The 57,671-nt window shown below is 67.5% G+C and carries 50 protein-coding genes, 1 tRNA gene and 1 pseudogene (1 of these 52 running past the window's edge); 23 read left to right on the top strand and 29 right to left on the bottom strand.

Annotated elements, in window-relative coordinates:
* Window positions 1-167: the 3' portion of a DUF6344 domain-containing protein gene (locus G5C60_RS14835; RefSeq protein ID WP_165259132.1), read on the top strand. The gene continues 172 nt to the left of window position 1, outside the view; only the last 167 of its 339 coding nucleotides appear in the window; its start codon lies off the left edge, out of view; the stop codon is at window positions 165-167.
* Window positions 168-280: 113 nt separating this feature from the next.
* Here G5C60_RS14835 and G5C60_RS14830 read toward each other — a convergent pair.
* The 9 genes from G5C60_RS14830 to dnaA form a co-directional block, all read right to left on the bottom strand.
* Window positions 281-354, bottom strand: a tRNA-Ile gene (locus tag G5C60_RS14830).
* A gap of 165 nt (window positions 355-519) precedes the next feature.
* Window positions 520-1,224, bottom strand: a complete 705-nt coding sequence (locus tag G5C60_RS14825; protein ID WP_165259129.1) for a DUF3566 domain-containing protein — start codon at window positions 1,222-1,224, stop codon at window positions 520-522.
* Window positions 1,225-1,244: 20 nt separating this feature from the next.
* The gene (gyrA, locus tag G5C60_RS14820) at window positions 1,245-3,833 is read right to left on the bottom strand and encodes a DNA gyrase subunit A (protein ID WP_165259127.1); all 2,589 of its coding nucleotides are present in this window, start codon (window positions 3,831-3,833) and stop codon (window positions 1,245-1,247) included.
* Window positions 3,834-3,875: 42 nt separating this feature from the next.
* Window positions 3,876-5,918, bottom strand: coding sequence for a DNA topoisomerase (ATP-hydrolyzing) subunit B (gene gyrB / locus G5C60_RS14815; protein ID WP_338145822.1), 2,043 nt, complete (start codon window positions 5,916-5,918; stop codon window positions 3,876-3,878).
* A gap of 310 nt (window positions 5,919-6,228) precedes the next feature.
* A complete protein-coding gene (locus G5C60_RS14810) occupies window positions 6,229-6,771 on the bottom strand; it encodes a DciA family protein (RefSeq protein ID WP_165259122.1) in 543 nt (180 codons plus the stop codon).
* A complete protein-coding gene (gene recF, locus G5C60_RS14805; protein WP_165259120.1) occupies window positions 6,768-7,892 on the bottom strand; it encodes a DNA replication/repair protein RecF in 1,125 nt (374 codons plus the stop codon). Before recF ends, G5C60_RS14810 begins: the two co-directional genes overlap by 4 nt.
* 109 nt (window positions 7,893-8,001) lie before the next feature.
* Window positions 8,002-8,877, bottom strand: a complete 876-nt coding sequence (gene gnd / locus G5C60_RS14800; protein WP_165259118.1) for a phosphogluconate dehydrogenase (NAD(+)-dependent, decarboxylating) — start codon at window positions 8,875-8,877, stop codon at window positions 8,002-8,004.
* Window positions 8,878-9,003: 126 nt separating this feature from the next.
* Window positions 9,004-10,134, bottom strand: coding sequence for a DNA polymerase III subunit beta (gene dnaN, locus G5C60_RS14795; protein WP_165259156.1), 1,131 nt, complete (start codon window positions 10,132-10,134; stop codon window positions 9,004-9,006).
* A 945-nt stretch (window positions 10,135-11,079) separates the two neighbouring features.
* Window positions 11,080-12,969, bottom strand: coding sequence for a chromosomal replication initiator protein DnaA (gene dnaA / locus G5C60_RS14790; protein ID WP_165259115.1), 1,890 nt, complete (start codon window positions 12,967-12,969; stop codon window positions 11,080-11,082).
* Between the two features lie 440 nt (window positions 12,970-13,409).
* On the opposite strand from dnaA, the gene rpmH reads away from it, so the two are divergent.
* The 9 genes from rpmH (at window position 13,410) to G5C60_RS14745 (ending at window position 20,435) form a co-directional block, all read left to right on the top strand.
* The gene (gene rpmH / locus G5C60_RS14785; RefSeq protein WP_030354375.1) at window positions 13,410-13,547 is read left to right on the top strand and encodes a 50S ribosomal protein L34; all 138 of its coding nucleotides are present in this window, start codon (window positions 13,410-13,412) and stop codon (window positions 13,545-13,547) included.
* Between the two features lie 21 nt (window positions 13,548-13,568).
* Window positions 13,569-13,940, top strand: coding sequence for a ribonuclease P protein component (gene rnpA / locus G5C60_RS14780; protein ID WP_165259113.1), 372 nt, complete (start codon window positions 13,569-13,571; stop codon window positions 13,938-13,940).
* Complete coding sequence (yidD, locus tag G5C60_RS14775) at window positions 13,937-14,302, top strand: membrane protein insertion efficiency factor YidD (RefSeq protein ID WP_165259111.1); 366 nt, start codon at window positions 13,937-13,939, stop codon at window positions 14,300-14,302. Before rnpA ends, yidD begins: the two co-directional genes overlap by 4 nt.
* 3 nt (window positions 14,303-14,305) lie before the next feature.
* Window positions 14,306-15,622, top strand: a complete 1,317-nt coding sequence (gene yidC, locus G5C60_RS14770; protein WP_165259108.1) for a membrane protein insertase YidC — start codon at window positions 14,306-14,308, stop codon at window positions 15,620-15,622.
* 15 nt (window positions 15,623-15,637) lie between these two features.
* Window positions 15,638-16,150 carry a R3H domain-containing nucleic acid-binding protein gene (locus G5C60_RS14765; RefSeq protein WP_165259106.1) on the top strand — a complete coding sequence of 171 codons (513 nt, stop codon included), beginning with the start codon at window positions 15,638-15,640 and terminating at the stop codon, window positions 16,148-16,150.
* 138 nt (window positions 16,151-16,288) lie between these two features.
* Window positions 16,289-17,005, top strand: coding sequence for a 16S rRNA (guanine(527)-N(7))-methyltransferase RsmG (gene rsmG / locus G5C60_RS14760; protein ID WP_165259103.1), 717 nt, complete (start codon window positions 16,289-16,291; stop codon window positions 17,003-17,005).
* Window positions 17,006-17,306: 301 nt separating this feature from the next.
* Window positions 17,307-18,380: an AAA family ATPase gene (locus G5C60_RS14755; protein ID WP_165259142.1), complete on the top strand. Its 1,074-nt coding sequence runs from the start codon at window positions 17,307-17,309 to the stop codon at window positions 18,378-18,380.
* Window positions 18,377-19,489, top strand: a complete 1,113-nt coding sequence (locus G5C60_RS14750; protein ID WP_165259101.1) for a ParB/RepB/Spo0J family partition protein — start codon at window positions 18,377-18,379, stop codon at window positions 19,487-19,489. Before G5C60_RS14755 ends, G5C60_RS14750 begins: the two co-directional genes overlap by 4 nt.
* A gap of 328 nt (window positions 19,490-19,817) precedes the next feature.
* A complete protein-coding gene (locus tag G5C60_RS14745) occupies window positions 19,818-20,435 on the top strand; it encodes a GNAT family N-acetyltransferase (RefSeq protein ID WP_165259099.1) in 618 nt (205 codons plus the stop codon).
* Window positions 20,436-20,563: 128 nt separating this feature from the next.
* Here the strand turns inward: G5C60_RS14745 and trxA are convergent, their stop codons facing one another.
* The 7 genes from trxA to G5C60_RS14710 all read right to left on the bottom strand — a co-directional run bounded on the left by trxA (window position 20,564) and on the right by G5C60_RS14710 (window position 30,270).
* Complete coding sequence (trxA, locus tag G5C60_RS14740) at window positions 20,564-20,896, bottom strand: thioredoxin (RefSeq protein WP_143641354.1); 333 nt, start codon at window positions 20,894-20,896, stop codon at window positions 20,564-20,566.
* Between the two features lie 46 nt (window positions 20,897-20,942).
* Window positions 20,943-21,917, bottom strand: a complete 975-nt coding sequence (gene trxB, locus G5C60_RS14735) for a thioredoxin-disulfide reductase (protein WP_165259096.1) — start codon at window positions 21,915-21,917, stop codon at window positions 20,943-20,945.
* 174 nt (window positions 21,918-22,091) lie between these two features.
* Window positions 22,092-23,021 (bottom strand): anti-sigma factor, encoded by a 930-nt coding sequence (locus G5C60_RS14730; RefSeq protein ID WP_165259094.1) that lies wholly within the window; start codon window positions 23,019-23,021, stop codon window positions 22,092-22,094.
* Window positions 23,018-23,734 (bottom strand): RNA polymerase sigma factor SigM, encoded by a 717-nt coding sequence (sigM, locus tag G5C60_RS14725; protein ID WP_165259092.1) that lies wholly within the window; start codon window positions 23,732-23,734, stop codon window positions 23,018-23,020. Before sigM ends, G5C60_RS14730 begins: the two co-directional genes overlap by 4 nt.
* A gap of 27 nt (window positions 23,735-23,761) precedes the next feature.
* Window positions 23,762-25,489 (bottom strand): protein kinase family protein, encoded by a 1,728-nt coding sequence (locus tag G5C60_RS14720; RefSeq protein WP_165259089.1) that lies wholly within the window; start codon window positions 25,487-25,489, stop codon window positions 23,762-23,764.
* Window positions 25,490-25,607: 118 nt separating this feature from the next.
* Window positions 25,608-27,845, bottom strand: a complete 2,238-nt coding sequence (gene murJ / locus G5C60_RS14715; protein ID WP_165259087.1) for a murein biosynthesis integral membrane protein MurJ — start codon at window positions 27,843-27,845, stop codon at window positions 25,608-25,610.
* Window positions 27,846-27,891: 46 nt separating this feature from the next.
* Window positions 27,892-30,270, bottom strand: a complete 2,379-nt coding sequence (locus G5C60_RS14710; protein WP_165259085.1) for a DUF6049 family protein — start codon at window positions 30,268-30,270, stop codon at window positions 27,892-27,894.
* Window positions 30,271-30,512: 242 nt separating this feature from the next.
* Here G5C60_RS14710 and G5C60_RS14705 point away from each other — a divergent pair, with 242 nt between their 5' ends.
* Window positions 30,513-31,979, top strand: a complete 1,467-nt coding sequence (locus tag G5C60_RS14705; RefSeq protein WP_165259071.1) for a CCA tRNA nucleotidyltransferase — start codon at window positions 30,513-30,515, stop codon at window positions 31,977-31,979.
* 116 nt (window positions 31,980-32,095) lie between these two features.
* Here G5C60_RS14705 and G5C60_RS14700 read toward each other — a convergent pair whose 3' ends face one another.
* The 4 genes from G5C60_RS14700 to G5C60_RS14685 all read right to left on the bottom strand — a co-directional run bounded on the left by G5C60_RS14700 (window position 32,096) and on the right by G5C60_RS14685 (window position 35,860).
* Window positions 32,096-32,590 carry an LppU/SCO3897 family protein gene (locus G5C60_RS14700; RefSeq protein WP_165259068.1) on the bottom strand — a complete coding sequence of 165 codons (495 nt, stop codon included), beginning with the start codon at window positions 32,588-32,590 and terminating at the stop codon, window positions 32,096-32,098.
* A gap of 101 nt (window positions 32,591-32,691) precedes the next feature.
* A complete protein-coding gene (locus G5C60_RS14695) occupies window positions 32,692-33,972 on the bottom strand; it encodes an MFS transporter (protein WP_165259064.1) in 1,281 nt (426 codons plus the stop codon).
* 78 nt (window positions 33,973-34,050) lie between these two features.
* Window positions 34,051-35,133, bottom strand: a complete 1,083-nt coding sequence (locus G5C60_RS14690) for an inositol-3-phosphate synthase (RefSeq protein ID WP_165259061.1) — start codon at window positions 35,131-35,133, stop codon at window positions 34,051-34,053.
* Between the two features lie 43 nt (window positions 35,134-35,176).
* Window positions 35,177-35,860: a PadR family transcriptional regulator gene (locus tag G5C60_RS14685; RefSeq protein WP_165259058.1), complete on the bottom strand. Its 684-nt coding sequence runs from the start codon at window positions 35,858-35,860 to the stop codon at window positions 35,177-35,179.
* A 374-nt stretch (window positions 35,861-36,234) separates the two neighbouring features.
* Here G5C60_RS14685 and G5C60_RS14680 point away from each other — a divergent pair, with 374 nt between their 5' ends.
* Window positions 36,235-38,937, top strand: coding sequence for a transglycosylase domain-containing protein (locus G5C60_RS14680; protein ID WP_165259056.1), 2,703 nt, complete (start codon window positions 36,235-36,237; stop codon window positions 38,935-38,937).
* 168 nt (window positions 38,938-39,105) lie between these two features.
* On the top strand, window positions 39,106-40,620 hold the full coding sequence (locus tag G5C60_RS14675) for a glycosyltransferase family 87 protein (protein WP_165259053.1): 1,515 nt from the start codon (window positions 39,106-39,108) through the stop codon (window positions 40,618-40,620).
* 79 nt (window positions 40,621-40,699) lie between these two features.
* On the opposite strand, the gene G5C60_RS14670 is transcribed toward G5C60_RS14675, so the two are convergent.
* From G5C60_RS14670 to G5C60_RS14660, 3 genes are all read right to left on the bottom strand, one after another.
* A complete protein-coding gene (locus G5C60_RS14670) occupies window positions 40,700-41,731 on the bottom strand; it encodes an alanine racemase (protein WP_165259051.1) in 1,032 nt (343 codons plus the stop codon).
* Between the two features lie 65 nt (window positions 41,732-41,796).
* A complete protein-coding gene (gene femX, locus G5C60_RS14665) occupies window positions 41,797-42,918 on the bottom strand; it encodes a peptidoglycan bridge formation glycyltransferase FemX (protein WP_165259049.1) in 1,122 nt (373 codons plus the stop codon).
* A gap of 221 nt (window positions 42,919-43,139) precedes the next feature.
* Window positions 43,140-43,454 carry a hypothetical protein gene (locus G5C60_RS14660; protein WP_165259046.1) on the bottom strand — a complete coding sequence of 105 codons (315 nt, stop codon included), beginning with the start codon at window positions 43,452-43,454 and terminating at the stop codon, window positions 43,140-43,142.
* 274 nt (window positions 43,455-43,728) lie between these two features.
* On the opposite strand from G5C60_RS14660, the gene rpsF reads away from it, so the two are divergent.
* The 4 genes from rpsF to rplI all read left to right on the top strand — a co-directional run bounded on the left by rpsF (window position 43,729) and on the right by rplI (window position 45,446).
* Window positions 43,729-44,019, top strand: coding sequence for a 30S ribosomal protein S6 (gene rpsF / locus G5C60_RS14655; RefSeq protein ID WP_086797674.1), 291 nt, complete (start codon window positions 43,729-43,731; stop codon window positions 44,017-44,019).
* A gap of 78 nt (window positions 44,020-44,097) precedes the next feature.
* Entirely contained in the window at window positions 44,098-44,700 is a 603-nt protein-coding gene (locus G5C60_RS14650) for a single-stranded DNA-binding protein (RefSeq protein ID WP_165259044.1), read from the top strand.
* Between the two features lie 44 nt (window positions 44,701-44,744).
* Window positions 44,745-44,981, top strand: a complete 237-nt coding sequence (rpsR, locus tag G5C60_RS14645) for a 30S ribosomal protein S18 (protein ID WP_003949403.1) — start codon at window positions 44,745-44,747, stop codon at window positions 44,979-44,981.
* Window positions 44,982-44,999: 18 nt separating this feature from the next.
* Window positions 45,000-45,446, top strand: a complete 447-nt coding sequence (gene rplI, locus G5C60_RS14640; RefSeq protein ID WP_033321283.1) for a 50S ribosomal protein L9 — start codon at window positions 45,000-45,002, stop codon at window positions 45,444-45,446.
* Between the two features lie 296 nt (window positions 45,447-45,742).
* On the opposite strand, the gene G5C60_RS14635 is transcribed toward rplI, so the two are convergent.
* Entirely contained in the window at window positions 45,743-47,080 is a 1,338-nt protein-coding gene (locus G5C60_RS14635) for an MATE family efflux transporter (protein ID WP_165259042.1), read from the bottom strand.
* Window positions 47,081-47,540: 460 nt separating this feature from the next.
* Between G5C60_RS14635 and dnaB the strand changes: the two genes are divergently transcribed.
* Window positions 47,541-49,013, top strand: coding sequence for a replicative DNA helicase (gene dnaB / locus G5C60_RS14630; protein WP_165259039.1), 1,473 nt, complete (start codon window positions 47,541-47,543; stop codon window positions 49,011-49,013).
* A 194-nt stretch (window positions 49,014-49,207) separates the two neighbouring features.
* On the opposite strand, the gene G5C60_RS14625 is transcribed toward dnaB, so the two are convergent.
* Window positions 49,208-49,771: a dihydrofolate reductase family protein gene (locus G5C60_RS14625; protein WP_165259037.1), complete on the bottom strand. Its 564-nt coding sequence runs from the start codon at window positions 49,769-49,771 to the stop codon at window positions 49,208-49,210.
* Between the two features lie 349 nt (window positions 49,772-50,120).
* Here G5C60_RS14625 and G5C60_RS14620 point away from each other — a divergent pair, with 349 nt between their 5' ends.
* Together G5C60_RS14620 and G5C60_RS14615 are read left to right on the top strand one after the other, a co-directional pair.
* Window positions 50,121-50,732: a class I SAM-dependent methyltransferase gene (locus G5C60_RS14620; RefSeq protein WP_165259035.1), complete on the top strand. Its 612-nt coding sequence runs from the start codon at window positions 50,121-50,123 to the stop codon at window positions 50,730-50,732.
* Window positions 50,733-50,808: 76 nt separating this feature from the next.
* Window positions 50,809-52,194: a serine hydrolase domain-containing protein gene (locus tag G5C60_RS14615; protein ID WP_165259033.1), complete on the top strand. Its 1,386-nt coding sequence runs from the start codon at window positions 50,809-50,811 to the stop codon at window positions 52,192-52,194.
* 118 nt (window positions 52,195-52,312) lie between these two features.
* Here G5C60_RS14615 and G5C60_RS14610 read toward each other — a convergent pair whose 3' ends face one another.
* Window positions 52,313-52,765 (bottom strand): GNAT family N-acetyltransferase, encoded by a 453-nt coding sequence (locus G5C60_RS14610; protein ID WP_165259031.1) that lies wholly within the window; start codon window positions 52,763-52,765, stop codon window positions 52,313-52,315.
* 39 nt (window positions 52,766-52,804) lie between these two features.
* Complete coding sequence (locus G5C60_RS14605) at window positions 52,805-53,275, bottom strand: MarR family winged helix-turn-helix transcriptional regulator (RefSeq protein WP_165259029.1); 471 nt, start codon at window positions 53,273-53,275, stop codon at window positions 52,805-52,807.
* 140 nt (window positions 53,276-53,415) lie between these two features.
* Between G5C60_RS14605 and G5C60_RS14600 the strand changes: the two genes are divergently transcribed.
* Window positions 53,416-54,636: an MFS transporter gene (locus G5C60_RS14600; protein ID WP_165259027.1), complete on the top strand. Its 1,221-nt coding sequence runs from the start codon at window positions 53,416-53,418 to the stop codon at window positions 54,634-54,636.
* Between the two features lie 126 nt (window positions 54,637-54,762).
* Here the strand turns inward: G5C60_RS14600 and G5C60_RS14595 are convergent, their stop codons facing one another.
* Together G5C60_RS14595 and G5C60_RS14590 are read right to left on the bottom strand one after the other, a co-directional pair.
* The gene (locus G5C60_RS14595; RefSeq protein WP_165259025.1) at window positions 54,763-55,629 is read right to left on the bottom strand and encodes a GNAT family N-acetyltransferase; all 867 of its coding nucleotides are present in this window, start codon (window positions 55,627-55,629) and stop codon (window positions 54,763-54,765) included.
* A gap of 5 nt (window positions 55,630-55,634) precedes the next feature.
* The gene (locus G5C60_RS14590) at window positions 55,635-56,171 is read right to left on the bottom strand and encodes a DUF2269 family protein (RefSeq protein WP_338145821.1); all 537 of its coding nucleotides are present in this window, start codon (window positions 56,169-56,171) and stop codon (window positions 55,635-55,637) included.
* Window positions 56,172-56,247: 76 nt separating this feature from the next.
* On the opposite strand from G5C60_RS14590, the gene G5C60_RS14585 reads away from it, so the two are divergent.
* Window positions 56,248-56,880, top strand: a complete 633-nt coding sequence (locus G5C60_RS14585) for an HAD family hydrolase (RefSeq protein WP_165259020.1) — start codon at window positions 56,248-56,250, stop codon at window positions 56,878-56,880.
* A 427-nt stretch (window positions 56,881-57,307) separates the two neighbouring features.
* A pseudogene (locus tag G5C60_RS14580) lies at window positions 57,308-57,671 on the top strand (globin domain-containing protein); the annotation flags it as partial.

The following is a 57,671-nucleotide window of genomic DNA, read 5'->3' as shown; positions in this document are numbered from 1 at the left end:
GGGCCTGGTCCTTCAGCCGCACGCTGCCTCCCACGATGAAGCAACGCATCCGCGCCGAGGCCCACGGCTCCTCACCCGGCTGCCGCCACAGCCCGACGGCGGACGTGGACACACCCTCCGCTGCCGAGGAGAAGGCGGCGGACTCCGCCGCCCCGTGCACGACCTGAGATCGACCCCGGGTACCACCGGCAAGCCTCACGTCCGGGCGAACTTGCGTACACAACCGGACACAAAACACGACAAGACCCCCAACCACAACTGGTTGGGGGTCTTCGTAGTGTGGGGCTAACAGGATTTGAACCTGTGGCCTCATCCTTATCAGGGATGCGCTCTAACCAACTGAGCTATAGCCCCGCCGCGCTCTGCGGTGTACGTCCCGCGCGCTGACCTCTGAAGATTAGCGCACCTCGGGGTCAGTCCCAAAATCGATATCCGAGGCGGCCTCTCGCCGGCCCTGACAGCGTTTGAGTGCATCCCTGACAAGGATGAGGCCACACCGTCAAGAGGCTCGGAAGACGATTACTCGTCCTCCGCGAGCGTCACCTCGATGCCGCCGACGAAGCCCGCGGAGAGGTTGTAGATGAACGCGCCGAGAGTGGCGAGCGCGGTGGCGAGGACGACGTCGATGACCGCGATGACCGACGTGAAGATGAGCACGCGCGGCAGCGACAGGAAGGACTGCAGGTCGAAGCCGTTGGACTCGTTCGAGCCTGTGGCCTCGGAGATCGTGCCGCCCACAGTGGAGAAGACGCCCATGGCGTCCATGACCATCCACAGCACGGCGGCCGCGACGATCGTGCAGATGCCGAGCGCGATGGAGAGCAGGAAGCTGACCTTCATCACCGACCATGGGTCGGCCTTGGCCACGCGCAGGCGTGCCTTGCGGGTGCGAGGCGTCGTACGTGCCCCGGTGCGCGGCCGGCGGACGGCATCGGCCGCCGGCGGCGGCTGTGACGGGTATGCCTGCGGCGGGTGGTACGGCTGAGCGGGCTGCTGGGGCTGCCGCTCTCCCGGCAGCGGCGAACCGGGAGCCGGGGGAGCCGGAGGCACCGGCGAGCCGGGGGCCGCACCCGCCGCGTACTGCGGCGTCTGCGCGCCTCGGGTGTCCGTCACAGGTCCCCCCTGGGATCCATGAGAGTCATGGGAGTCCTTCGCGTCCGTGGCGGGGCCACGGCCGCCCTCCGTATCCGTACCGGTCGATCCGGCGCCCGTGGCTCCGCTCACGATGAAACTCACTCCTCGCGCTACTCGGCCGTGGACTCGTCGCCCTCGTCCGTCGTGCCGACGACCGTGTCGGGCTCGTCCGATTCGTCGACGTCAGCAGCATCGACCTCCTCGGCCTCGCGACCGGCCTCGGCGTTCCGAGCGATACCGACGACGGCATCGCGCTTGCCCAGGTTGATCAGTTGGACGCCCATGGTGTCACGGCCCGTCTCCCTGACCTCGTTGACTCGCGTACGAATCACGCCGCCCGACAGCGTGATGGCGAGGATCTCGTCCGTCTCCTCGACCACCAGCGCGCCGACGAGCGATCCGCGGTCCTCCACGATCTTGGCGGCCTTGATGCCGAGGCCGCCGCGACCCTGAACGCGGTACTCGTCGACGGGCGTCCGCTTCGCGTACCCACCGTCGGTGGCAGTGAACACGAACGTACCCGTTCGAACAACATTCATCGAGAGGAGCTCGTCTCCCTCACGGAAGCTCATGCCCTTGACACCCGAGGTGGCGCGGCCCATGGGACGCAGTGCGTCATCCGTCGCCGTAAACCTGATCGATTGTGCCTTCTTGCTGATCAGAAGCAGATCATCCTCTGCCGAAACCAGCTCAGCACCGATCAGTTCGTCGTCGGAACCGGCCTCTGTTTCACGGAGGTTGATCGCGATGACGCCGCCGGAACGCGGGGAATCGTAATCCTTCAGAGGCGTCTTCTTAACAAGACCCCCCTTGGTGGCCAGTACGAGATAAGGCGCCGCTTCGTAGTCGCGGATCGCGAGGATCTCGGCGATCGCCTCGTCCGGCTGGAAGGCGAGGAGGTTCGCGACGTGCTGACCGCGCGCGTCCCGGCCGGCATCCGGCAGCTCGTACGCCTTGGCCCGGTAGACGCGGCCCTTGTTGGTGAAGAACAGCAGCCAGTGGTGCGTCGTCGACACGAAGAAGTGGTCGACGATGTCGTCCTGCTTCAGCTTCGTGCCGCGTACGCCCTTGCCGCCGCGCTTCTGCGAGCGGTAGTCCTCGGTCTTGGTCCGCTTGATGTAGCCACCGCGCGTGATGGTGACGACGATGTCCTCTTCGGCGATCAGGTCCTCGATGGACATGTCGCCGTCGAAGGGAATCAGCTTGGAGCGGCGGTCGTCGCCGAACTTCTCGACGATCGCGGCGAGTTCCTCGCTGATGATGCCGCGCTGGCGGACCGGCGAGGCGAGAATCGCGTTGTACTCGGTGATCTTCGCCTGGAGTTCGTCGTGCTCCTGGACGATCTTCTGGCGCTCCAGGGCGGCCAGTCGGCGCAGCTGCATCTCGAGGATCGCGTTGGCCTGGATCTCGTCGATCTCCAGGAGGCCCATCAGGCCCCCGCGAGCGATCTCGACGGTGTCACTGCGCCGGATCAGCGCGATGACGTCGTCGATGGCGTCCAGGGCCTTCAGGAGGCCACGCAGGATGTGCGCGCGCTCCTCGGCCTTGCGCAGCCGGAACTTCGTACGCCGGACGACGACCTCGATCTGGTGCGCCACCCAGTGGCGGATGAACGCGTCGAGCGACAGCGTGCGCGGCACGCCGTCCACCAGCGCCAGCATGTTGGCGCCGAAGTTCGTCTGCAGGTCCGTGTGCTTGTAGAGGTTGTTCAGTACGACCTTGGCGACGGCGTCGCGCTTCAGGACGATGACCAGGCGCTGGCCGGTACGGGACGAGGTCTCGTCGCGTACGTCCGCGATGCCGCCGATCTTGCCGTCCTTGACGAGGTCGGCGATCTTCTGCGCGAGGTTGTCGGGGTTGACCTGGTAGGGGAGTTCGGTGACCACCAGGCACTGGCGGTTCTGGATCTCCTCGACCTCCACGACCGCGCGCATCGTGATGGAGCCACGGCCCGTGCGGTAGGCCTCCTCGATGCCCCTGCGGCCCACCACCAGGGCGCCGCTCGGGAAATCGGGTCCCTTGATGCGCTCGATCAGGGCGTCGAGCAGCTCCTCGTGGGAGGCCTCGGGGTTCTCCAGGTACCACTGGGCGCCGGCCGCGACCTCGCGCAGGTTGTGCGGCGGGATGTTGGTGGCCATGCCGACCGCGATTCCGGCCGAGCCGTTGACCAGCAGGTTCGGGAAGCGGGACGGCAGGACGGTCGGCTCCTGGGAGCGGCCGTCGTAGTTGTCCGTGAAGTCGACGGTCTCCTCGTCGATGTCGCGGACCATCTCCATGGACAGCGGCGCCATCTTGCACTCGGTGTAGCGCATGGCGGCCGCGGGGTCGTTGCCCGGAGAGCCGAAGTTGCCGTTGGAGTCCACCAGCGGCATCCGCATCGACCACGGCTGCGCGAGGCGGACCAGCGCGTCGTAGATCGAGGAGTCGCCGTGCGGGTGGTAGTTGCCCATGACGTCGCCGACGACACGGGCGCACTTGTAGAAGCCCTTCTCGGGCCGGTAACCACCGTCGTACATGGCGTACAGCACGCGGCGGTGGACGGGCTTGAGACCGTCCCGTACGTCGGGCAGCGCGCGCGACACGATGACGGACATCGCGTAGTCGAGGTAGGAGCGCTGCATCTCCGTCTCGAGCCCGACAGGCTCGACACGCATGGCCAGGCCCTCGTCAGGGATGACTGGAATGTTCTCGTCGGTCATTGCTGGTGAAGATCCTTCCTGATGCGGTCAGCTGAGACCGACTCAGATGTCGAGGAAGCGGACGTCCTTGGCGTTGCGCTGGATGAACTGGCGGCGCGCCTCGACGTCCTCGCCCATCAGGACCGAGAACAGGTCGTCGGCCTGGGCGGCGTCGTCGAGCGTGACCTGGCCGAGGACGCGGTGCTCCTGGTCCATGGTCGTGATGCGCAGCTCCTCGGCGTTCATCTCACCGAGACCCTTGAAGCGCTGGACCGAGTCCTCGCGGATGCGCTTGCCGTTCTGGCGGCCCAGCTCGATGAGCGCGTCGCGCTCGCGGTCCGAGTACGCGTACTCGAAGTCCTCCCGGCCCCACTTGATCTTGTAGAGCGGGGGGCGCGACAGGAAGACGTGGCCCGCCTCGACCAGCGGCCGCATGAAGCGGAACAGGAACGTCAGCAGCAGGGTGTTGATGTGCTGGCCGTCGACATCGGCGTCCGCCATCAGAATGATCTTGTGATAGCGGAGCCTCTCGATGTCGAAGTCCTCGTGGACTCCGGTACCGAAGGCCGAGATCAGCGCCTGGATCTCCTGGTTCTGCAGGATCTTGTCGATCCGCGCCTTCTCGACGTTGAGGATCTTGCCTCGGATCGGGAGGATCGCCTGGTACTCCGGGTTGCGGCCGGACTTGGCCGAGCCGCCGGCGGAGTCGCCCTCGACGATGAAGATCTCGCACTTGGTGGGGTCGTTCGACTGGCAGTCGGAGAGCTTGCCCGGCAGGGACGCCGTCTCCAGAAGGCCCTTGCGGCGCGTCAGGTCGCGTGCCTTGCGGGCCGCCACGCGCGCGGTGGCCGCCTGGATGCCCTTGCGGATGATGTCCGCGGCCTCGGTCGGGTTGCGGTCCAGCCAGTCGTTGAGGTGCTCGTAGACGACCTTCTGGACGAAGGTCTTCACCTCGGTGTTGCCCAGCTTGGTCTTGGTCTGGCCCTCGAACTGCGGCTCGCTCAGCTTGACCGAGATGATCGCGGTCAGTCCCTCGCGGATGTCGTCGCCCGTGAGGTTGTCGTCCTTCTCCCGCAGCAGCTTCTTGTCGCGCGCGTACTTGTTGATCAGGTTCGTCAGCGCGGCGCGGAAGCCCTCTTCGTGCGTACCGCCCTCATGGGTGTGGATGATGTTGGCGAAGGAGTACACACCCTCGCTGTAACCGCTGTTCCACTGCATGGCGAGTTCGAGGGAAAGACTCTTGTCCTTGTCCTCGGCCTCGAGGTCGATCACGGTGGGATGCACCACGTCTCCCTTGCGGGAGTTGAGGTACTTCACGAAATCGACGATGCCGCCCTCGTAGTGGTACGAGACGCTCTTGACCTCGTGCTTCTCGTCCTCGCCCGCCTCGTCCGCCCCGGCCGTGGCCTTCGCCGACTCGCGCTCGTCGGTGAGGTTGATCCTCAGCCCCTTGTTGAGGAACGCCATCTCCTGGAAACGCCGCGAGAGCGTCTCGAAGGAGTACTCGATGGACTCGAAGATGTCCGGGTCGGCCCAGAAGGTGACCGTGGTGCCGTGCTCTTCCGTGGCCTCGTGCTTGGCAAGCGGGGCCGTCGGGACCCCCAACTTGTAGTCCTGCGTCCAGCGATAGCCGTCGGTCTTGATCTCGACGGAGACCTTGGTCGACAGGGCGTTCACGACGGAGACACCCACGCCGTGCAGACCGCCGGAGACCGCGTAGCCGCCGCCGCCGAACTTTCCGCCCGCGTGCAGGACCGTCAGCACGACCTCGACGGCCGGCTTGCCCTCGGAGGGGACGATGCCGACCGGGATGCCACGACCGTTGTCGACAACCCGCACGCCGCCGTCGGCGAGGATCGTGACGTCGATGGTGTCCGCGTGCCCGGCCAGCGCCTCGTCGACGGAGTTGTCGACGACCTCTTGCACCAGGTGGTGCAGTCCGCGCTCACCGGTCGAGCCGATGTACATGCCGGGTCGCTTGCGGACCGCGTCCAGACCCTCGAGGACGGTGATGGCACTGGCGTCGTACAACGAGGCTGTGACCTCGTTGTTCGCGCCGGCGTCGGTGGACGGGATGTTCTCGTTGGGGTTGCCGGAATCGGCCACGAAGCGCCCTTTCTGGCACAGCACAAACCAAGCTCTCAGCGGATGGCCGGAGCGGCTGCGGCGTGTTGCGTTGGTAAGCCTTAGTCAGCGTTGCTCGGTGTGTCCCACAAGTGGGGCGGGATTAGCCTCCAGTCTACCGGTAGCGCCGACAGTGATGGGCGTTTGCCGGTACCTGAGTCCGCATGTGCCGCCCTGAACCGCACTCGGCCGACTCCCCATACGTCGACCAGGACTCCAAGCGGCTCACAACGGCACTCAGCGCTTCGGGGTGTCAACCCCCCGCTACGAACGGCATACCGTCCGGTCTGCCTCACTCGTAGGTGTCCCCGGGGCCTGTGCTGCCGGGCGCGCGCAGGGGGCCGAAGCGGCGGGCGGGCCCCCCGGGACCGAGCACCTTGATCAGCCTCACCGTGCCGTGGCCGAGGTCCTCGTTCAGGCGGGCCACCAGCTGCGGGGCGAGGAGGCGCAGATTCGTCGCCCAGGCCGTGGAATCGCACCGTACGACGAGGACCCGCTCGTCCTCGTCGTACTTCTCCGGTACGCAGTGTTTGGCCAGGTCGTCGCCGACGATCTCCGGCCAGCGGCCCATGACGCCGCCCACGGCGGCCGGAGTCTCCCAGCCGCGCTCGGTGATCAGCCGGTTGATGGCGGCGCCCAGCGCCATCGGGTCGCGACCGTCGGCGCGCGCGCCGGAGCGCAGACCGCCCCGCCGCGCCTGCTTCTTCTCCCGTGCCGCGTCCCCACGCGCGCGTGCCTGCTCCTTCGCCGCGCGCAGGGCCACGCGCGCGAGGTCGACTCCGGACGGTTCGGGAGTCTGGGAGGTCTTCTCCGGTTCGGGTGTGTTTTTGCTCATACGCGCTCCACCGCGCCCTCCGACACCACGTACCGCGTCCCCGTCAGTACAGCCGGTACGTCGTCGTCGACAGCGGCCGTCACCAGGACCTGCTCACCGGGCGCGACCAGCTCGGCGAGGCGTTCCCGGCGCCGGGTGTCCAGCTCGGCGAACACGTCGTCCAGGACCAGCACCGGCTCGTTCCCCTCCGCCCGCAGAAGGTCGTACGAGGCCAGGCGCAGCGCCAGCGCGTACGACCAGGACTCGCCGTGTGACGCATATCCCTTTGCGGGCATCTGGCCAAGTTTGAGCAGCAGTTCGTCCCTGTGCGGGCCGATCAGGGTGACGCCCCGCTCGATCTCCTGCTTGCGGGCGTCCGCAAGGGCCGCCATCAGCTGTTCAAACAGCTCCTCGCGCGCGTGGCCGACGATTTCGGGCGAGGAAGGCTTGTAATCCAGGGCCACAGGGCCGCCGCCGGGCGCCAGCTGTTCGTACGCCTTGTCGGCCAGCGGCTGGAGCGTGGCGATCAGATCCAGCCGCTGCGCGAGCAGTTCGGCGCCCACGCGCGCGAGGTGCTGGTCCCACACATCGAGCGTGGACAGGTCCATGGAACGGCCACCGTGACGGCGGGCCAGCGCGGCCGACTTCAGGAGCGTGTTCCGCTGCCTGAGTACGCGGTCGTAGTCGGAGCGCACGCCCGCCATGCGCGGGGCGCGCGCGGTGATCAGCTCGTCCAGGAAACGCCGGCGCTCGCCCGGGTCGCCCTTGACGAGCGCGAGATCCTCGGGGGCGAACAGCACGGTCCGCACGATGCCGAGTACGTCACGGGGCCTGACCTGCGACGATCTGTTGATGCGGGCGCGGTTCGCCTTGCCGGGGTTCAGCTCCAGCTCGACGAGCTGCTGACGTTCGCCCTGCCTGACCTGCGCCCGGATGATCGCGCGGTCCGCGCCGACCCGTACGAGGGGCGCGTCGGAGGAGACGCGGTGACTGCCGAGGGTCGCCAGATAGCCGACCGCCTCGACGAGGTTCGTCTTGCCCTGCCCGTTGGGGCCCACGAATGCCGTGACGCCCGGGTCGAGCGCGACCTCTGCCCGGGCGTACGAGCGGAAATCGGCCAGCGACAGATGCGTGACGTGCATGGTCGTTCGCCGACCTCCCCCAACGTGGTGCTTCCGGTGGTCCCGGCCTGTCCCCTGCTGTGGACAACCGGGTCACCCCGGGGTGTGGAGAACCCGGGGTTGGTGTGGATTACTTCTTCTCGACCGCGTGGCCGCCAAACTGGTTCCGCAGCGCCGCGATCATCTTCATCTGCGGGGAGTCGTCCTGCCGGGACGCGAACCGCGCGAAGAGCGACGCGGTGATCGCCGGCAGCGGTACCGCGTTGTCGATGGCGGCTTCCACAGTCCAGCGGCCCTCGCCGGAGTCCTGTGCATAACCCTTGAGCTGCTCCAGGTGCTCGTCCTTGTCGAGGGCACCCACCGCCAGGTCGAGCAGCCAGGAGCGGATGACCGTGCCCTGCTGCCAGGACCGGAAGACCTCACGTACGTCGGTGACGGAGTCGACGGCCTGCAGGAGCTCCCAGCCCTCGGCATAGGCCTGCATCATCGCGTACTCGATGCCGTTGTGGACCATCTTCGCGAAGTGCCCGGCGCCGACCTTGCCCGCGTGCACGGCGCCCGCCTCACCCGCCGGCTTGAGCGCGTCGAAGACCGGCCGCACCTTGGCTATGTTCTCGGCGTCGCCGCCGTACATCAGCGCATAGCCGTTCTCCAGGCCCCAGACGCCGCCTGAGACGCCGCAGTCGACGAAGCCGATGCCCTTGGCCGCCAGCTCCCCTGCGTGCTTCTCGTCGTCGGTCCAGCGCGAATTCCCGCCGTCCACCACGACATCGCCGAGCTCGAGGAGATCGGCGAGCTCGTCGATGGTGGACTGGGTCGCCGCCCCGGCCGGGACCATCACCCACACCACACGCGGAGCGTCGAGCTTGCCCACAAGCTCCTCGAGGCTGTGGACATCGGCGAGGTCCGGATTGCGGTCGTATCCGAAGACGGTGTGGCCTGCGCGGCGTATGCGCTCGCGCATGTTGCCGCCCATCTTGCCGAGACCGACGAGACCGAGCTCCATCAGGGTGTTCCTTCACTGACGATGTGACGTGAGGGCACTTTCGTACCTGCGTCCGAGCCTAAACCCGGACGCTCCCGCACATCTGTGGGCATAGCCGCTCAGACGTACGCCCACCTGCGGTCTTCGTCAGCCGCTGAGCCGCACCGGCATGATCAGGTACTTGTAGGCCTCGTCCGCCTCCGCGTCCACGGCGGGCTTGCCGCTGAGGAGCGCCGGCTTGGTGGACGTCGTGAAGGACAGCTGCGCCACCGGGGAGTCGATGGCGCTCAGGCCGTCGAGCAGGAACGTCGGGTTGAAGGCGATCGAGACGTCGTCACCCTCCAGCTGTGCGTCCACCCTTTCCACAGCCTGTGCGTCGTCGCTGGAACCCGCCTCCAGGATCAGCACGCCCTGCTCGAAGCTGAGCCGCACCGGGGTGTTCCGCTCGGCGACCAGGGCGACGCGCTTGACGGCCTCCACGAAGGGGGCGGTCTCGATGACGGCGATCGAGTTGAACTCCGTCGGGAACAGCGAGCGGTACTTCGGGAGGTCGCCCTCCAGCAGGCGCGTGGTCGTACGCCGCCCCGCGCCCTCGAAGCCGATCAGGCCCTCGCCCGCGCCCGAGCCGGACAGCGCCAGGATCACGCTGTCGCCGCTCGTGAGCGCCTTGGCGGTGTCCAGGAGAGTCTTGGCGGGCACCAGGGCGACCGCGGACGCCTCCGGGTTCTCCGGCTTCCACAGGAACTCGCGGACCGCGAAGCGGTAGCGGTCGGTGGACGCCAGCGTGACCGTGTCGCCCTCGATCTCGATGCGTACACCGGTGAGGACGGGCAGCGTGTCGTCGCGACCGGCGGCGATGGCCACCTGGGCGGCCGCGGAGGCGAAGACCTCACCGGGGACGGTGCCCGTGGCCGACGGCATCTGCGGCAGTGCGGGGTACTCCTCCACAGGCAGTGTGTGGAGTGTGAAGCGGGAGGAGCCGCAGACCACCGTCGCCCGTACACCGTCTGTGGAAATCTCCACCGGTCGGTTGGGCAGGGCACGGCAGATGTCGGCGAGCAGGCGGCCGGAGACGAGCACCGTGCCTTCCTCGTCGATCTCGGCGTCCACGGAGACGCGCGCCGAGACCTCGTAGTCGAAGCTGGACAGGCTCAGCGCGCCCTCCTCGGCCTTCAGGAGAAGGCCGGCGAGCACAGGCGCCGGCGGTCGTGCCGGGAGGCTGCGTGCCGCCCAGGCCACTGCCTCCGCGAGTACGTCGCGTTCCACCCGGATCTTCACCGTTGCCGCCTCCGTCTGTTGCCGGCGCTCTCGCCCTGCTTCGCCTTCGTCGTCTGTCTCGGTGTCGCTCGGCCCGCTCATGGGGAGGACACCGGGGACCAGTCTGACGCACCGCACTGACAGTCGGTGCCCCTCGGGGTCAAGTCGTTCCGAGCGGCACCTGAGGCGCCGAGCGCGAGTTGTGCACAGCCCCCACTTCGAAACGGATTCCCAGCTCTCTCTAGTTGGGAGTAGTAGTAGGGGCTGTGGATACCGTGGATAACCCCGTATGCGCAGGTCAGAGCAGGTTTTTTGTCCACTGGCCCTGTGGGCGGCGGCGGTGGACAACCTGGGTGCGCTGTGGACGGGGAAAAGTTCTGCACACCCGATGCACAGACACGGGGCACTTCTCCCCAGCGCCGTCCCCAGCTTTACCCACGTTCCCCACAGCCCAACCGGACACCTTGGTGTGACGCCTTTCACTCGGCACGGTGAGAGAGCACGTCACGTTGCCGAACAGTGGACAGTGATGTGGAGAAGCCGGAGATCACTGGGGACAACTGGCCTCAGCCTGTGGGCTGTCGGTGGACAACTTCCTGCACACCCTGTGGATCCTCTCGTCGTCCACAGACTGTGGAGATCGTCCGTCCACGAATCCACAGTCGGCTGACCTGGCGTGATCGTCTTTGAACAGCACCGCCTGTGGACACGATCTGGACAACTCCCCGGTCCCCAGGGTGTGGACGCTGGAAAGTCCCGGAATCTGTGGAGGGTGGCCGTAACGCGGCTGGTATTCGAACAGCGGGTGCTCGTGGGGTGACCGCGGTTCGACCCGGATCACGGTCCGGGACGGCGGAGGTCGCCTGCGGAGGCCGTACGAGAACCCGGCAGAAGCCGTACGAGAACAGCGAAAAGCGCCCTCGGGGAAAGTCCCGGGGCGCCCTCAGCGACGTATCGACGTGTGTGTCAGCCGTTCTTGATGCGGTTCGTGAGCTCGGTGACCTGGTTGTAGATCGAGCGCCGCTCGGCCATCAGCGCGCGGATCTTGCGGTCGGCGTGCATCACGGTCGTGTGGTCGCGGCCGCCGAACTGAGCGCCGATCTTCGGCAGCGACAGGTCGGTCAGCTCCCGGCACAGATACATGGCGATCTGTCTCGCGGTCACCAGCACCCGGCTGCGCGAGGCTCCGCAGAGGTCGTCGACCGTATGCCCGAAGTAGTCGGCGGTAGCGGCCATGATGGCCGTCGCCGTGATCTCCGGGGCCGCGTTCTCGCCGCCCGGGATCAGATCCTTGAGGACGATCTCCGTGAGGCCGAGGTCCACCGGCTGCCGGTTGAGCGACGCGAACGCCGTCACGCGGATCAGCGCGCCCTCCAGCTCGCGGATGTTCCGCGAGATCCGCGACGCGATGAACTCCAGGACCTCCGGCGGGGCGTTGAGCTGTTCCTGCACCGCCTTCTTGCGGAGGATCGCGATACGTGTCTCCAGCTCGGGCGGCTGGACGTCCGTGATCAGCCCCCACTCGAAACGGTTCCGCAGCCGGTCCTCCAGGGTCACCAGCTGCTTGGGCGGCCGGTCCGAGGACAGCACGATCTGCTTGTTCGCGTTGTGGAGCGTGTTGAAGGTGTGGAAGAACTCCTCCTGCGTCGACTCCTTGTCCGCGAGGAACTGGATGTCGTCGACCAGCAGGATGTCCATCTCCCGGTACCGCTTGCGGAAGCTGTCGCCCTTGCCGTCGCGGATGGAGTTGATGAACTCGTTCGTGAACTCCTCCGAGCTCACGTAGCGCACGCGCGTGCCGGGATAGAGGCTGCGGGCGTAGTGCCCGATCGCGTGCAGCAGGTGCGTCTTGCCGAGACCCGACTCCCCGTAGATGAAGAGGGGGTTATAGGCCTTCGCGGGTGCCTCGGCGACGGCGACCGCGGCCGCGTGCGCGAAACGGTTCGAGGCACCGATGACGAAGGTGTCGAAGAGGTACTTCGGGTTCAGGCGTGCGGTGGGCTCGCCCGGGCCCGTGGCTGGCGCCGGCTGTGCGGCCAGCGGGCCGGGTGCGCCGCTGGGGGCGGGCAGGGCCGAGCCGACGGGGCCGCCGCGGTGGACGTGACCGGTTCCGGAGGGCGGCTGCTGCTCGGGCAGGTCGCGGCGGTCCGGCCGCCGGTCGTAGTCGGAGCGCGGCTGGTCGTAGTCGGGTCGCTGTTGGTCGTAGTCGGGCCGCTGCTGCTCGTAGGGCGGGCGTTCCAGGGACTGCGGCCGGTAGTCCTGCGGGGGTGTCGCGTACGGGTCCCGTTCCGGGAAGCCGAGCCGCTGTTGCTGCCAGCCGTAGTCGTCCCCCTGCGAGGGGCGCGGCCAGGTGCCCGGCTCGGGGCGCTGCTGGTAGTCGGGATACGCAGGGCGGGCGGTCGGTAGCTGGTCGGGGCGGCCCTGGGGGTGGTCGTGGTTGCGGTCGTGCTGTCGGTCGTCCGCGCGGTGGCGGCCGTAGCCCTCGTACCCGTCCCGGCCGCCCTGTGGGGCGGGGAGCTCCGATTCCTCGTAGCGCGGCTGGCGCTGGGCGGGGGGTGCCGGCGGGGCCGGAGGTTCACCGGCGGAGTCGTCGACGGTGATCGCGATACGGATCGGGCGGCCGCACTCGCGGCTCAGCGTGTCACTGACGATCGGCGCCAGGCGCCCTTCGAGCACGCCCTTCGCGAATTCGTTGGGAACCGCGAGCAGCGCTGTGTCCGCGACCAGCGCGAGGGGCTGGCAGCGTTTGATCCAGTGCTCGTCCTTCGCCTCGACACCTTGCCCTCGGCCCTCACCGAGGAGTTGTTCCAGTACTCGTGGCCACACTGCGGCAAGATCGGCAGGCACGTCAGCCACAGGGCACGCTCTCTCACGGGTCCCTCGAACGTGTGGTTCTCGGGACGGGTCGGTATGTCACTCGGGTGGGTGGGCGGAACGAAGCGGTCGGGCGGGTGAAACGAAGCAGCTGGGGCGGCGCGAACGAATCAGATGGGTCAGGGGGAACGGAACGAATCGAAGTCCGGCCACGGTAGTCAGGGCGACGGGTGCGGTTCAAGTTGTTGTCCCCAGCCTGTGGATAGTCTCTCCTGCCCGCCGCCGGTTTGACCGGATGGCGTAGCCGCGCGTACCGTAACCAGGTCGAGTTGTCGATGGCTGCTGCCGCCTGCCTCCGATGGGCATAGATCACGTCGAGTGATCGGGAAGCGGTGCACTCGGGCGTAAGCGAGCTACTCGTGGGCGCACGGTGACAGCCATGACGGCACCCCGCAACTACCGATTCTTTCTGGAGCCCCCGAGTGAGCAAGCGCACCTTCCAGCCGAACAACCGTCGTCGCGCCAAGACCCACGGCTTCCGGCTGCGTATGCGCACCCGTGCCGGCCGCGCGATTCTCGCGACCCGCCGTGGCAAGGGTCGCGCCCGCCTGTCCGCCTGATCTCGCAGCACAGGTCATGACGTGCTGCCTACCGAGAATCGGCTGAGGCGGCGCGAGGACTTCGCGATCGCGGTACGCCGGGGACGCCGGGCCGGACGCCCGCTTCTCGTCGTCCACCTGCGTAGTGGTGCAATGGACCCGCACGCGCCTGGGGAGAGCGCTCCCCCGTCGCGTGCGGGTTTCGTTGTCAGCAAGGCGGTGGGCGGCGCGGTCGTCCGCAACAAGGTGAAGCGCAGACTTCGTCATCTGATGCGCGATCGAGTGGCCCTGCTGCCCCCCGGTAGCCTGGTAGTCGTACGAGCGCTGCCCGGTGCGGGTGACGCCGACCATGCACAGCTGGCCCGAGACCTGGATGCCGCGCTGCAGCGGCTACTGGGAGGGGGCGCGCGATGAAGTACCCACTGCTGGCTCTCATCAAGCTGTACCAGTGGACCATCAGCCCGCTGCTCGGGCCGGTGTGCAAGTACTACCCGTCGTGTTCGCACTACGGGTACCAGGCCATCGACCGCCACGGTGCGATCAAGGGAACGGCACTCACTGCCTGGCGCATTCTGCGGTGCAATCCGTGGTCGCTTGGTGGTGTGGACCACGTCCCGCCGCGCAAGCGTCCGCGGTGGCACGAAATGTTGCGTAACACCTGGCGTGCACGCAAGGGCGGGAACTCCGCCGCCGAACCGGCCACCGAGAGGCATGGTATGTCCGACCACCCTTCGAGCCCGGCCGCCGAGACCCCGTCCCATGCTCAAGGAGCCTGATTAGTGGACACGATTGCCAGTATTTTCAGCTTCATCACGACACCCGTTTCCTGGGTCATCGTCCAGTTCCACTCGGTGTACGGCGCCCTCTTCGGCGATGACACCGGCTGGGCCTGGGGCCTGTCCATCGTGTCCCTGGTGATCCTGATCCGTATCTGTCTGATCCCGCTCTTCGTGAAGCAGATCAAGGCGACTCGGGCGATGCAGACGCTGCAGCCCGAGATGAAGAAGATCCAGGAGCGCTACAAGAACGACAAGCAGCGTCAGTCCGAAGAGATGATGAAGCTGTACAAGGAGACGGGTACCAACCCGCTCTCCTCGTGCCTTCCCATCCTGGCGCAGTCGCCGTTCTTCTTCGCTCTGTACCACGTGCTCAACAGCATCGCGAACAACGACACCGTCGGTGTGATCAACACGCGCCTACTGGAGAGTGCGCAGCAGGCGCACATCTTCGGTGCCCCGTTGGCCGCGAAGTTCACCGACAGCTCTGCGGACGTCACGGCGCTCGACGCCTCGCTGACCAGCGTCCGTGTCGTCACCGCAGTCATGATCGTCCTGATGTCGGCGTCGCAGTTCTACACGCAGCGCCAGCTGATGACGAAGAACGTCGACACCACGGTGAAGACGCCGTTCATGCAGCAGCAGAAGATGCTGATGTACGTCTTCCCCATCATGTTCGCCGTCTTCGGCATCAACTTCCCCGTCGGTGTCCTCGTCTACTGGCTGACCACCAACGTGTGGACCATGGGCCAGCAGATGTACGTGATCCACAACAACCCGACCCCGGGTTCCAAGGCCCAGGCCTCCTACCTGGAGCGTCTGCACAAGCGCGTGACGCACCACGGCAAGACACGCGGCCGCGGTGAGAAGGCCATCGTCAAGGCCATCGTGGCCAAGGGCCGTGACCGCAACGAGTACGAGCGCAAGTTCATCAACGGTCTGAGCAAGGAGGGCCTCGCGGCCCAGTCCGACGGCACCGTGACGAAGAGCGAGGTCGCGGCCGTCGCCGAGACCGAGGACGGTACTCCGGCGACCGGCGCTCCCAAGCGCCAGCAGCCCAAGCGGCAGAGCAAGTCCCGGCGGCAGTCGGGCGGCACCCAGGGCAGTGCCAGTGGCGCCAAGGCGACGGGTGACTCTGGGGCGAAGACCTCCCTGAGCAAGTCCGACGGGCCGCAGGACGCCAAGCCGGCGGGCGGCAAGTCCGCGTCCGGCGGCGGCAAGCCTGCCTCCGGTGGCAAGTCCGCCTCGGGCGGCACACGCAGCAAGGCCCAGTCCGGACGCAAGGGCCCGCAGCGGCCCAAGTCCCCCTCCAAGAAGTAAGAAGGAGTCCATCCCGTGATGGAAGGCACCACCTCCGCCGCCTCCGAGGGTGGCGACACCCTGACCCGCCTGGAGCAGGAGGGTGAGATCGCGGCGGACTACCTCGAGGGTCTGCTGGACATCGCCGACCTCGACGGCGACATCGACATGGATGTCGAGGCCGATCGCGCCGCTGTCTCGATCATCAGCGACACGGCCAGCCGGGATCTGCAGAAGCTGGTCGGCCGTGACGGCGAGGTGCTGGAGGCGCTTCAGGAGCTCACGCGGCTGGCCGTTCACCGGGAGACCGGGGAGCGCAGCCGGCTGATGCTGGACATCGCGGGTTACCGCGCCAAGAAGCGCGAGGAACTCTCGGAGCTGGGTGCCAAGGCCGCGGCCGAGGTCAGGAGCTCCGGCGAGGCAGTGAAGCTGAAGCCGATGACGCCCTTCGAGCGCAAGGTCGTGCACGACGCGGTCAAGGCCGCGGGCCTGCGCAGCGAGTCCGAGGGCGAGGAGCCGCAGCGTTTCGTCGTTGTGCTTCCCGCCTGAATCGGTACGTACGTTTCTCCGGCCCCGTCTGTTGCGCAGGCGGGGCCGCGCTTTGTCAGCCTGATAGTCCCTGTTGGTGCCTCGTGGCCCTGGTGATCAGCGCTCAGTGCGCTTAGCGGTACGGAAGGACGGTTCCCCGTGACGGAGGCAGCGGAGCTCCCCCCTGCGCCTGAGCAGGCCCAGGCGGTATTCGGCGATCGCTTCGCAGACGCGGTCCGGTACGCGGAACTGCTGGCGGACGCGGGAGTACGGCGCGGTCTGATCGGCCCCCGCGAAGTGCCCCGCCTCTGGGAGCGGCACCTGCTGAACTGCGCGGTGCTCTCGGAGGTTGTGCCCGAGAGCGTGACAGTGTGCGATGTCGGCTCCGGTGCCGGGCTGCCCGGTGTCCCGCTGGCCCTTGTCCGCCCGGACTTGAAGATCACGCTGCTCGAACCGCTGCTGAGGCGTACGAACTTTCTGACCGAGGTCGTCGAGTTGCTCGGCCTTGACCATGTCACCGTCGTCCGCGGCCGCGCCGAGGAGGTCCTGGGCAAGCTGCCGCCGGTCCATGTGGTGACGGCACGGGCCGTGGCGCCCTTGGACCGCCTCGCGGCATGGGGCGTGCCGCTGCTGCGCCCATACGGAGAGATGCTCCTGCTCAAGGGCGACACCGCGGAGGAAGAGGTCAAGAGCGCCGGGGCCGCCCTGAGCAAGCTCGGCGCCGTGAAGACCTCCGTGCTCCACGTCGGTGAGGGAGTGGTGAGTCCGCTTTCCACTGTGGTGAGGGTCGAGGTCGGGGAGAGCCCTGGCGGGGTGCGCTTCGCGGCCAAGCGGGCCAAGGCGGCACGGACGGGACGGGCGCGGCGTCGTCGCTGATCCGTCCTGACGACGAGACGTACTCCACACAAGCTGTCAAAACTACGCGTGCCGGAGTGTCGCGCGGGCGTCGTCGAAGACGCTGTGCATCGTGTTTCACGTGAAACGTCGCTCACTGTTGCACGGCATCATCAGTCGCGGCCGGGCTGCGGCCGAACCCCGCGACCGCAATCCCCTTGGATCCCTCAGAGGGAAACCCTCTCCTGGCGACAACAGGTCCCCCGGAGAGGGCACGGAGTTGTCCACAGAGGTGGATTTCTCCACAGAACAACGGGCCTCGCTGGTTCACGACCCCGAAGACATGGGAGGCTCTGTTCATTGCGAGCCTGAAGTCGAGGAGAGTGAATCCTTGCGGTCCGACGCCAACATCGCGGGACCGATGACCGATCCGGTCCCCGGTCCCCGTACCGAGTCGATCGGGGACGATGTTTCACGTGAAACACCGCCCCCGATGGACGACACTCCCATCGGTCGTGCTGCCCAACTTGCGGTGGAGGCTCTAGGCCGCGCCGGCGAGGGCCTGCCACGGCCCGAGCAGACCCGTGTGATGGTCGTCGCCAACCAGAAGGGTGGAGTGGGTAAGACCACGACGACGGTCAACCTTGCCGCTTCGCTCGCCCTGCACGGTGGGCGGGTCCTGGTGATCGACCTCGACCCTCAGGGCAACGCGTCCACCGCGCTGGGTATAGACCATCACGCCGAAGTCCCGTCCATCTACGACGTCTTGGTCGAGAGCAAGCCCCTCTCCGAGGTCGTGCAGCCGGTCCCTGATGTCGAGGGTCTCTTCTGTGCCCCGGCAACTATCGATCTCGCCGGTGCGGAGATCGAGCTGGTCTCTTTGGTGGCACGGGAGAGCCGGTTGCAGCGAGCGATCCAGTCGTACGAGCAGCCGCTGGACTACATCCTCATCGACTGCCCGCCATCGCTGGGTCTGCTGACGGTCAACGCATTGGTTGCCGGTGCGGAGGTCCTCATCCCCATCCAGTGCGAGTACTACGCACTGGAGGGTCTGGGCCAGCTGCTGCGGAACGTCGACCTGGTGCGGGGGCACCTCAACCCCTCCCTGCACGTATCGACGATCCTGCTCACCATGTACGACGGCCGGACCCGACTGGCGTCCCAGGTCGCGGACGAGGTGCGCAGCCACTTCGGCGAAGAGGTGCTGCGGACGAGCATTCCGCGCTCTGTCCGCATCTCCGAGGCGCCGAGCTACGGGCAGACGGTGCTGACCTACGATCCGGGGTCAAGCGGTGCCCTGTCTTATCTTGAGGCGGCACGGGAAATCGCGTTGCGCGGCGTCGGAGTGACGTATGACGCTCAGAATGCCCACTTGGGCGCACACAACGATCAGAGCATGGTGGAGGGGATCCAGTGAGCGAGCGACGGAGGGGGTTGGGCCGTGGTCTCGGCGCACTGATCCCTGCTGCCCCGACGGGGGAGAAGACGGCGCCCCCGGCGGCAGGCGGAGTGCCGACCTCGCCGACCACCGTGCCCATACTCACCGCGGAGCGCGGGGTGGCGGCGGCCAAGGTGGCCACGCTTCCGCCGGGCAATGTTTCACATGAAACCGAGGAGCCGTCGGCGAACGGTTTCGCGGAGGCGCCGGCGGCTCCCGTCGGGGCGCACTTCGCCGAGCTGCCCCTCGACTCCATCTCGCCGAACCCGCGTCAGCCCCGTGAGGTGTTCGACGAGGACGCTCTGGCAGAGCTCGTCACCTCCATCAAGGAGGTCGGGCTTCTCCAGCCCGTCGTCGTACGGCAGTTGGGTCCGGGGCGCTACGAGCTCATCATGGGCGAGCGACGCTGGCGGGCTTGCCGTGAGGCGGGGCTCGAAGCCATTCCGGCGATCGTGCGGGCCACGGAGGACGAGAAGCTTCTCCTGGACGCACTCCTGGAGAACCTGCACCGCGCTCAGCTGAACCCTCTCGAAGAGGCGGCCGCCTACGATCAGCTTCTGAAGGACTTCAACTGCACGCACGACCAGCTGGCGGACCGGATCGGCCGGTCTCGTCCACAGGTCTCCAACACCTTGCGTCTGCTGAAGCTCTCGCCCGCGGTCCAGCGTCGTGTCGCCGCGGGCGTGCTCTCCGCCGGTCATGCGCGAGCTCTGCTCTCCGTCGACGACTCGGAGGAGCAGGACAGGCTGGCTCATCGCATCGTGGCCGAGGGGCTCTCGGTGCGGGCCGTCGAGGAGATCGTGACCCTTATGGGATCGCGGCCGAAGTCCACTCCGCGCTCCAAGGGGCCGCGTGCCGGTACGCGGCTCTCTCCGGCGCTGACCGACCTCGCCACGCGCCTTTCGGACCGCTTCGAGACCCGCGTGAAGGTCGACCTCGGTCAGAAGAAGGGCAAGATCACCGTCGAGTTCGCCTCGATAGACGATCTGGAGCGGATCCTCGGCTCGCTGGCCCCGGGTGAGGGGCCGGTCCTGCAGAAGAGCCTCTTGGACGACGACTCCGAGGAGTCCTCGGACTCCGAGGGCTGAGCCTCAAGGGATGGGCACGATTTCGATCGTCCAACCATAAGAGCGGGGCCGTGTCCGGTGTGTACCGGAACACGGCCCGCTCTTTGCTTTCTGGCGGTATCGATGGAATCTCATCGTGGATACGATTGCGTTCGGGTAGGGCGCATCCACCGGGCAGCACCTTCTGTGGGGAGGCGGGGGCCATGCGGACGATGAGCCGCACCGGACTGGTGAGCGCGGGCCTGGGGCTTGGCGCGGTCGGCGGGTTCGTCGGCAGCCTGCTCAGGGAACGGGGCGCTCTGACAGCCGCTCGTGATGCCGCGGGCGAAGGAAGCGAGGAACTGCCTTCATGGGGCGTCGGCTCGTACCGCTCACGCTGGACAACCTCCAGGACCTTCCCAAGCGCTGTCGCGCGTGTGTCTTCTGGGAGTTGGACCCAGTCAGCGGTGAAGCCGCGGTAAAAGCAGGTACACCCGAGCTGGAGAAAGAGGCATGGATCTCCGCCGTCCTGTTGGAGTGGGGATCCTGCGGCCGGGTCGTCTACGTGGACGACGTGCCGGTGGGGTTCGTTCTCTACGCGCCGCCCGCCTATGTGCCGCGCTCCACGGCTTTCCCCACTAGCCCGGTCTCTCCTGACGCTGTCCAGCTGATGACGGCTTTCATCATGCCGGGCTATCAGGGGCAGGGGCTCGGGCGTGTGATGGTCCAGACGGTTGCCAAGGATCTGCTGCGGCGGGGCTTCAAGGCGATCGAGGCCTTCGGGGACGCCCGGTGGAAGGAACCGGCCTGTGTCCTTCCTGCCGACCATCTGACGGCGGTGGGCTTCAAGACGGTCCGGCCCCATCCGACGTACCCGAGGCTGCGGCTGGAGCTGCGGACCACGCTCTCGTGGAAAGAAGACGTGGAGATGGCGCTTGACCGGCTCCTGGGCGCTGTGCAGAAGGAGCCGGCTCTGCGGCCGCTGTAGCGAGGGCCTCTGGTGTTCAGCGGACGGCCGTGGTGTTCGCCTCGCATGCGAAGGGGCCAACCCCTCCGGGTTGGCCCCTTCGTGTTTCACGTGAAACAACGCCGCGTCTGTGCAGCGGCATCGCCCGACTACTCGGCGATGAAGTCCTCAAGGTCCCGCACGATCGCGGCCTTCGGCTTCGCGCCGACGATGGTCTTGGCGACCTCGCCACCCTGGTAGACGTTCAGGGTCGGGATGGACATGACGCCGTACTTGGCGGCCGTACCCGGGTTCTCGTCGATGTTGAGCTTGACGACCTCGATCTTGTCGCCGTACTCGGCAGCGATCGCTTCGAGTGACGGCGCGATCTGACGGCACGGACCGCACCAGGCAGCCCAGAAGTCCACCAGAACGGGCTTGTCGCTCTTGAGAACATCCTGCTCGAAGGAATCGTCGGTCACATGCTTCAGAGTGCCGGCCACGGCGGGCTCCTTAACTGGTTGGTGCGGTCGGTGGGGCGGTCGGAGGTCAGACAGTGGTCTTCTCGGGCTCGGCGACCGCAGCCTCACCGTCCGCGAGGGCGGCGAGGAAGCGCTCGGCGTCGAGGGCGGCGGAGCAGCCGGTGCCGGCCGCAGTGATCGCCTGTCGGTAGGTGTGGTCCACGACGTCACCGGACGCGAAGACACCCGCGATGTTCGTCCGGGTCGAGGGCGCATCGACCTTGAGGTAGCCCTCGTCGTCCAAGTCGAGCTGGCCCTTGAAGAGCTCCGTGCGTGGGTCGTGGCCGATGGCGATGAACAGGCCCGTCACGGGCAGCTCGGAGAGCTCGCCCGTCTTCACGTTGCGCAGCTTCAGGCCGGAGAGCTTCTGGTCGCCCTGGATCTCGGCGACCTCACTGTCCCAGACGAATTTGATCTTCGAGTCGGCGAAGGCACGCTCCTGCATCGCCTTCGAGGCGCGCAGGGTGTCGCGGCGGTGGACCACCGTCACGGACTTGGCGAACCGGGAGAGGAAGGTGGCTTCCTCCATCGCGGTGTCGCCGCCGCCGATCACGGCAATGTCCTGGCCCTTGAAGAAGAAGCCGTCACAGGTCGCGCACCAGGAGACGCCGCGTCCGGAAAGCGCGTCCTCGTTGGGCAGACCCAGCTTGCGGTGCTGGGAGCCCGTGGCGATGATGACGGACTTGGCCCGGTGCACGGTGCCCGCGGTGTCCGTGACCGTCTTGATCTCACCGCTGAGGTCGACCGCGACGACGTCGTCCGGAACCAGCTCGGCACCGAAGCGCTCGGACTGCGCCCGCATGTTGTCCATGAGCTCGGGGCCCATGATGCCGTCCTGGAAGCCGGGGAAGTTCTCCACCTCGGTGGTGTTCATCAGTGCGCCACCCGCAGTGACGGCACCCTCGAACACCAGCGGCTTAAGCGACGCGCGCGCGGTGTAGAGCGCCGCCGTGTAGCCGGCGGGCCCGGAGCCGATGATGATCACGTTACGGACGTCGCTCACGGCTTGATTCCTCGTCTCTGAAGACTGCTTCGTACGACCGGTGGGAGCCATTCTCAGAACTCTCACCCCACCCAACGGATCCTAAGGGGCGCGCATTCCCACTGTGTCCGGGCACACGGCGACGCGTGACCGTACGGCGACAGTACGGATGCCGGAGACGGAGTGAAAGGTCGATCAGCGACGCGCGTAGGACTGCTGCAGCAGCACCTTGCCGGCAGAGGTCGAGGACTTGCCCACGCAGGCGGAGTCGACGACGTAGGCCGTGACCCGTGTGGCATTGGAAGCGTCGGGCAGCACCACGAGATAGGCCTTCGTGCCTTCGTAAGTGCCCTTCTTGAAGGCGAGAGCGGCTTCGTTTCGGCCGATGCCCTGCTGGATGCACTCGGGCACCGAGATCCTGGGTTCCCTCAGAGTGCTCGGCTCGTCAGGGCTGGACGCGGAACCCCAGGGCGACTCCTCCTTGGGAGTAGTACCGCTGTCCTTGCCTTCGCTCTTGGAGAGGAGATCCGCAACCTGGCTCTCCAGCTTCCCGTCGGTGAATGTGTTCGCGGAGTCGGTGCGATCCGATCCTGGAGTGCCGCCCGTGTCGTCGCCCATCGACTGAAGGAGCAGGCCCCCGAGTCCGAGTGCGGCAGCCGTGAACATGGCACCGAGGACGACGACCCCGCGACGTCCTCGACGTGTGCGCTTCGTACGACCCGGTCCGGTGGCGGCGCGAGGGTGCCCGGCAGGGCGGTCGACCGCGGTCGATGTTTCACGTGAAACACGCGCGCTGTCGCTCTCGCCGGCCAAGGAATGGGAGGCGTCAACGGGCCCCCGGACGTCAGTCGCATCGGCGTCGGGTGCCGTGGCATTCAGCAGTGCCTCCGCGGCGAGGGCGGCATCGATGCGCTCCGCGACGTCGGCAGGCATGCGCGGCGGGCCCGGCAGCGTGCCGAGCATGCCCCGGATCTCCTCCAGCGATGCATAGACATCGGCACAGAGCGCGCAGTCCTCCAGATGCCGACGCACATCTGCCGTACGGGAGGGCGGGAGCAGACCTTCGGTGAGGTCGGAGATCTCCGTGACTTCCGGGTGTCCGGCCGTGTCGGTCGTGGATGTCACGCTCGCCCACCTCCGCCCTTCACAGCAGTTGAATCGCTTGGACCTGCATCCTGTACTCCCGCTGCGGGTGGGACGGATGTCCCCTGCGTACGGTTCCGCCCCTCACCCGACTTCTTGCTGTCTTCGCCACTTCCGGCGTCCGTACGCAGATGTCTGAGCAGCGGCACGAGCCTGGCTCTACCGCGCGCGCAGCGGCTCTTGACCGTGCCGGTCGGCACGTCGAGCACACGGGCGGCTTCCGCCACCGGATAGCCCTGCATGTCCACCAGGACGAGTGCGGCCCGCTGATCGGGCGGGAGTGTGCCGAGGGCCTCGAGGAGTTCACGGTGCAGATCGTTGCGTTCGGCCGGCGCGGAGGCCGACTCGTGCGGATCCAGGAGTTGCTCCAGGCGTTCCGTGTCGTCGACGGGAGAAGTCTTCCGCGAGGCTGCCTTTCGCGCGCGGTCGAGGCAGGCGTTCACCGTGATGCGGTGCAGCCACGTCGTGACGGCCGACTGGCCGCGGAAGGTGTGGGCGGCGCGATAGGCGGAGACGAGAGCGTCCTGGACGGCGTCCGCGGCCTCCTCACGGTCTCCCAGAGTCCGCAGCGCCACCGCCCACAGCCGGTCGCGGTGACGCCGCACAAGCTCACCGAAGGCCTCCGGGTCGCCCTCCACATGGCGGGCAAGGAGGTCCTGATCGCTTGCTCCGCTGTATCCGGCGCCGTCCGCCATCGGACTCCCTCCCCCCTCGGTGAGCTGTCAGTCCGTGAACTTTACGTCGGTGATCGCCTGCTTGTATCCGGCCTGGCTGTACTGGTCGGCCGGGGCCTGCGGCAGCGCCGTGAGCCACACGAGGACGTACTGGCTCTTCACGGTCTTGTCGATCGTCACCTTCGCGGTGGTGCCGCTCGTCTTCACCGTCCCGAGCTTCTGCATCGAGCTCAGTGAGGTCGAGGAACTCAGCGAGTCCGCCGCGTACAGAGTGATCGTCGTGTGGTCACCGCCGTATCGGAGCCCCACTGAAGCGGTCGAGATCTCCCGGTCCGAACCGAGGTCGTAGACGATGCCGACGCCAGGCTTGAAGGCGGGGTTCATATCGGGACCGTCTATGAAGCTGTTGGTCCGCCAGTACGTCGAGCTGTCACCGTCGTACGTTTTGGCCACGTCTTCCGGTGCCTGAGCCTCGCCCTTCGCGATGTACTCCTGAGCGCCCTGAATGGCGATCGGCTTCGTCGGCTTGGTGTTCTCGCTGCCCTTGTCGTTGTCGTCCGTGGTCTGCGTCTTGTTGGTGTCGTCGGAGTTCCCGCGCTCCATGAGGGCGTCCGCCAACTGCCAACTGCCGAGGCCCAGCGCGGCGATGAGCAACGCGGACACACCCCACTTGAGGGCCTTGCCGGTACGGCTCTGCAGCGGGGCCGGAGGCGTCGGCACCGGCTGTGTGGCGCCGGGCCGCGGTGTCTGACGCCCGTAGCTGCCCTGCTGATACGTGGTGCGCTGGTAGTCCGGCGGCGCGGTGAACGCGGGCTCCGGCGGGCGGATGCGTGGCATCTCGCCGATCGCCTTCACCAGCTCCTCGGGAGTGGTGCACGGCGGTTCCTGGCGGGACGCGGTCGCGCCGTCGTTGACGAGCGCGCGCATCGCGAGTTCCGCCAGACCGCGGTGCACTCCGGCCCGCACCTGGTCGGGCGCGATGAGCCCGACGCCCTTGGGCAGCCCGGAGAGTCCGTACGCGTCGTTCTCGTACGGCCAGCGCTGGGTGAGGGCGGCGTACAACAGCGCGCCGATCGCCTCCGTGTCCGTGCGCTGCGGGGTGTCGGAACTGATTCCGCGCAGCGCGGCGTTCACGGCGAGCCCACGGATGCGCCACTGGCCGGACGAGGAGCGCAGCACGGCACCCGGAGTCAGCCGCAGATGCGCCAGCCCTTCGCGGTGCGCGGCCGCCATCGCCTGGGAGACCTGACTGACCATCTGATACGCCTCGTGCACCTCCAGCGGGCTGGAGGCCAGAAGCGTCGTCAGCTCCGTGGAGTCCGGCAGCCACTCGTGGACCACGTAGACGAGGTCGTTCTCCTCAACCGCGTCCAGCACTTGGACGAAGCGGGGATCGCCCAGGAGGGCGGCGGAGCGGGCCGCTGCCAGGACGGAGCGCGCTCGCGGATGGTCGGCGGGCAGCAGATGCACGCCGACGGCTCGGCGCAGCTTCTCGTCCACGGCACGCCAACTGCTGAAACCGTCCAGACGGGTGACGCACTCTTCGAGTCGGTAGCGTCTGGCGAGCTTGTGACCGCTGTGCAACTCGGGTGGTGAGGTCTTGCCGGGGCTCTCGTCCCCGCCGCTCCCCTGTGCCTCTTCGCTCTCCGAGCTCTCCGTGTCCCGCTCCCGGTTCTGGGCCACCCCGTCGGCCGTGGACTGGTCCGCCTTGGCGGTCAGCGGTTCGTCACCGCTGTTGTCTGCCACGTCGACGGCAGCCGTGCTCCGTTCCGCCACCGTCGTTCCTGCCTCCCCATCCATTGCCCGCTGTCCGACGCCAAAGCCAATTGTGCCCACAGTCCGCCGCTATGCACGACACGCGGTCGCGGACGATGGTTGTGCGCGTGCTCCCGACTCAGCGCCCGAGGCGCCCGCGGACCATGCCGACCATTCCATTCAGTTCTTCGATGCGCATACGCCGGGCCGCGACGAAGAAGACGCCGAGCAGGGCGATGCCTCCGCCGAGGATGGCGGCGAGGGAGCCGAGGACACCCTGTCCCAGCACCTGAGTGATTCCGTAGCAGACCGCGGCGGCGAGCAGCGTCGCCGGTACCGACGCGATGCCGAGGCGGGCGTACGTACGCAGGACACGAGCCCCGTCCAGGTCGCCGCCCAGCCGCCTGCGCAGCCGCTGCCAGGCCACGCCCACGCCGATCGCGTACGCGAGACCGTAGGAGGCGGCCATGCCCGCCACGGCCCAACGGGACGGCAGCAGGACATAGCAGAGTGCCGCGGCGCCGGCGTTCATGGCGGCCACAATGACCGTGTTGTAGAAGGGCGTCCGGGTGTCCTCGTACGCGTAGAAGGCGCGCAGCACGACGTACTGCACGGAGTACGGGATGAGGCCGAGGCCGAAGGCCATCAGCATGTAACCCATCTTCGTCGCCGAGTCGATGCCGGAGGATCCGAAGATCAGCGTGCACATCGGGATGCCGAGTGCGACGAAGCCGAACGAGATGGGCACGATCGCGACGGCCGTGGTGCGCAGGCCCTGAGAGATGTCGTCGCGGACGGCGCCCGCGTCGTCCTCGGCTGCCGAGCGCGAGAGTCTGGGCAGCAGGGCGGCCATCAGGGAGACCGTGATGATGGCCTGCGGGAGCATCCAGATCAGCTGGGCGTTGGCGTAGGCGCTGAAGCCGGTACCGGCGGTCCCCGTGTCCGTGACCGCCGCGGTGGCCAGCTGGGTGACGACGAGGGCGCCCGCCTGGTTCGCGAGGACGAACAGGATCGTCCACTTGGCGAGCATCGCTGCCTTGCCCAGGCCGTGGCCCTTCCAGTCGAAGCGCAGCCGCAGCCGGAAGCCGGTCTCGCGCAGGTACGGGATCATCGCGAGGGCCTGGACGACGAGGCCGAGCAGGATACCGATACCGAGCAGCCGCTGGCCCTCCGGCGGAATGTTCCCGACAGCCATCCCGGAGTTCGCCGAGGTGCCGTAGACCCAGAGGAACATGCCGAGCGTCACGATGATGACGATGTTGTTGAGGACGGGAGTCCACATCATCGCGCCGAACTTGCCGCGGGCGTTGAGGATCTGTCCCATCACCACGTGGATGCCCATGAAGAAGATCGAGGGCAGGAAGTACCGGGTGAAGGTGATGCCGACCTCGTTGGCCGCGGGGTCGGTGGCGACGGGGTTCGACAGCATGCGGACCAGGAGCGGTGCGGCGAACATCGCGAGGACGGTCAGCGCGCCGAGCGCCACCATGACGAGGGTCAGCAGACGGTTCGCGTAGGCCTCACCGCCGTCGTCGTCCTCCTTCATCGCGCGCACGAGCTGCGGTACGAAGACGGAGTTGAGGCCGCCTCCGACCGTCAGGATGTAGATCATCGTCGGCAGCTGGTAGGTGACCTGGAAGGTGTCGCCCAGGAGAGCGGTGCCCAGTGCCGCGACGATCAGCGCGGATCGGATGAAGCCGGTGAGACGGGACACCATCGTGCCCGCCGCCATCACCGCGCTCGACTTCAGCAGACCAGACGCGCGGCCCCCGGATTTCTTCGGCGTGTGCGCGTGCGCGGGTGTGGACGCCGGCGCAGGCGGCGGGGGCTGCGCGGGAGCCGGAACCGACTCGGGCGCGGGTGACGGCACACCGGGCGGGCCCGCGGGTGGGTACGTGCCGCCCTGCTCCTGGTCACGGAAGAGATACGCGAAGGCGTCCGGCTCCTGGCGTTCCTCGCCCGCCTGGGTGACCAGGTCGTCCACGCCGACGAACTGGGTCGTTCGGGCGTCGTCGCCGTAGGGAAGATGCTGCGTCAGGCCCTCCGGCTCGGGCGCCGGGGTCTGCGCCCACACGCGTGGGTCGGGGGCATACGGCGACTGGGGCGGCTGGGCGTAGAGCGGCTGTTGCGGCGGGTACGTGCCAGGCGGTGGTGGGGGATGCACGGCACGGTCGTAGAGCGCCTCGCCGACCGGATCCTGGGCGGTCAGATCCTGTGCCCGGTAGGGGTCCTGGTCGTAGGCGTCCTGGACGTACATGTCCGCGGGGGGCTGTGGCGGCACCTGGCCGGGCTCCGGCGATCCCTGCGGCGGAGGGCCGTCGGGGTAGCCGGAGCTGCCCGCCCCCTGGCCGCGGTCACCGTCGTACGGCGCGTTCATGGTTACCCCACCTCATCGTCCCCGGGCCCACCGGCCACGACATCGCTCAACGGTCCACTCTCTCACCCGCGTCGGACGGGTCGGTGCTTTCCGGTGCGGTGTCCGGTGAAGGGTCACTCGGCTGCTCCGGGTCGTCTGCCCTCGATTCTGCTCGGGACGCCGTCCTCGAATCCGCGTGGAACGCCTCTTCGGGGCCGTCCTCGGCGTCGTCCTCAAGGCCGTCGTCGAGCCCCTCGTCGGCCTGCCGGGCGGCCGCGCGCTTGCGCTGCGTGTACATCCGGAAGCCGGCGAGTACGAGCAGCAGGACGCCACCGGCGATGACGAGCATCACCGTGGGGGTGATCTCGGTGACGTTCACGTCGAACTCGATGGCAGGGCCGTACTTCTGGCCGTCCTCGGTGTAGAGCTGGGCGACCACTGATGCCCGGCCGTTGGCCCGGCCGTTGGCGGTGAACTTCACCGACTGGCTGTGCCCGCCCGACACCTCGACCGGCTGCTCGGTGAAGGCACGATCACCGATGCGCAGGCGGGTCGGCTGCTTCGACGTCAGACGCAGCACCAAGTTGTCGACGCCCTGGACGAGGTTGTTCTGCACGGTGACGGGGATCGTGGCGCTGCGGCCCGACAGCTTCGCCTCGGACTTCTTGATCAGCGCGACCTGCTTGAGGAGCTCGTCGATATACGTCTCCACACCGCTGCGGTACACGATCGCGTCGGCCTCGTGGCCGCGCCAGGACGTGGACATCGCCCGGTTCATGGCACGCCCGAAGGGAGTGACCACGCGGGACTCGTCGGTGAGGATCACCCGGAATTTGTCGAGTTTCTGCTGCGTGGTCTTGATCCGCTCGAAGGTGGACCTCGGCAGTTCCTGATCGCGCAGCGAGGAGGGGTACGAGTGCGGGGCCGGGACCCGCGTGGTGGCGCCGGGGTCCGGCTTGGCCTTGGTGGCCGCGGACAGGTCCGCCGGCTGCGACCAGTTCCCGCTCTGGAGGGCCGTGAGTGCCTCTGCCATCGCCTGGGCCTGGCTCGCGGACGGCATGCGCTGCGGGGCGACCACGATGCTGCGCTGCTTCTCCGGCTGCTGCAAAGTGATCATCAGGGTCTGGGCGAGGAACTCCTGAACGGCGAGCGTGGAGTTGCCTGCCACCGCCATGTCGCCCTGGAACGCCTTGGACAGGCGGGCGTCCGCGACCACCGCCGTGGTGCCGCCGCCGATGGGGCGGGCCGCACTGGGCGTGTACGGCAGGCCGCCGGTCTCCTCCAGGCTGTCGCTGCGGGAGATCACCTTGTCGGCGCCGGCGGAGGTGGCGACCTTGACGATCGACGGGTCGATCGCACCGTTCGCGGGCCAGGCGTAGTCCGTGCTGGGCGTCACGTGGAGAATCGACTCCACGGTGATGGCGGCCACGTCCGTGGCGTCCTTGAGGTGGCTCAGCGAGCCGATGACCTTCTTGCCCTGATGGGCCAGCGATGCCAGGTCCGGGTCGGCGAAGGGGAGGGCGACGACCTCCTTGCCCTCGACCGCCTCCTCCAGCTCGGCGAGCCACTGCTTGGCGACCGCCTGGTGCGTGCCCGCCGTGGTGGTGTCGGCGTCGCGCTGGACCTGGTAGCTGCGCGTCATCGCGTCCACGGAGGCCAAGAGGTCCGGATCGATGACCCACGTGACGTCGAGCTCCTTGCCGAGCGTGAGGAGCTGCTGCAGGCGTCCGCCCGGCGAGAGCTCCGCGGCCAGATCGTCGTCCTTGAAGACGGGGGTCTGCTGCTCGTTCGAACCCGTCTCGGCCGTCACATGGGAGGTGGAGATCAGCGGCCAGAGATATGTCGTCCCGGTCTTCGTGTCCGTCGCGTCGGGCTGCCAGGGCAGGAATGTCCGCTCGATGCCGAGAATCCGCTCGTACGGCTGGGCTGCGGTCTGTCCGGCGAGCGTGACCCCGAGCTGATAGACGCCGTCGGCTCCGAGGTCCAGCCTGTCGACGGGAACGGAGATGCTGAAGGTCTGCGAGATGCCCGGCGCCAGCTTTGAGAACTCGTCGATGTACTTGCCGCCGACTTCCGTGCCCGCGTACGCGTTGTTCTTCGCTGCGGTGTCGATCGACGAGCGGCCGTTCATCGTCGGGCCCACGCGCAGACCGACATGGGCGTCCGTGACCGCCTGTTTGCCCTTGTTGGTGATCGTGCCGGAGACGGTGAGCGTGTCCTCGTCCGAGGGGATGCTGGGGCTGAGTGAGTTCAGGGAGACATCGACGGTCTTGGAGCCGGTGGCCGCGGTCACGGCGGTGGGCTCGGCTGCGTCTGCGGTGGGCGAGGCGGGCAGCTGGAGAAGGCCGGCCAGCAGAGGCACCCCGGCGAGCAGTGCTCCGGTGCGCCGAAGCCACCGGCGGGCAGGTGAGGGACTCGTCCCCTGGAAGTCTGCCGCCTCGGCCACGCGCTCGCCCGTCCCTCGTCGTCGTCAGTGGTCGTCGCAATGTGCGTCCACGCATGGTAACGATGCGCGCTGAGGGGAAGTGCCGCGGTCCGCCCCACAAGATCGGAGGGCAGGGCCCGGCTGTCCCCTATGTGCCCGTATTAATGGAGGCGCCCCCATCAAGCATGAGGGATGCACCTGTGCACGTGTGCCCGCTCAATGGAGGCGCCCGCGGTCGTCCGCGCCACGTACCCTTTTCTGTTGTGCCGAACGCCAACGAAGACAATCCCAGTGCACTGAGCCAGGTGCAGCACCGCGCGGTGAGCGAACTGCTGCGGGTGTCCCCCGTCGCCGACGATCTCGCCCGTCGTTTCCAGGAGGCCGGGTTCTCTCTCGCCCTGGTCGGCGGCTCGGTCCGGGACGCCCTCCTGGGCCGACTCGGAAACGACCTGGACTTCACGACCGACGCCCGCCCCGAGGACGTACTGAAGATCGTGCGGCCCTGGGCGGATGCCGTCTGGGAAGTCGGGATCGCCTTCGGGACGGTCGGGGCACAGAAGGACGCCCGCGTCGGAGACGCTGTGCAGCGCTTTGAGATCGAGGTGACGACGTACCGCTCGGAGGCGTACGACCGGACCTCGCGCAAGCCCGAGGTGTCGTACGGCGACTCCATCGAGGATGACCTCGTACGCCGTGATTTCACGGTCAACGCGATGGCCGTGGCACTGCCGGAGAAGGAGTTCATCGACCCCCACGGCGGACTACGGGACCTCGCGGAGTGCGCGCTGCGGACGCCGGGCACGCCCGAGGCGTCCTTCTCCGACGACCCGCTGCGGATGATGCGGGCCGCTCGCTTCGCCGCGCAGCTCGACTTCGAGGTGGCGCCGGACGTCGTCGCCGCGATGACGGCCATGGCCGAGCGCATCGAGATCGTCTCCGCCGAGCGTGTCCGGGACGAGCTGAACAAGCTCATCCTCTCCTCGCACCCGCGCAAAGGGCTGACGCTGCTCGTCGATACCGGGCTCGCCGGGCACGTGCTGCCTGAGCTGCCCGCGCTGCGTCTGGAGCGCGACGAGCACCACCGGCACAAGGACGTCTACGACCACTCCCTGATCGTGCTCGAACAGGCGATGGCGTTGGAGGAGAACGGCCCCGACCTCACCCTCCGTCTTGCCGCGCTGCTGCACGACATCGGCAAGCCGCGCACGCGTCGCTTCGAGAAGGACGGCCGGGTCTCCTTCCATCACCACGAGGTGGTGGGCGCCAAGATGACCAAGAAGCGCATGATGGCCCTCAAGTACTCCAACGAGCTCGTGAAGGACGTCGCACGCCTGGTCGAGCTGCATCTGCGCTTCCACGGTTACGGCACCGGCGAGTGGACGGACTCCGCGGTCCGCCGCTACGTACGCGATGCGGGTCCGCTCCTCGACCGCCTCCACAAGCTGACCCGTTCCGACTGCACCACCCGCAATAAGCGCAAGGCTGCCGCTCTCTCCCGCGCGTACGACGGTCTGGAGGAGCGCATCGCCCAGCTCCAGGAGCAGGAGGAGCTGAACGCCATCCGGCCCGACCTCGACGGCAACCAGATCATGGAGATCCTCGGCGTCGGCCCAGGGCCGGTCATCGGCCAGGCGTACAAATTCCTGCTGGAATTGCGCTTGGAGAACGGGCCGATGGAGCACGATGCGGCGGTGTCGGCGCTCAAGGAGTGGTGGGCTGCGCAGAGCTGACTGTGTGCGGCGCGGTCATGTTTCACGTGAAACATGACCGCGCCGCCGCTGGATCCGAAAACGCCGAGGGCCGTTGTTTCACGTGAAACAACGGCCCTCGCGCGTCAGCTGAATCTCTACTTGGAGGAGTACTCCGACAGGCAGAGGGTGAAGTCGCTGCTGCCACCGGTCTCGGTGTACTCGGCGTACTTGGTGCGGTCACAGCCGGAGTCGTCGCTCTTCTTCTGCTCGACCTTGTACGCGGCCTTGGAGTTGCTGCAGTCCACAACCTCGAGCTCCGGGTTGGTGGCGCTGTCCGGGTTGCCGATGCTCATGCAGTCGCCGACCTTGGCTGCGGCTGCGTCGTCCTGGCTTGCCACATAGCCGATGCCCGCGGCGATCAGGGCGGCAACGACGATCCCGATGCGCAGGTAGAACTTGACGCCGCGCTTCCGCTGCTGGGGCGGGACCGGGGCGTACGGCCCGGCCGGCTGCTGCGGGAAGCCGGGCTGGCCGGGCTGCTGCGGGTAGCCCTGAGGCGCCGTCTGGCCCTGAGCGAACGGGTTCTGGCCCTGAGGCGGCTGCCCCTGAGCGTATGGGTTCTGGCCCTGGGGCGGCGGCGGAGTTGTCACTTGAGGGTCCCCCTAGAACGTAGGAGCGCGTAGCGCGAAATAAGACCCACATAAGCTATCGGCCCTCACTGACAACTCAGTACACCAGGGGACCCTCTGTGTCACTGATGTGACACTCGCCGAAGTTCAAAGCGGGCCATAGCCGCAGCAATCGCCGCGTAGATAACGGCCACCGTGACCACCAGCGGTACTGAACGGCCGTCAGGAGGCAGCATCAGGGCGGCAACTCCGGCGGCGCCGACGAAGGCGACGTTGAACAGGACGTCGTACACCGAGAAGATCCGGCCGCGGAAGCCGTCGTCGACGGACGACTGGACCACCGTGTCGGTGGCGATCTTCGCCCCCTGTGTGGTGAGGCCGAGTACGAAGGCCGCGATCAGTATGGACACTTCGGCGAACGGCAGACCGAGGGCGGGTTCCAGGACCGCGGCGGAGCCGGCACAGGCGACGATCCAACCGCCGGGCCCGAGCCTCCTGGCCGCCGCCGGAGTCACCACCGCCGCGGCGAAGAAGCCTGCCCCGGAGATCCCCACGGCCAGCCCCAGCAGAGCGAGGCCGTCCTCATCGGAGCCGGAGGACCAGGCGTAGCGGCACAGCATCAGCACCATGACCGTCAGGGCGCCGAAACAGAACCGCATCAGCGTCATCGCGGTCAGCGCCCAGGCGGCCTCGCGGCGTGCGGGCTCGGCCAGATGGCGTGCGCCCTCCACCAGGCCCCGTGCCGTACCCGCCAGGGCCGACTTCACATGCGGCTGAACCAACTCCGGGTCGGGACCGAGCAGTTCCCGTGCGATCCCCAGCGAGGCGAGCGCCGCGCACAGGTAGAGCACCGCTCCGACGAGGACGACGGCGGCATCGGAGTCCGAGACGACCAGACGTACGACGAAGGCGAGGCCGCCGCCCGCGGTCGCGGCGAGCGTCCCGGCGGTGGGCGACAGGGAGTTGGCCATCACCAGGCGCTCGGAGTCGACGACGCGGGGCAACGCCGCGGACAGGCCCGCCAGGACGAACCGGTTGACCCCCGTGACGCACAACGCGGAGGCATAGAACAGCCAGTCCGGCACGCTGCTCAGGATCAGGAGGGCCGTCAGGGAGGCAAGCAGCGCCCGCAGGAGGTTCCCGTACAGAAAGACCTGGCGGCGTCGCCAGCGGTCCAGCAGCACGCCCGCGAAGGGGCCGACGAGTGAGTACGGGAGGAGGAGGACCGCCATCGCCGAGGCGATCGCGGTCGGCGAGGTCTGCCTCTCCGGCGAGAAGACGACATACGTGGCGAGCGCGACCTGGTAGACCCCGTCGGCGCCCTGGGACAACAGCCGTACGGCGAGCAGACGCCGGAAGTCCCGGAAGCGCAGGAGTACGCGCAGGTCACGCACGACAGCCATGCGGCACAGCCTCACATACAGAGAGGGTCCCCGGGCGCACGACCCGGGGACCCCTCAACAGCCCGTGGAACCAAGCGCTCAGCGCTCGACCTCGCCGCTGATGAACTTCTCGACGTTCTCGCGGGCCTCGTCGTCGAAGTACTGGACCGGCGGGGACTTCATGAAGTAGCTCGACGCCGAGAGGATCGGGCCGCCGATGCCGCGGTCCTTGGCGATCTTCGCGGCGCGCAGGGCGTCGATGATGACACCGGCCGAGTTCGGGGAGTCCCAGACCTCGAGCTTGTACTCCAGGTTCAGCGGGACGTCACCGAAGGCGCGGCCCTCGAGACGGACGTACGCCCACTTGCGGTCGTCCAGCCAGGCCACGTAGTCGGACGGGCCGATGTGGACGTTGTCCGCGCCCATGTCGCGGTCGCGGATCTGGGAGGTGACGGCCTGCGTCTTGGAGATCTTCTTGGACTCCAGGCGGTCGCGCTCCAGCATGTTCTTGAAGTCCATGTTGCCGCCGACGTTCAGCTGCATCGTGCGGTCCAGGACGACGCCCCGGTCCTCGAACAGCTTCGCCATGACACGGTGCGTGATCGTGGCGCCGACCTGCGACTTGATGTCGTCACCGACGATCGGGACGCCGGCCTCGGTGAACTTGTCCGCCCACTCCTTCGTGCCGGCGATGAAGACCGGAAGGGCGTTGACGAAGGCGACCTTGGCGTCGATGGCGCACTGGGCGTAGAACTTCGCCGCGTCCTCGGAGCCGACCGGCAGGTAGCAGACGAGGACGTCGACCTGCTGGTCCTTGAGAACCTGGACGACGTCGACCGGGGCTTCGGCGGACTCCTCGATGGTCTCGCGGTAGTACTTGCCGAGACCGTCCAGGGTGTGGCCGCGCTGGACCGGCACACCGGAGTTCGGGACGTCGCAGATCTTGATGGTGTTGTTCTCGCTGGCGCCGATGGCGTCCGCGAGGTCGAGGCCGACCTTCTTCGCGTCGACGTCGAAGGCGGCCACGAACTCGACGTCACGGACGTGGTAGTCGCCGAACTGGACGTGCATCAGACCCGGCACCTTGGCGGCCGGGTCGGCGTCCTTGTAGTACTCGACGCCCTGGACCAGCGAGGCGGCGCAGTTGCCCACGCCGACGATGGCTACGCGAACCGAACCCATTCCGGTTGCTCCCTGTGTGTTTCGGTGAAGCCCTGAGCGGACTTCACGTGGCGGTGTCGTCGGACGGATCCGGCCCGGGGTTGTCCCCGTGCCGGGGCAGGCCGCCCGACTCTCCAGATGTGCTGTCCTGCTGAGCGGAGCCTTCGGAGGCGGGACGCCGCTGGTCCCGTCCGGCTCGCTCGCTTTCGATGAGCTCGTTCAGCCAGCGCACTTCGCGCTCCACGGACTCCATTCCGTGGCGCTGGAGCTCAAGGGTGTAGTCGTCGAGGCGCTCCCGGGTGCGCGCCAGGGAGGCGCTCATCTTCTCCAGGCGCTCCTCAAGACGACTGCGGCGGCCTTCGAGGACCCGCATCCGTACATCCCGCGACGTCTGCCCGAAGAAGGCGAAGCGAGCGGCGAAGTGCTCGTCCTCGTACGCGTCGGGACCCGTCTGCGAGAGCAGCTCCTCAAAGTGCTCCTTACCTTCTGCCGTCAACCGATAGACGATCTTGGCGCGGCGCCCTGCGAGTGGAGCGGCAGGTGCTTCATCGCGGGCACCCCCCGACTCCTCGATCAACCAGCCGTTGGCGACCAGCGTCTTGAGGCAGGGGTAGAGCGTCCCGTAGCTGAAGGCACGGAACACACCCAGTGAGGTATTGAGCCGTTTACGCAGCTCGTAGCCGTGCATCGGGGACTCGCGGAGCAGGCCGAGTACGGCGAACTCGAGGATCCCGGAACGCCGGCTCATCGTCGCCTCCTCTCTGCAGCAGCCTTGCCGTGACGGACTTTATGCCGAGCTGATGTATCGACTCGATACATCAGCACGATAGAACGGCCATCCGTGTGCGACAAGAGGGGGCATGGTGAACGGCGTCACATCACCGATTCGTAGGAAGCAAGTTGCCTGTTTTGGGGTGACCTTTGGCCCTCGGCAGGTTTTGCCGGTGCGTAGTCTGTGCGCCATGCACACCACCGGGAACCAAGTGACGTTTGGGGACGTCCTCGTCCTCGGTGCAGTACGGATGAATGACAGAACGACCGCATCCGTACTTCGGGGGGACCGGAAACCAGCCGCCGTTTCCAGGCGCGCAAGGGTGCGCCTGCCCGAGGAGTAATCGTTCGATGAGCGAGCACCGTCGCAAACCGCCGCAGCCGCAAGGCGGCGGACGTGCCGCGGCCCGACGCGGTCTGCCCGGTTCGTCCTCCGGCCGCCGTGCGGCACCGCGAGGCGCCACCGGGTCTCCCTCCGGCTCTTATGACACGGGGGGTGAAGAGCGCCCGTACGGTGGCCGTGCCGAGGCCCGGCGGGCGGCACAGAGAAGCAGCAGTGGCGGCGGCCGGCGCAGAGCTGCCGACGGCGCGGGGCGCGGCGGCCACGGTGGCGGCGCCCGCCCCGGCGGGCCGAGCGGGCCCGGCCGCGGCAGGGGCCGTGGAGCCGTGCCGCCCAAGAAGCGGATCATCGACTATCCGCGCGCGGGCAAGTACGGCGCGGCACGGTGGGTGCCCTCGTGGAAGCTGGTGACGGGTACGTTCATCGGCTTCTTCGGCAGCCTGATGGTTGTCGCGGGCATCGCGTACGCCATGGTCGGCGTCCCGAACGTCGCCCAGGCGGCGTCGGCGCAGAACAACGTCTACAAATGGGCCGACGGCAGCACGATGGTCGCCACGGGCGGCGAGACGAACCGCCAGATCATCAGCTACGCCCAGATCCCCGAGGAGATGCGCTACGCCGTCATGTCGGCCGAGAACAAGACGTTCGAGACCGACAGAGGCGTGGACCCCGTGGGCATCGGACGGGCCTTGTTCAACATGGCCAAGGGCGGCGACACGCAGGGTGGCTCCACCATCACCCAGCAGTACGTGAAGAACGCGCTGCTGAACGACCAGTCGCAGACGGTTACGCGCAAGTTCAAGGAGCTGTTCATCTCCATCAAGGTCGGCGCCACGGTCGACAAGAAGGAGATCATGGCCAACTACCTGAACACCGCCTACTACGGACGCAACGCCTACGGAATCCAGGCGGCCGCGCGCGCGTACTTCAACAAGGAGGCCAGCGACCTCGACGCCAGCCAGTGCGCCTTCCTGGCGGCGATGCTCAAGGGAGCCACGTACTACGACCCGGCGGGTTCGGAATCGATCGACCCCGCCGCCACTCCTGAAGCGAACCGCAAGCGGGCCACGGAGCGATGGAGCTGGACCCTCGACGAAATGGTCAAGGACGGCCATCTTCAGGCCTCGGAGCGGGCCAAGTACAAGGAGTTCCCCAAGACCCAGAGCCCGCGGTCGAACACTCAGCTCAGCGGCCAGACCGGCTATCTCGTCGACCTCGCCAAGTCGTACATCGTCAACAACTCCGACAAGACCGGGATCACCGCCGAGGACCTCCAGCAGGGCGGCTACACGATCCAGACGACCTTCGACAAGAAGATGGTCAATCAGCTCGAAGACGCGGTGAAGAAGGTCCAGAAGGACAACATCAAGCCGAAGGAGCGTCCCGACACGGACAAGTACGTCCAGTTCGGCGGAGCGTCCATCGATCCGGAAGACGGCGCCATCAAGGCCATCTACGGCGGCGAGGACGCGACGAAGCACTTCACCAACAACGCCGACCAGACCGGTGCCCAGGTCGGTTCCACGTTCAAGCCGTTCGTGCTGGCGTCCGCCATGTCATGGGGCGTGCGCGATCCCGACGGTGACGAGATCCAGGCACAGGACGAGCGCACAATCGTCTCGCCGAAGAGTCTCTACAGCGGCAAGAACAAGCTCAAGATCAAGGAGTACGACGGCAACGTCTGGCAGGACAAGAAGGGCAGGGAGTGGCTGCAGAAAAACGACGGTGGTGAGTCCTACAACGCGCCGAGCTACCAGATCGACCTCCGCGAGGCGATGAGGGTCTCGGCGAACTCCGCCTACGTGCAGCTCGGCATGGACGTGGGCCTGGACAAGGTCAGGGAGGCAGCGCTCAACGCGGGCGTCCTGAAGACCAGCCTGGCCAGCGCCAACTACCCGTCCTTCTCGCTCGGCACCTCCGACCCCAGTGCGATCCGTATGGCAGGGGCGTACGCCACCTTCGCGGCCAGCGGCAAGCAGAATGATCCGTACTCGGTCAAGGAGATCGAGGACAAAGACGGAACGATCTTCAGGCACGCGGACGTCGCCAAGACCAAGACGGCCTTCACCCCTCAGGTCGCCGACAATGTCACCGACGTTCTGAAGACCGTCGTGGAGGACGGCACCGGCACCGCGGCAGAGCTCACGGACCGCGAGGTGGCGGGCAAGACCGGTACCACCGACGGCAACAAGTCCGCCTGGTTCTGCGGCTACACCCCGCAGCTCTCCACCGCGATCTCCATGTACCGCATGGACGACAACGAGAGCAGCAAGAAGCGCGAGTTCCTGGAGATGTACGGAACGGGTGGCCAGACGAAGATCCACGGTGCCTCGTTCCCGGCCGAGATCTGGCACGACTACATGGAGGACGCGCTCAAGGGCAAGCCCAAGGAGGAGTTCCCGACGCCCGAGCCCATTGGTGAGGTCGTCAACGACGTCCCGGTCCCGAGCGTGACCCCGTCGGCCCCCGAGCCTGACGTGGAGGAGAGCCCGACGCCGACCCCCACGCCCAGCGAGACCCCGACCAGTCCTTCGCCCTCGCCGAGCAACACCTGCGATCCGTTCGACATCGAATGCAACAACAACGGTGGAACCGACACGGGTGGAACCGATACCGGCGGAACCGACGGAGGTGTGACCGCCTCGCCTACGGAGTCCGAACCCGGCAACAGCAGAGGTAACGGCAACGGAGGCCTCTTCGGAGGCACCGGGTAGTGGTCACCGTGTGTGTTTCACGTGAAACACACAGTTTCACGTGAAACAAGGGCCGCCGCACCGACAGGGTGCGGCGGCCCTTGTCGTACATGGGCGAGGGCCTCCACTCAGGCGACAAGCCATGGCCCCGACTGCAGGACGACCACGCTCTCAGTTACGTACGGCAGGATGGGCAGCATGCCGAGTGCAGAGACGAAGCGAGTGAGTGAGCACGAGCCGGAGCCGGTACGGCCGACCAAGGAAGACACGGTCGCCGCGTCCGGCAGCGAGCTGATCGGCGGCCCCATCGGACGGCGCGCGCTGCTCGGGATGTCCTGGTGGACCCCTGTACGCGTCGTCGCGCTCGTCGCGATCGGCATGTTCGCCCTCGGCATGGTGCAGAAGCTGCCCTGCTACGACGGCGCCTGGTTCTTCGGGGCCAGCTCGCAGTACACGCACGCGTGCTACTCGGACATTCCGCACCTCTATCAGGGCCGCGGCTTCGCCGACGGGCTCGTGCCGTACTTCGACAAGCTCAACGGCGACATGGAGTACCTCGAATACCCGGTGCTGACCGGCGTGTTCATGGAAGTCGCTTCCTGGCTGACGCCGGGCAGCGGCAGCATCCAGGGCCAGGAAAAGATCTACTGGATGGTCAACGCGGGGATGCTGATGGTGTGCGCGGCGGTCATCGCTGTCTGCGCGACTCGCACCCACCGCCGGAGGCCCTGGGACGGGCTGCTGGTCGCCCTCGCACCCGCCGTCGCGCTCACCGCCACCATCAACTGGGACCTGTTGGCCGTCGCCCTGACTGCCGCCGCGATGCTGATGTGGTCGCGGAGCCGCCCGCTCGCCTTCGGTGTTCTGTTGGGTCTTGCCACGGCCGCCAAGCTTTATCCCGTCCTGCTCCTGGGGCCGCTGCTCGTGCTGTGCTGGCGCGCGGGCAGGTGGCGGGAGTTCGGCACCGGGCTGTTCGGGGCGGCGGGTGCCTGGCTGGTCGTCAACCTCCCGGTGATGCTGCTCGCTCCCGAGGGCTGGTCGAAGTTCTACACATTCAGCCAGGAGCGCGGCGTCGATTTTGGCTCCTTCTGGCTCATCCTGTCCCAACGCATGCAGAGCCCTCTCAGCACCGACACCGTCAACACGCTCGCCACGGTGCTGATGCTGCTCTCCTGCGTGGGCGTCGCAGGGCTCGCGCTGACCGCCCCACGCCGGCCGCGCTTCGCCCAGCTCGCCTTCCTGATCGTCGCGGCCTTCATCCTCACCAACAAGGTCTACTCCCCGCAGTACGTGCTGTGGCTGGTCCCTCTCGCCGCGCTGGCGCGCCCCAAGTGGCGGGACTTCCTGATCTGGCAGGCGTGCGAGGTCGCGTACTTCCTCGGGATCTGGATGTACCTCGCGTACACGACCAGCGGCGACGCCCACAAAGGACTGCCGACCGACGGCTATCAACTCGTCATCGTCATCCACCTGTTGGGGACGCTCTATCTGTGTGCCGTGGTCGTACGCGACATCCTCATGCCCGAGCGGGACGTCGTACGCCGGGCCGGGGACGACGATCCGTCGGGCGGCGTACTGGACGGTGCGGAGGACGTCTTCGTGCTGGGCTCCGCGGCCCGTCCGCCGCGGCATGCGGTGCACTTCGACGGGCCGCACGTGAAGTGGGGCAACCGGGGCACGCCGACGGGTGGGAGTTCGCCCTGAGCGAACAGGGCGCAGAGAAGCCAAGCAAGAGGCCGTACACGGACTCCGTGTACGGCCTCTCTGCTGAGGATTTGGGCGATCAGCGCTCGACGATCCGGTCGAACTGCGTGGTGGTGTGCCGCAGATGGGCCACCAGCTCCTCGCCGACCTTCGGTTCCGGAGCGTCCGCCGGCACGAACAGGATCGACACCTGCATGTGCGGGGGCTCCGCGAACCAGCGCTGCTTGCCGCCCCAGACGAACGGAGAAAGGTTCCGGTTCACCGTGGCGAGGCCCGCACGGGCGACGCCCTTGGCGCGCGGCATGACGCCGTGCAGGGCCTTCGGAGCCTCCAGGCCCACCCCGTGCGACGTACCGCCGGCCACGACGACCAGATAGCCGTCCGAGGCAGCCTTCTGCTGCCGGTAGCCGAAACGGTCGCCCTTGGAGACGCGCGTGACGTCCAGGACGGCTCCGCGGTATTCGGTCGCCTCGTGGTCTCCCAGCCACAGCCGCGTGCCGATGCGGGCGCGGAAACGGGTCTGCGGGAACTGCTGCTGCAGGCGGGCGAGTTCCTCGGCCTTCAGATGGCTGACGAACATGGTGTGCAGCGGCAGCCGGGCCGCGCGCAGCCGGTCCATCCAGCCGATGACCTCCTCCACGGCGTCCGAGCCGTCGGTACGGTCCAGCGGCAGGTGGATCGCGAAGCCTTCGAGCCGCACGTTCTCTATGGCGGCGTGGAGCTGGGGGAGGTCGTACTCGCTCACACCGTGCCGCTTCATCGAGGACATGACCTCGATGACGACGCGCGCGCCCACGAGGCCGTAGACCCCGTCGACCGACGAGACGGAGCGGATCACGCGATCGGGCAGCGGCACGGGCTCCTCGCCTCGTCTGAACGGCGTCAGCACCAGCAGGTCGCCGCCGAACCAGTCCTTGATGCGCGCGGCCTCGTACGTCGTGCCGACGGCCAGGACGTCCGAGCCGAGACGTGTGGCCTCGTCCGCCAGCCGCTCGTGACCGAAGCCGTAGCCGTTGCCCTTACAGACGGGGACGAGCCCCGGGAACTGCTCGGACACGTGCTTGTGGTGCGCCCGCCAGCGCGCGGTGTCGACGTAGAGGGTGAGCGCCATGGCCGGACCTGGAACCTTTCTCGTGGCTGCGGTGTATCAGAGGTATGAAGGCAAATTCTGAGGCGTCAGCGGCGGGACATGTAGATGTCGAGCGCCTTGTGGAGCAGCTTGTTGAGCGGGAAGTCCCACTCGCCGAGGTACTCGGCGGCCTGTCCGCCCGTGCCCACCTTGAACTGGATCAGGCCGAAGAGGTGGTCCGTCTCGTCCAGCGAGTCGGAGATGCCCCTCAGGTCATAGACCGTGGCACCGAGCGCGTAGGCGTCGCGCAGCATGCGCCACTGCATCGCGTTCGAGGGCCGGACCTCACGCCCGATGTTGTCCGAGGCGCCGTACGAGTACCAGACGTGCCCGCCGACGACCAGCATCGTCGCGGCGGACAGGTTCACGCCGTTGTGCCGGGCGAAGTAGAGCCGCATGCGGTTGGGGTCCTCGTTGTTGAGAGCCGTCCACATGCGCTGGAAGTACGAGAGCGGGCGGGGCCGGAAGTGATCGCGTACAGCCGTGATCTCGTAGAGGCGCTGCCACTCCTCCAGGTCCTGGTAGCCGCCCTGGACGACCTCGACGCCCGCCTTCTCGGCCTTCTTGATGTTGCGTCGCCACAGCTGGTTGAAACCCTTGTGGACGTCCTCCAACGACCGGTTGGCAAGCGGCACTTGGAAGACGTAGCGAGGCTGTACGTCGCCGAAGCCGGCCCCGCCGTCCTCGCCCTGCTGCCAGCCCATGCGCCGCAACCGGTCGGCGACCTCGAAGGCGCGCGGCTCGATGAAGTCGGCCTCGATGTCGCGCAGCCGCTTCACGTCCGGGTCCTGGATGCCCTTCTTGATCGAAGAGGCCTCCCAGCGTCGGATGATCACCGGCGGGCCCATCTTCACCGAGAAGGCACCCTGCTGCTTGAGATGGGCGAGCATGGGATCCAGCCACTCGGTCAGATTCGGCGCGAACCAGTTGATGACCGGACCCTCGGGCAGATAGGCGAGGTAGCGCTTGATCTTGGGAAGCTGCCGGTACAGCACGAGGCCCGCCCCGACCATCTCGCCGGTCCTGTCGTCGAACCATCCGAGGTTCTCGGAGCGCCACTCCGCCTTGACGTCTGCCCAGGCGGGGACCTGCATGTGGCTTGCCGCGGACAGACTCTGGATGTACGCCAGATGCTGTTCTCGGCTGATGGTCCTCAGGGTCAGGCTCATTCGGGGCGCTCCTCGGGCTGGTGTGTCCCCATGGGTACAGGGGCTCCGGCTCTCGCGCCGAAGCCTACTGCGCCCTGCGAGCGCCCCGTCTGGCCCTACGGAACCTGGGTCCGGCCGATACACGGCCGGGACAGCCAGAAGTGTTCTCCAGCCGTTGGACCGGGAGTTCGGACCGGGAGTGGGGGGCCGTCCGCCGACGTCCCCGTCCGTCGGGAGACGGCTCAGCCGATGACTCCGCCGAAGAGACCGCCGTGCGCCATGCCGAGCATGAAGCCGACACCCGCCGCACCGAGACCCAGAATCAGACCGAAGCGCTCCCGGGTCGTCACGGAGACGAACTGTCCGGCCGCTCCCGTGATGATCCCCAGCAGCCCCGTCCAGGAGCTGATCAGATGCAGGTGGTGGAACATCGCCGTGATGAAGGACGTCGCCCCCAGCACCAGTGTTACGGCGAGCAGCGTGTCCTGGAGCGGGTGGGGCTTGTGATCGGTGGCGAACAGGGATCCGGCGACGTTGGGGCGCACTGTCTGTGCCATAGGGCACCTCCTGCGGAAAACGGCGCATCGTAGCGCCATACACACCCGATGTGTACAGATTGGCGGCCCCCACCCCCTGATTTCAACCGGAAGCGGGTGTGCGGGTAGTCTGTACCGTCTGCACCGGTGTCTGCCCAGGCCATGGCACGACCCCCACTCGGTCCGCTGAGTGGCGGGCCCGATTGTCAGTGGTGGCCGATACCGTTGCTACGCATCACGACCCTCCTGCCACGGAACGACCGTGGCCGCTGAGTCCAAAGGAGGTGGGTTCTACATGCGTCACTACGAGGTGATGGTCATCCTCGACCCCGATCTGGAGGAGCGCGCCGTTGCTCCCCTGATCGAGAACTTCCTCTCCGTCGTCCGCGAGGGCAATGGAAAGGTCGAGAAGGTCGACACCTGGGGCCGTCGTCGTCTCTCGTACGAGATCAAGAAGAAGCCCGAGGGCATCTACTCGGTCATCGACCTGCAGGCCGAGCCTGCGGTCGTCAAGGAGCTCGACCGCCAGATGAACCTGAACGAGTCGGTCCTCCGGACCAAGGTCCTCCGTCCCGAGATGCACTGAGCTCTCCCGCTCAGCTGATATCGGGCATCGAGTAGCAGCACCAAGCAGCCAGCAGCAAACCCGCCGAGAGGTTCCCCCATGGCAGGCGAGACCGTCATCACGGTCGTCGGCAATCTTGTCGACGACCCCGAGCTGCGCTTCACCCCTTCCGGTGCGGCGGTCGCGAAGTTCCGTGTCGCGTCCACCCCCCGCACCTTCGACCGTCAGACCAATGAATGGAAGGACGGCGAGAGCCTGTTCCTGACGTGCTCGGTCTGGCGTCAGGCGGCGGAGAACGTCGCCGAATCGCTCCAGCGAGGCATGCGCGTCATCGTGCAGGGCCGGCTGAAGCAGCGGTCCTACGAGGACCGTGAGGGCGTCAAGCGCACGGTCTACGAGCTCGACGTCGACGAGGTCGGCGCGAGCCTGCGCAACGCCACGGCCAAGGTCACCAAGACCACCGGCCGAGGTGGCCAGGGCAGTTACGGCGGCGGTGGCGGCGGCGGTCAGCAGGGCGGCGGCTGGGGCGGAGGCCCCGGTGGCGGTCAGCAGCAGGGCGGCGGCGCTCCCGCCGACGACCCCTGGGCGACCGGTGCGCCGGCCGGCGGCAGCCCGCAGGGTGGCGGCGGTGGCGGCTGGGGCGGAAGCTCCGGTGGCTCCGGCGGCTCCGGCGGCGGCTACTCGGACGAGCCCCCCTTCTAGGGCGGGTTCGCACCCACACTTCTTGATCACACAGGAGATACATCATGGCGAAGCCGCCTGTGCGCAAGCCGAAGAAGAAGGTCTGCGCTTTCTGCAAGGACAAGGTCACGTACGTGGACTACAAGGACACGAACATGCTGCGGAAGTTCATTTCCGACCGCGGCAAGATCCGTGCCCGCCGCGTGACCGGCAACTGCACGCAGCACCAGCGTGATGTCGCCACGGCCGTCAAGAACAGCCGTGAGATGGCGCTGCTGCCCTACACCTCCACCGCGCGATAAGGGAAGGGTGACCGACACATGAAGATCATCCTCACCCACGAGGTCTCCGGCCTCGGCGCTGCGGGCGACGTCGTCGACGTCAAGGACGGTTACGCCCGCAACTACTTGATCCCGCGAAACTTCGCGATTCGCTGGACCAAGGGCGGCGAGAAGGACGTCGAGCAGATCCGTCGCGCTCGCAAGATCCACGAGATCCAGACCATCGAGCAGGCCAACGAGATCAAGGCCCGCCTCGAGGGCGTCAAGGTCCGCCTGGCCGTCCGCTCCGGCGACGCCGGTCGTCTCTTCGGTTCCGTCACCCCGGCTGACATCGCCTCGGCGATCAAGGCTTCCGGTGGCCCCGAGGTCGACAAGCGCCGCATCGAGCTGGGCTCGCCGATCAAGACGCTGGGCGCCCACGAGACGTCCGTGCGTCTGCACCCCGAGGTTGCCGCCAAGGTCAACATCGAGGTCGTCGCGGCGTAACCGCTGCGCTCGCTGAAACAGCGTGGGGCCGCACCCTTCGGGGTGCGGCCCCACGCTGTTTATCCCCTTGATGAGGGCAGGGCCAGCCGCGGTCTCCGTGTCCCCTGGAGGCAGGCGGCTTGGCTGAGGAGCGTAGAGGCTGAGGAGCATAGAGAGTGTGTTTCACGTGAAACGGCGTGCATCGGTCCGCGAGTTGCTCCTCGTTTCACGTGAAACCGAGCGAGCCCGTCGCGGTCGTGTTCGTTCAGCATGGCTGGGTTTGCTGAGCGCAGAGCACTCGTGCGATCCGGATTTGCTCAGCGCGTGGCGCCCGTGACGAGCCAACGACCGGAGCGGGAACGCAGCCACAGTGTCAGCATCCGTATCGCCATCATCAATGTCATCGCTGCCCACAGAGCGGTCAGGCCGCCGCCGAGTACAGGTACGAGCAGGGCGACAGGCGTGAAGACGGCGAGCGTCACGAGCATCGCCCGTGCCAGGTAAGGGCCGTCTCCGGCACCCATCAGGACTCCGTCGAGTACGAAGACGATGCCGCAGACCGGCTGGGAGAGGGCCACCACGACGAGGGCGGGCAGAGCCGCGTCCTTGACCACCGAGTCACTGGTGAAGAGCGGGACGAAGAGCGGCCGGGTGACGATCACCAGCAGGCCGAGTACGACACCGACCGCGATGCCCCACTCCACCATGCGGCGACAGGCGGCGCGGGCGCCCTGGGCGTCGCCTGCGCCGAGATAGCGTCCGATGATCGCCTGACCGGCGATGGCGATCGCGTCCAGGGCGAAGGCGAGCAGGTTCCACAGCCCCAGGATGATCTGGTGTGCGGCGATGTCCGCGTCCCCGAGCCGGGCAGCCACGCCGGTGGCGATCATCAGGATGGCCCGCAACGAGAGCGTACGTACCAGCAGAGGCGCCCCCGCCTGGGCGCTGGCGCGTATCCCGGCGGCGTCCGGCCGCAGCGAGGCGCCGTGTTTCCGGGCTCCACGGACGACGACGGTCAGATACACCGCGGCCATACCGCACTGGGCGATGACGGTGCCCCAGGCGGAGCCGGCGATGCCGAGGTCCGCGCCGTAGACGAGGCCGACATTGAGGGCGGCGTTGGCGACGAAGCCTGCGATGGCGACGTACAGCGGTGTTCTTGTGTCCTGGAGTCCGCGGAGGATTCCGGTGGCGGCGAGAACGACGAGCATCGCGGGGATGCCGAGCGCCGAGATCCGCAGATAGATGGTGGCGTAGGGAGCGGCGGTGTCCGAAGCGCCGAAGAGTTCCACCAGGGCGGGCGCCGTCGGTACGACGACGGCGATGACGGCTGCTCCCAGAAGGAGCGCAAGCCAGATGCCGTCCATGCCCTGGCGGATCGCCGCTTGCAGTTCTCCCGCGCCGACGCGGCGGGCGACGCCGGCCGTGGTCGCGTACGCGAGGAAGACGAAGATACTGACGGCCGTGGTGAGGAGGGCCGAGGCAACGCCGAGACCGGCGAGCTGCGGCGTACCGAGATGACCGACGATGGCGCTGTCGGTCATGAGAAAGAGAGGCTCGGCGACGAGTGCGCCGAAGGCCGGGACGGCCAGCGCGACGATCTCTCGGTCGTGCCGGCGTCGGGCGGCCTTGGGCGCCGCTGAAGCCTGTGTCATGCCCATCAATCTAATCTTCCACAGGTAAGAGATGCAATGCCACCGCGACCCTTACTTAAGTTCGCGTGGAAGGTGCCACTGGGGGGCCTTCGTAACGATCTCGGTCCCAGTCCGGAAGTTTTTCTTCTGCACAGCCGGTGGACGGGAAATGTGCAGGTCACAGCGCTCGTGAGGAACGAGTGGAGGGCTTGTTCACAGGCCTGTCCACCGGGTCGTGCACAGGTTTTGCGAGGTTCTCCACAGCATCGGGGCGGTCGTCCACATGGCCTGTGGATAACCAGATTGGCTGACGGTGCCCGCAGGCCTAACGTGGTCCGGCGCCCACTCCCTCTTCCGTCCTCGGAAACCTCGTAAAACCGACGCGTGAGAACCGGAGTTGGGCCTCTCATTTGTCAGTGCCGTGCCGTAGAAAAGATGAGGCACGGCTAGGTCCGCTCGGCGGACGGGAGGAGGTGGCTCGGTGAGTATTTCCGAGCCCTTGGACGACCCGTGGGCCGACAGCGGTCCCAGTGATCGTCTGCCCGCCTCCCGTCGGCGCGATGGTGGCAGGGGTCGCGACGAGCAACACGATCGCGGACGGGACAACGGCGTCTGGGACGGCGGAGGTTCGTCCTTCGAGCGTGTACCGCCGCAGGATCTGGACGCCGAGCAGTCCGTCCTCGGCGGCATGCTGCTCTCCAAGGACGCCATCGCCGATGTCGTCGAGCTGATCAAGGGCCACGACTTCTACCGGCCGGCGCACGAGACCATCTACAGCGCGATCCTCGACCTGTATGCGAAGGGTGAGCCCGCCGACCCGATCACGATCGCCGCCGAGCTCACCAAACGTGGCGAAATCACCAAGGTCGGCGGCGCGTCGTATCTGCACGGCCTCGTTCAGACGGTGCCGACGGCGGCGAACGCCGAGTACTACGCGGAGATCGTTCATGAGCGTGCGGTGCTGCGCCGTCTGGTGGAGGCCGGTACGCGCATCACGCAGATGGGATACGCGGCCGACGGTGACGTCGACGAGATCGTCAACAGCGCCCAGGCCGAGATCTACGCGGTCACCGAGCAGCGCACCACGGAGGATTACCTGCCGCTCGGCGACATCATGGAGGGTGCGCTCGACGAGATCGAGGCGATCGGTTCGCGGTCGGGGGAGATGACCGGTGTCCCGACCGGTTTCACCGACCTCGACCAGCTCACGAATGGTCTGCACCCGGGTCAGATGATCATTATCGCGGCTCGCCCTGCCATGGGTAAGTCGACGCTGGCGTTGGACTTCGCGCGGACCTGCTCGATCAAGCACAACATGCCGAGTGTGATCTTCTCGCTCGAAATGGGCCGCAACGAGATCGCGATGCGTCTGCTGTCTGCGGAGGCGCGCGTGGCTCTGCACCACATGCGTTCAGGCACGATGACCGACGAGGACTGGACTCGGCTCGCGCGCCGGATGCCGGACGTATCGGCCGCTCCGCTCTACATCGACGACTCCCCGAACCTGTCGATGATGGAAATCCGCGCCAAATGCCGTCGTCTCAAGCAGCGCAGCGACCTGAAGCTTGTGGTCATCGACTATCTGCAGCTGATGCAGTCGGGCGGTTCCAAGCGGGCCGAGAGCCGACAGCAGGAAGTCTCGGACATGTCGCGGAATTTGAAGCTCCTGGCCAAGGAGCTGGAGCTTCCGGTGATCGCGCTGTCGCAGCTGAACCGTGGCCCCGAGCAGCGTACGGACAAGAAGCCCATGGTCTCCGACCTGCGTGAATCCGGGTCGATCGAGCAGGACGCGGACATGGTGATCCTGCTGCACCGCGAGGATGCGTACGAGAAGGAGTCTCCGCGCGCGGGTGAGGCGGACATCATCGTGGGCAAGCACCGTAACGGTCCAACAGCGACGATCACGGTTGCCTTCCAGGGCCACTACTCGCGCTTTGTGGATATGCAGGCCTGAGCCTGGCCCTCCGTGCAGGGTCTCAAAAGCCTTGGCAGAATCTCACGGCAGTTGGCAGATGGATGGCAGAGATGCCACTGCCATGAGACTTGCGGTTCAGGGGCTTCACTCGTTTGGGTGGCTCGGGCGGTAGTCCGGGTCACTCAGGGCGTGTCACCCGCGGAGCATATGGCCCGTGACTCCCGGACGGGCGCTCAGCGCCTCGTCTCGTACCTGGTCAGGGTCACGCCGCCGGGAAACGTCCGCGTCTCCACTAGGCTCAGGTTCACCCAGCTGTCCAGCGCGGTGAAGAACGGCGTGCCGCCGCCCACCAGGACCGGATGGGCCGCGATCGCGTACTCGTCGATCAGCCCGGCGCGCATGGCCGCCCCGGCGAGCGTCGCGCCGCCGATGTCCATCGGGCCGCCGTCCTCGGCCTTGAGCCGGGTGATCTCGGCGACCGCGTCGCTGGTGACCAGGCGGGTGTTCCAGTCGACCTTGTCGATCGTCGAGGAGAACACCACCTTCGACATGTCCCGCCAGCGGCGCGCGAACTCGATCTCTGCCGGGGTGGCGTTGGGCTGCTGGTCGCCGGTCGGCCAGTAGGAGCTCATCGTCTGCCACAGCTTGCGCCCGTACAGCGACAGGTCGGTCGCCTGCAACTGGTCGGACCAAAACTGGAACAGCTCGTCGCTCGGCATGCTCCAGCCGATGTCGTCGCCGGGCGCGGCGATGTAGCCGTCCAGGGTCAGGTTCATGCCGTAGATCAGTTTCCGCATGGGGCCAGCCTTCCGTGAGTCGGTCTCACGCGTACAGACCGGCGCAGCGCGGGAAACTCATCGGTGCGCGATCTGAGCTCACATGTAGTCCTCGTGCTCGATGGCTCAGCCGCAGACTCATCGTTCCGCCGAGGAAATGGCATCGATCTGAGACTGATCTTGGATGGCATTGCGGTGACAACAGAGAACCAGCAGGTCACAGAAGATCGACATGTCATCGGTGGCGAGACCCTACACTCCGCCCTGAAGCCGAGGAGGACGATGTACAGCGAGTGGCCCCCCTCGTGTGAGCGAGGGTCGGTGGCGGCCGATTCCTGACCTCTGACTCCGGTACCTAGTGCGAGGACACATGGACAAACAGTCCTGGGACGAGATGTATCGCAGCCGCGACCGGGTCTTCAGCGGCGCACCCAATGGAGTGCTCGTCACTGAGGTCACCGACCTACCGCCAGGGCAAGCGCTCGACGTGGGGTGCGGTGAAGGCGCCGACGCACTCTGGCTGGCCCGGCGCGGTTGGCAGGTCACCGCGGTCGACATCTCACAGGCCGCCCTGCAACGCGCCGCCGCAGCAGCCGCGGCAGCCACGGACTTCACCGGCCGCGTGGCGTGGACACAGGCCGACCTGACCAGCACGCCACCCCCAGTCGGCGCGTTCGACCTTGTGTCCGCCCACTACTTCCCGCTCCCACACCAGCCGGACCACACCGCGCTGCGCGGCCTGCTGGACGCCGTCGCACCCGGCGGCACGCTGCTCTTCTCCACCCACGACCTCGCCGACCTGGCCCCACGCCCGGAACAGGGCTTCGACCCCCGTGACTACTACCAGCCCGACGACATCGCCAGGCTCCTCGACCACAACTGGACGGTCCTGATCAACGAAACCCGCCCACGAACCGCTCCCGCCCCTGCCGGCACACACCACACCCGCGACACCGTCCCGCGAGCGCGACGCCTGCGGTAACCGGTGCTCCACGGCATCCCTCATAGCGTGGCTGAATGAGCTCGACGCGCGGCGTCCGGCGGGGTGGACTGGGCTCATGACGACATCTCAGGAAGAGTTGCTGCCCGGTACGCGCCGGGCTCTGCTGCACCGTATCGCCACCGCTCAGGCAGAGGGTCGGGCGCCGTCGCTGGTGGCGGCGGTCGTGCGGGGCGAGGAGGCGGTGTGGCACGGGGCGCGCACATCGGTGGACGGGCACGGGCCGGACCAGAACGTGCAGTACCGGATCGGGTCGATCACCAAGACGTTCACCGCGGTACTGGTGCTGCGGCTGCGCGACGAGGGGATGCTGGACCTGGGCGATCCGCTGGAGAAGCACCTGCCGGGCACAGGGGCGGGAGAGGCGACGATCGCCGAACTGCTCGCGCATACGGGCGGATTGGCGGCCGAGTCGCCCGCGCCCTGGTGGGAGCGTACGCCGGGATCCCTGCGCCCCGAACTCGCCGACGTGCTGGGTGAGCAGCCGCAGCGGCACCCCGTGGGGCGGCGCCACCATTACTCGAACCCCGGCTATACCTTGCTGGGCGCACTGGTCGAGGAGCTGAGGGGCGCCCCCTGGGAGGAGGTCCTGCGGCGCGAGGTGCTCGAACCGCTGGGGCTGCAACGTACGAGCGGTCGTCCGCAGGCACCGCATGCAGGCGGCTGGGCCGTGCATCCGTGGGCGGACGTGATGCTGCCGGAGCCCACCGAGGATCTGGGCCGGATGGCGTCGGCCGGTCAGCTCTGGTCGACCACAGGTGATCTGGCGCGCTTTGCTGCCTTCCTGGGCAAGGGAGACGACCGTGTGCTGAGCGCGCAGTCCGTGCTGGAGATGCGTACGCCTGCCGCGCCGCCCGAAGCCGCGGAGGTGGCGGCCGGTACGGCCTATGGCCTCGGCATGCAGATCCAGCACCGGGACGGGCGGATTCTCGTGGGGCATTCGGGGTCCCTGCCGGGCTTCCTCGCCGGTCTTGTGGTCAGCGTCGAGGACGATCTGGCCGCCGTCGTGCTCGCCAATTGCACCTCGGGCCCGCTGGTGACGACGGTCGCCGCAGACCTCGTACGCATCGTCGCCGAGGCCGAGCCCCGGTTTCCTGAGCCGTGGCGGCCATTGCCCGAAGTCGACGGATCCGTACTGGAGTTGGCAGGGCCGTGGTATTGGGGCACGCAGGCCTCCGCGATGCGGCTCACGGCCCATGGTGGCGTCTCGCTAGGACCCTTGTCGGGCAATGGGCGTCGCTCGCGCTTCCGGGCGAACGGTGACGGGACATGGACGGGGCTCGACGGCTATTACGCGGGCGAGGTTCTGCGGGCCGTGCGGCACCCCGACGGGTCGGTGAGTCACCTGGACCTCGGGTCGTTCGTCTTCACGCGGCAGCCGTACGACGAGGGAGCACCGGTGCCGGGTGGAGTGGACCCCGAGGGATGGCGGGGGATCAGCTAGCCGCAGCGTCGGACGGGTGGCGTCCTGCGTGACGAGAGCGTCGGTAGGACGAGGAGCGCCATGTTTCACGTGAAACATGGCGCTCCATAACGTGAGACACCCATCATGCGCTTCCGCCTCAGAGGGGAAGCTTGAACCCGACGTGTGAGGCCGTGAACCCGAGCCGTTCGTAGAACCGGTGGGCATCGGTGCGGGTGGCGTCGGAGGTCAGCTGGACCAACTGGCAGCCTTCGCTTCGGGATTGGTCGATGGCCCACTCGATGAGCCGGGTACCCAGGCCGCTGCCGCGCTCGTCGGCGTGAACGCGGACCCCTTCGATGATTGAGCGGGTTGCTCCCTTGCGGGACAGGCCGGGGATGATCGTGAGCTGGAGGGTGCCGACGAGGCGGCCCTCGCGTACGGCGACGACCAGGTGCTGGTTCGGGTCGCTCCTCAGGCGGTCCAGCGCGGTCAGGTACGGGGTCAGGTCGTCCGGTGACTCGCGCTGGGCGCCCAACGGGTCGTCAGCGAGCATCGCGACGATGGCGGGAACGTCGTCCGCGTCAGCCGGCCGTATCTCAAGGTCTCCCATGTCAGCAGCCTATGCGGGCACGTCCTGCGAAGGCCCGTCCTAGACGGGCGCAGGCGTGGACGCGCTCACCGACTCCACGACCCGGACCAGCGGGGCCAGTTCGGGGTTCCTGGCGGCTTCGTCGAGTGCCTCACGCAGGGCGGCGTCGTTGGTGGGACGCGCCTCTTCGAGGAGCTTGAGACCCGCCTCGGTGACGTTCGTGTAGATGCCACGGCGGTCGGTCGGGCACAGGTAGCGCGAGAGGAGTCCCCGGTCCTCGAGCCGGGTTACCAGGCGGGTGGTGGCGCTCTGGCTGAGCACGACCGCGTCGGCGACCTGCTTCATCTGCAGGTGTCCGCCGTCGCCGTCGTGTTGGCGGCTGAGTACGTCGAGCAGGGAGTACTCGCGCACGCTCAGGCCGTGCTTGGTCTGCAGGGCGCGTTCGATGTGGGCCTCGATCCTCCCGTGGAGCAGGGAGAGGGCGCACCAGCCCTGGGCGAGGGCGGTGAGCGCGGGGTCCGTCGCTGTCATGGCTTTTCTCCGTCCCGGAGCGGCTGACACAAGGGTAGACCACGAGCGCAATAGACCGCGTTTGCAGGTATAGAGCGTATGCAACTATTGTGTTCGCACGCTAAGTGCTACTGCAATCGTCTGGGAAGGTGTACCCACCCATGCCTCTCGCGCTTCTGGCCCTCGCGATCGGGGCCTTCGGCATCGGAACCACCGAGTTCGTGATCATGGGCTTGCTGCCCGAGGTCGCGGGAGACTTCGGGGTCTCCATCCCCACTGCCGGCTACCTCGTGACCGGCTACGCGCTCGGCGTCATGTTCGGCGCCCCGATCATGACCGTCCTCGGCACCAAGGTGTCCCGGAAGCGGATGCTGATGCTGCTGATGGGTCTGTTCATCGTCGGCAACCTGCTCTCCGCCGTCGCCCCCGTTTTCGCCGTCATGCTGATCGGCCGTGTGGTCGCCTCGCTCGCCCACGGCGCCTTCTTCGGCATCGGCTCGGTCGTCGCCGCGGAACTTGTGGCGCCCGACAAGAAGGCCGGGGCCATCGCGATGATGTTCACCGGTCTGACCGTCGCCAACGTCGTCGGTGTGCCGCTCGGCACGCTCCTCGGCCAGTCCGTCGGCTGGCGCGTCACCTTCGCCGCAGTCGCCGCCCTGGGCGTCGCCGGCCTGGCCGGTGTCGCCAAACTCGTCCCCGACCTGCCCAAGGCGGAGGGCGTGCACCTGCGCCACGAACTGGCCGCGTTCAAGAACGTCCAGGTGCTGCTCGCCATGGCGATGACCGTCCTCGGTTTCGGCGGTGTCTTCGCGGCGATCACCTACATCGCGCCGATGATGACGCACGTCGCCGGTTTCGCCGACGGCTCTGTCACCTGGCTTCTCGTTCTCTTCGGCCTCGGCATGGTGGGCGGCAACCTCGTCGGAGGCAGGTTCGCCGACCGCGCCCTGATGCCGATGCTGTACGTCTCCCTGGGCGCCCTCGCCGTTGTACTCGCCCTGTTCACGCTCACTGCGCACAACAAGATCGCGGCCGCCGTGACCATCGCGCTGATCGGTGCCCTCGGATTCGCCTCCGTGCCACCGCTCCAGAAGCGGGTCCTCGACCACGCGCACGGCGCCCCGACGCTGGCCTCGGCCGTGAACATCGGCGCCTTCAACCTCGGTAACGCCCTCTCGGCCTGGCTCGGTGGCCTCGTCATCGCGGCCGGCCTGGGCTACACCGCCCCGAACTGGGTCGGCGCCGCCCTCGCCGCCGCGGCCCTGGTGCTCGCCGTCCTGTCGGCCGCCCTGGAGCGCCGCACCGACGGCCCGAGCCTCGTCGTGGCGTCCGCAGAGCCGGCCGAACAGAAGGCCGAACAGAAGACCGCCACCCATCACTGACCGGTGGCCCGGGACACCGCGTGCCCGACGTGGTGGATCGCGGGGCCAGAACCGCGCGTGCGCGACGTAGTCGATCGCGGGGCCAGAACCGGCCCCGCCCCCACGCAACCGTCCTGCAAGCCTCGTCTAGCCCGCCGCCACAGTCAGCGGAGCGAACCGGCGCGTCCAGTCGCCGGGGAGCTCCACGATGCCGTACGTCATGACGGCGTTGAAGCCCATGGAGACGAGACCGCGTTCCTTGACCCACGTCAGCAGTTCCTCGTGCCGTACGTCGATGTCGGTGCGCAGCATGCGGTCGGTGTGAGCAGCCAGCGAGGCGATGAGCGCCTTTGCCGTCTCCGTGTCCCGGGCGATCAGTGGGCCCACGACATGGTTGTCCAGGTTGGGCCAGGCGGCCGCGTAGCCGGTGATCCGGCCGTCGTCCTCGGCCACGCGCAGTTGGTCGGCGAAGGCGGGCAGTCGCGTGATCATGTGTGTGCGGTCGGTGCCGAACACCTCCTCGTCGAGACGGAGGATCGCGGGGACATCCCCGGCGGTGGCCGCACGCGTCGTGGCCTCGGGCTCCGGCCCACCGGGTGTGAAGTGCCCGCAGACCATCTCGGCCCGGCCGGTGGTCTTGAAGCCCAGTTCCTCGTAGAGCGGGTGGCCGTACGGTGTCGCGTGCAAGGTCAGCGGGGTGTCGCCCAGTTCTGCGATGACGTGCCGCATCAGGCGGCGGCCGATGCCCTGGCGGGCGTACCGCTCGGCGACCAGCACCATGCCGATCCCGGCGAGGTCGGGGCGCTCCCGTGGTCCGTACGAGGTCACGACGCAGGCGCTGACGAGGCCGCCGTCCGGGTCGTCGATGCCATAGCCCGTGCCCGCCGCCAGCAGCAGACCCCACTTGTGTTCCTCACGGGGCCAGCCCCGGTTCTCGGACAAGTCGGCGCAGGCGGCGAGGTCACGAGGCGTCAGACGGCGGATGGGCATGGCGGCGGGGGAAGGAGTCGGCACGCTGGTCAGGCTGTCTGACGGGCGCCCTCGGCGTCCACCGGTTTCCGGGCAGCCGAACGCAGATTTTGACCACGCCGAGTCAGCCCCCATGGCTTGAGGACCGAGATCACCGTCATGAAGACGTATGCGGACAGCGAGACGATCGGTCCGGCCAGTACCTCGCTGACGTCGGGCAGCGGTCCGCCCGCGGAGACGGCGGCGACCGCGGAGTTGACCCCCGGCCGCAGCACGAAGACTGTGGCGGTCATCGTGACCAGGGTCAGCCAGAACTTCGTGTAGACCCATCGGTGCCTCGCCAGACCCCACGGGGTGCCCAGGGACAGCACCAGACCGCTGAGGAAGGTAAGGAACGCGAGGGGGAGCAGCAGCCAGTCGGCGAAGAGCTTCATGGCGCGGACGGCGGCCTCCACGGTCATCGCGGAACCGGTGGTGGTCGCGGTGATCCCGAGCGCGAGCAGCCCGAGCGTGAGCCCGAGCCAGCAAGCGGAAGCGGCTACATGGACAACGAGGGTGGCCCGGCGAGCGGGGCGGGTTAGTTTCACGTGAAACACCGTGCCGGGCGGGAGCCGCGAGGACGTCTGACAGCGGGAGTAACCCCTCGTACTAGCCTCGGCGTACATGGCGAGACTTCATCTCTTCGATCTGGACGGGACGTTGCTGCATGGCAGCTCGGCGCCCGTGGAGATCTCCCGGCAGCTCGGGCTGGAAGCCGAGACCGTGGCACTCGACGAGGCGGTCGGCGCGGGACGCATAAGCCCGCGGGAGTACGCGACGCTGGTGCATGCTCTCTGGACGGACCTCACCGAGGCGCATGTGGCGGCGGCCTTCTCAGGGGCGCCTTGGCTGTCCGGCATCGAGGACGTCTGGGCGGATATCAGGGGGAGCGGCGACTACTGCGCCGTCGTCTCGCTCTCGCCGTCGTTCTTCGTGGAGCGGTTGACGGAATGGGGTGCGCATGCGGCCTACGGTTCACGCTTCCCTTCCGTGCCGTTCACCGAGCCCGTGAATCCGTCGGGGATTCTGAGCGCCGCGGCCAAGGTGCAGATCGCGGACCGGCTCTGCGCGGAGTTCGGATTGGGGCGGGCGGACTGTATTGCGTACGGGGACTCGATGTCGGACAAGGACCTGTTCGGGGCAGTTCCGGTATCCGTCGCCGTCAATGCGGATCAGCATCTGGCGGGTCTGGCCATGCACTCCTACGTGGGGCGGGATCTGTTGGATGCCTATGAACTGGTCCGGCGCACCCGGTAATTGAAGGAATTGATGCCCCGGTCCCTGTTAATTCGGGGCGCAAGGAACAGGGGACTTGTGCGGCGGACGGTGACCGGTATGGTCGACTCCGGTTCGTGTCCGGTGTGATGTGCGCACGTGTCGCGCGCGCGTCCTGCGGGGAACGAGTGCAGGTCAACGCAGCCTAACGGGACGGAAAGATCGAAGACCCGCATTCTCCGTAATGCGGCCGGGTGTTGGTGAGGGATGGGACGCTGCGATGACGGTAGTGCGGCCAATGTCACATTCTTGCCTTACTTGTCCGTAGTTGCAGGATTCCGGACTTGAATATGGCCGCATTGGCCGACAGGACAGAACGGAAAAGCAAGCCGTCTGCGGGGGAAAGCAGGCATCTTCCGATCGAGGAAGTGCGCAGACCGACCGAAAGATGTTCGAGGCGAGGCACACCATGGACGCTCCGACCACCACGTCGGCGGACAACGGCACTTCAGGGGGCAGCGGCGAGGGCGGCTGGTTCACGCCCCGCAACAAGCCGGAGCCGCCCGCGGGCGGCGAGCAGGAGACGACCGAGGGAAGCCGTCTGGCCGCGTTGCGCCCCGTGGGCAGGCCCGCGACGCGTGACGGCGAGGCAGCGCAGAAACGAATACCTCCCGCCAAGGAGGACAACCCAGCCGACGTCGGCGCCACCAATCCCACCTCGACCAACGTCCCCGGCGGGCAGCCGCCCGCCCACCGGAACCCCAGCGAGACGCCCAACCCGCCTCAGCCGGAGCCCGAACCCCGCGTCCCCGAGCAGAGATCCGCTCCTGCGC

The organism is Streptomyces scabichelini (assembly GCF_011045015.1).
Taxonomy (GTDB): domain Bacteria; phylum Actinomycetota; class Actinomycetes; order Streptomycetales; family Streptomycetaceae; genus Streptomyces; species Streptomyces scabichelini.
The sequence above is the reverse complement of the archived record's forward strand: the minus strand, read 5'-3'. Positions and strand labels throughout refer to the sequence as shown.

Coding starts and splice junctions, on each gene's coding strand:
- G5C60_RS14585 (WP_165259020.1), top strand. CDS start 56,248: ATGGCGAGACTTCATCTCTTCGATCTGGACGGGACGTTGCTGCATGGC.
- femX (WP_165259049.1), bottom strand. CDS start 42,918: ATGAGCCTGACCCTGAGGACCATCAGCCGAGAACAGCATCTGGCGTAC.
- G5C60_RS14635 (WP_165259042.1), bottom strand. CDS start 47,080: ATGACACAGGCTTCAGCGGCGCCCAAGGCCGCCCGACGCCGGCACGAC.
- G5C60_RS14615 (WP_165259033.1), top strand. CDS start 50,809: ATGACGACATCTCAGGAAGAGTTGCTGCCCGGTACGCGCCGGGCTCTG.
- murJ (WP_165259087.1), bottom strand. CDS start 27,845: ATGAACGCGCCGTACGACGGTGACCGCGGCCAGGGGGCGGGCAGCTCC.
- G5C60_RS14660 (WP_165259046.1), bottom strand. CDS start 43,454: ATGGCACAGACAGTGCGCCCCAACGTCGCCGGATCCCTGTTCGCCACC.
- G5C60_RS14810 (WP_165259122.1), bottom strand. CDS start 6,771: ATGAGCAAAAACACACCCGAACCGGAGAAGACCTCCCAGACTCCCGAA.
- G5C60_RS14670 (WP_165259051.1), bottom strand. CDS start 41,731: ATGGCGCTCACCCTCTACGTCGACACCGCGCGCTGGCGGGCGCACCAC.
- rpsR (WP_003949403.1), top strand. CDS start 44,745: ATGGCGAAGCCGCCTGTGCGCAAGCCGAAGAAGAAGGTCTGCGCTTTC.
- G5C60_RS14625 (WP_165259037.1), bottom strand. CDS start 49,771: ATGCGGAAACTGATCTACGGCATGAACCTGACCCTGGACGGCTACATC.
- recF (WP_165259120.1), bottom strand. CDS start 7,892: ATGCACGTCACGCATCTGTCGCTGGCCGATTTCCGCTCGTACGCCCGG.
- G5C60_RS14695 (WP_165259064.1), bottom strand. CDS start 33,972: ATGGCTGTCGTGCGTGACCTGCGCGTACTCCTGCGCTTCCGGGACTTC.
- gyrA (WP_165259127.1), bottom strand. CDS start 3,833: ATGACCGACGAGAACATTCCAGTCATCCCTGACGAGGGCCTGGCCATG.
- gnd (WP_165259118.1), bottom strand. CDS start 8,877: ATGGAGCTCGGTCTCGTCGGTCTCGGCAAGATGGGCGGCAACATGCGC.
- yidD (WP_165259111.1), top strand. CDS start 13,937: ATGAAGTACCCACTGCTGGCTCTCATCAAGCTGTACCAGTGGACCATC.
- G5C60_RS14685 (WP_165259058.1), bottom strand. CDS start 35,860: ATGAGCCGGCGTTCCGGGATCCTCGAGTTCGCCGTACTCGGCCTGCTC.
- G5C60_RS14620 (WP_165259035.1), top strand. CDS start 50,121: ATGGACAAACAGTCCTGGGACGAGATGTATCGCAGCCGCGACCGGGTC.
- rpsF (WP_086797674.1), top strand. CDS start 43,729: ATGCGTCACTACGAGGTGATGGTCATCCTCGACCCCGATCTGGAGGAG.
- rplI (WP_033321283.1), top strand. CDS start 45,000: ATGAAGATCATCCTCACCCACGAGGTCTCCGGCCTCGGCGCTGCGGGC.
- G5C60_RS14610 (WP_165259031.1), bottom strand. CDS start 52,765: ATGGGAGACCTTGAGATACGGCCGGCTGACGCGGACGACGTTCCCGCC.
- G5C60_RS14600 (WP_165259027.1), top strand. CDS start 53,416: ATGCCTCTCGCGCTTCTGGCCCTCGCGATCGGGGCCTTCGGCATCGGA.
- sigM (WP_165259092.1), bottom strand. CDS start 23,734: ATGGCGGACGGCGCCGGATACAGCGGAGCAAGCGATCAGGACCTCCTT.
- G5C60_RS14755 (WP_165259142.1), top strand. CDS start 17,307: ATGGGAGGCTCTGTTCATTGCGAGCCTGAAGTCGAGGAGAGTGAATCC.
- G5C60_RS14675 (WP_165259053.1), top strand. CDS start 39,106: ATGGGCAGCATGCCGAGTGCAGAGACGAAGCGAGTGAGTGAGCACGAG.
- G5C60_RS14650 (WP_165259044.1), top strand. CDS start 44,098: ATGGCAGGCGAGACCGTCATCACGGTCGTCGGCAATCTTGTCGACGAC.
- G5C60_RS14690 (WP_165259061.1), bottom strand. CDS start 35,133: ATGGGTTCGGTTCGCGTAGCCATCGTCGGCGTGGGCAACTGCGCCGCC.
- G5C60_RS14605 (WP_165259029.1), bottom strand. CDS start 53,275: ATGACAGCGACGGACCCCGCGCTCACCGCCCTCGCCCAGGGCTGGTGC.
- G5C60_RS14680 (WP_165259056.1), top strand. CDS start 36,235: ATGAGCGAGCACCGTCGCAAACCGCCGCAGCCGCAAGGCGGCGGACGT.
- G5C60_RS14745 (WP_165259099.1), top strand. CDS start 19,818: ATGGGGCGTCGGCTCGTACCGCTCACGCTGGACAACCTCCAGGACCTT.